Origin of the sequence: Arenimonas sp., assembly GCF_035721105.1 — a bacterium.
Classification (GTDB): Bacteria; Pseudomonadota; Gammaproteobacteria; order Xanthomonadales; family Xanthomonadaceae; genus Arenimonas.
On record NZ_DASTNG010000074.1, the window covers coordinates 1 to 55983 of the forward strand.

Genomic DNA, 55983 nt, shown 5'->3' on the forward strand with positions numbered 1-55983 from the left:
GGCTGGGATATAGGTGTTTCGCAGCGGAGCCGGCACTCACGAGCACCGCGCAGGGGAGCAGTAAATGACGCCAGACGACAGCCGCGCCGGAAGCCTCGATGGCCTCCGAGTGATGGTGATCGACGACTCGAAGACGATCCGCCGCACCGCCGAAACCCTCCTCAAGAAGGAAGGGTGCGACGTCGTCACGGCCACGGACGGGTTCGAGGCGCTGGCCAAGATCGCCGACCACCAGCCGCAGATCGTCTTCGTCGACATCATGATGCCCAGGCTGGACGGCTACCAGACCTGCGCGCTGATCAAGAACAACCAGATGTTCAAGCAGACGCCGGTGATCATGCTGTCGTCCAAGGATGGCCTGTTCGACAAGGCCCGCGGCCGCATCGTCGGCTCCGAGCAGTACCTCACCAAGCCCTTCACGCGCGATGAGCTGCTCTCCGCCATCCGCAAGTACGTGCCGGCGGGCTGAGGCGGACGCCATGGCCAAGTCCTCGTCGCCGCAGCGCGCCAATCCCTTCGACACCCTGCTCGACTTCGAGGAGCGCTCGCTCGCCCACGTGGCCGGCCGCCCGGAGATGATCGAAGCGCCGGGCCACTGGCGCGGCGTCGGTTTCCGGCTCGGCCAGCGCCGGCTGGTGTCGTCGTTCGACGAAGTGGTCGAGATCCTGCCCCTGCCGCCGGTGACCCCGGTGCCGGGGGCGCACCCGTGGATGCTGGGCGTCGCCAACGTGCGCGGCAGCCTGCTGCCGGTGGTCGACCTCAAGCAGTTCCTCGAGGGCGACCGCACCGTCGTGCACGAAGGCCAGCGCTGCCTGGTCGTGCGCCAGGGCGGCGGCAACGTCGCGGTCATCATCGACGAGCTGTTCGGCCAGCGAACCTTCAACGATTCGCACCGGGCCGAGCTGGCCGGTGAGAACGACGGCCGTTATGGCCATTTCGTCGGCCAGGCCTACCGGCTGGCCGACCAGACCTGGGGTGTGTTCAACATGTCGCTGCTCACGCGCACCCCCGAATTCCGCCAGGCCACCGCATAAGTGGCCGTCCAAGGTTCCACTCATTTGTTTTTTTACAGGGGTTGAGGTCCAGTCATGAGCACTAACTCGCGCTCGTTCACCGACAAGCTAACCAATTTCGGCCTGGGCTTCTGGGCGTTCATCCTGATCGTTTCCCTGTTGGCGTTCGGCGCGAACTTCATCTACGCGTCCTACCTCAACAACCAGGAGAACAACGCGCGCGGCCTGACGGCGGACCTCCAGGTGCTTTCGCAGCAGCTCGCGAAGTACACCCAGGAAGCCGTCGACGGCAACGCCGACGCCTTCACCGAGTTCAAGGCCACCAAGGCCCGCATCGACTCGATCGTGTCGGCCCTGCGCACCGGCAGCGAGACCGAGAACGTGCCGGGCTACGAAGGCGACCCGAACGCGCTCGGCGTCTCCAGCGCGCTCGAGAAGGTGACCGAGACCTGGACCCCGATGGCCGAGGCCGCGGACCGCATCACCCAGAGCGAGGACGAGGTGCTCAACCTCGCCGACACCGCCGACCAGTTCACCGCCCGCGTGCCGCGACTGGCCTTCCAGCTCGACGAAGTGGTGCGATCGCTCTCCGACGCCAACGCCCCGGCCTCGCAGATCTCCATCGCCAACCGCCAGCTCGTGCTGGCCGACCGCATGTCGCGCCGCGTGACGGAAATCGTCGCCGGCGGCGAGAACGCGGTGTCGGCGGCCGACGCGCTCGCGCGCGACGCCGGCGTGTTCGCCTCGGTGCTCGAGGGCTTCCGCGACGGCAACGCCGAAGCGGGCTACAACCGCATCACCAGCGCCAACGGCATCGCCAACCTGCAGGCCGCCGCCGACCTCTACGCCGAGGCCCAGGCCGACCTGGACATCATCCTCGAGGCCGCTGCCGACCTGGCCGAAGTGCAGGGCGCCGCCACCCAGATCTCCGAGGACTCCAACGTCCTGCTCGAGAACAGCCAGGCGCTGTTCACCAGCTTCGCCAACATCAACTACCAGCGCCTGTTCCCGAACAACTACATCGCCATCGGCAGCGCCATCGGCGCCGCGCTCGGCATCCTCGGCCTGCTGTTCACCATCTTCCGCGACCAGCGCCGCCGCCTCGGCACCACCCAGGAGCTCAACCAGCGTAACCAGGAGGCCATCCTGCGCCTGCTGGACGAAATGGGTTCGCTCGCCGAAGGCGACCTGACGGTCAAGGCGACGGTCACCGAGGACATCACCGGCGCGATCGCCGACTCCATCAACTTCGCGGTCGAAGCGCTGCGATCCCTGGTGTCCACGATTAACGAAACCGCGGTGCAGGTCGCCGCGGCGGCCCAGGAAACCCAGGCCACCGCGATGCACCTCGCCGAGGCCGCCGAGCACCAGGCGCAGCAGATCACCAGCGCCTCGGCGCAGATCAACGAAATGGCGTCGTCCATCGACGAGGTGTCGAAGAACTCCGCCGAATCGGCCGACGTGGCGCAGCGCTCCGTGCAGATCGCCGCCAAGGGCGCCGAAGTGGTGCGCCAGACGATCCAGGGCATGGACAACATCCGTGACCAGATCCAGGAGACCTCGAAGCGAATCAAGCGACTGGGCGAAAGCTCGCAGGAAATCGGCTCGATCGTTGAACTGATCAACGACATCTCGGAACAGACGAACATCCTGGCGCTTAACGCCGCCATCCAGGCGGCCTCCGCCGGTGAAGCGGGCCGAGGCTTCGCGGTCGTGGCCGACGAAGTGCAGCGACTTGCGGAGCGCGCCTCGAACGCGACGAAGCGAATCGAGGCCCTGGTGCAGACCATTCAGTCCGACACCAACGAAGCCGTCAGCTCGATGGAACAGACCACCGCGGAAGTGGTGGCCGGTGCCCGGCTCGCCGAGGACGCGGGCCTGGCCCTGGGCGAGATCGAAAAGGTGTCCAACGACCTCGCCGACCTCATCCAGAACATCTCCCAGGCGGCGCGCCAGCAGTCCACCGCGGCGACCAACATCACGGCCACCATGTCCGTGATTCAGGAGATCACCACCCAGACGTCGCAGGGCGCGAGCCAGACGGCGGAGTCGATCGGAAACCTCGCGCAGCTCGCTGCCGACCTCCGTCGCTCGGTCGCCGACTTCAAGCTGCCGGGCTGATGCCCGCGCCACGCTTGCCCCTGGACTCACCCCGGCACGGGCGCGCTCACTGGCGCCCCGGCCTTGACAGGACCTCGGCATGAGGCTGCACGAAAACATCGATTTCACCACGCTCACCTGGGTCAAGCCCGAGCTCGACGAGACCCTGCGCCAGGCCCGCCAGGCGCTGGAGGCCTACGTCGAGGAAGGCGAGGACCCGGGCCAGCTCAAGGCCTGCTCGAACTACCTGCACCAGGTGCAGGGCACCTTGCGCATGGTCGAGCTGTACGGCGCCGCCATGGTCGCCGAGGAAATGGAGCAGCTGGCCAAGGCCCTGGTCGAGGGCCGGGTCGCCGAGCGTGAGACCGGCTACGCCGCGCTGATGCGCGGCATCGTGCAGCTGCCCGACTACCTCGAGCGCCTGCAGAGCGGCCACCGCGACATCCCCATCGTCCTGCTGCCCCTGCTCAACGACCTGCGCGAGCCGCGCGGCGAGAAGGGCCTGTCCGAATCCGTGCTGTTCTCGCCCGACCTGTCGCGGCCGCTGCCGCCGACCGCGGCCGGCCCGGCCCAGCCGCTCGCGCCGGAAGAGCTCAAGCGCCGCGCCGAAGGCCTGCGCAGTCTGTTCCAGGGTGCGCTGCTGCGCTGGCTCAAGGACGACAACAGCCAGGCCACCATCCGCGACCTGACCGACGTCTGCGAGCAGCTGGTCCCGATCACCGATTCCGAGCATGCGCGCCGCCTGTTCTGGGTCGCCGCCGGCACGCTCGACGCGCTGGCCAAGAAGTCCTTCGAAGCCAGCAACCCGCTCAAGCAGTCGCTGGCCAAGGTCGAGCGCGAGATCAAGCGCCTGGCCGAGGGCGGCGACGCCGCCTTCCGCTCCGATCCGCCGCTCGAACTGACCCGCCAGCTGCTGTATTTCGTGGCGCACGCGCCCACCGACCACGGCCGCATCGGCGAGATCCGCCAGGTGTTCGGCCTGGGCGAGTACCTGCCCAGCGAGTCCGAGCTCGCGCACGCCCGCGGCAGCCTCAGCGGCCGCAACCGCGCGCTGCTGTCGACCGTCGCGGTCGCCATCAAGGAAGACCTGCTGCGCGTCAAGGACGCGCTCGACCTCCACCTGCGCACGCCCGAAGCCGCGGCCGTGGGCCTGAGCGACCAGGTCGAGGCGCTCGACCGCGTCGCCGACACCCTGGGCATGCTGGGCCTCGGCGTGCCGCGCCGGGTCGTGCAGGACCAGCGCAATGCCATCCATGGCCTGGTCAGCGGCGAGCGCATCGCCGACGAGTCGAGCCTGCTCGATATCGCCGGCGCGCTGCTCTACGTCGAAGCCTCGCTGGACGACCAGGTCGCCCGCCTTGGCGAAGCCGACGAGGGCGCCGACGCTCCGGTCGACGAAACCCTGCTGCCCGGCGCCGAGGCCCGCAAGGTGCTCGAGGTCCTGGTCAAGGAAGCCATCGCCAACTTCGCCCAGGCGCGCCAGTGCTTCGTCGCCTTCGTCGAAACCCATTGGGACCACGCCCAGCTGGCCGACGTGCCGCGCCTGGTCGAGGAAGTCGCGGGTGCGCTGCGCATCCTGGAGCTGGAAGAGGCGCCGCAGTACCTGGCCGCCGTCCGCCGCTTCACCGAGAACGAACTGCTGCGTCGCCATCGCGTGCCCAACGGGCAGCAGATGGATCGCCTGGCCGATGCCCTGGCCAGCCTCGAGTACTACCTCGAGGCCCTGCGCGACCGCCGGCCGAAGCGCGACCAGATCCTCGAGGTCGCGCGCCAGAACCTCGAGTCGCTCGGCTACTGGCCGCTGCCGGCCGAAGAGCCCATCGCGGCGCCCGCGCCGGTCTATGCCGAGCCGCCCAAGGCCGCCGCGCCGGTGGTTTCGCCGCCTGCGCCCGAGTCCCTGCCGGCACCCGATGCCGAGCCCGAGATCGAAGCCTCGGCCCCGCCAGTCGAGGACTTCAGCTTCGAGCTGCCGTCCTTCGACGCGCCGGCCCCGGCCGACGAGCCGGCCGAGCCGGTGTTCGAGCCCGCCGCCCCGGTCGAGCTGACGTCCGCCTTCGACCTGCCGGTCGACCTGCGGCCCGAGCCCGTCGCCGTGGCGCCCACGCCGGCCCCCGCGCCGAGCTTCGCGCCGCCGCCGCTGCCGGTCATTCCCGGCTTCGACGGCACCAGCGACGAGATCGACGACGAGATCCGCGAAGTCTTCCTGGAGGAGTTCCAGGAGGAAATCGGCAACCTCGAACAGCTGCTGCCGACCTGGCGCAAGCAGCCCGACAACATGGAGCAGCTGCGGCCGATCCGCCGCGTGTTCCACACGCTCAAGGGCAGCGGCCGGCTGGTCGGCGCCAAGAGCCTGGGCGAGTTCAGCTGGAAGGTCGAAAGCACGCTCAACCGCGTGCTCGACGGCACCCGCGCGGCCAGCCCGGCCGTGGTCTCGCTGATCGAAAACGCCTTCAACACCCTGCCGCTGCTGCGCGCTGCGCTGCAGGGCGAAACCGTGCACGCCGACCTGGAGGGCATCCAGGCCCTGGCCGATCGCGTGGCCGCGGGCGAGGAAGTCACCTACCAGCCGCCGCAGCCCGCCGCGGCCGCCGCGCCGGTGGCCGAGGCGCCGGTCGTCGAGGCCGCCCCGGCCCCCGAGCCCGAGCCGGTCCAGCCGGAGCCGGCCGTGGTGTTCGCGCAGCTGGAGGAGGCCGAAGCGGTCGAGACCGGTGGCTTCGCCATCGATCCGGTCCTGTTCGAGATCCTCAAGCCCGAAGTCGCCGGCCATCTCGAGACCGTCGACGCCTGGCTCGCGGCCTGCGCCGCCGCCGGCCCGCAGGCCGTCACCGACCCGCTGCTGCGCGCCGTGCACACCATGAACGGTGCGTTCGCGATGACCGAGGTCGTCGCGCTCACCGACGTCACCGCGCCGCTGGAAGGCTTCATGAAGCGTTCGGTGGCCGATCGCCGCGTGCCCTCGACCGAGGCCGTCGCCGTGGTCCGCGATGCCGCGGCCGCGATCCGTGAGGCGATCGTCGCGCTGGAGCGTCCGGGCGGCGTGGTTCCGTCCTTCGCTGCGCTGGCGGCCCGCGCCGTCGCGCTGCGTGACGCCTTGCCCGAGGCCACCGCCCCGATCCCGCTGCACCCGGACGAGCCGGTCACCGGCGTGATGCCGACGCCGGTACCGATGGAAGCGCCGGACCTGTCCGGCCTGCCCAGCTTCGGCGAGCCCGCCGATGCGCAGGCGCCCGAGCAGGAGCGCGTGTCGCTCGAGGCCTTCCTCGACGAGGCGCCGGCCGACGCGGCGGTACCCGCGTTCACCATTTCCGAAGACTTCAGCGCCGGTCCGACCGCCGAGGAAATCGCCGCCTCCGAAGCCGCGCTCGCCGCCGCCGAGGCCGAAGCCGCCGAAGCAGAGGCTGCCGAAGCCGCTGCCGCCGAAGCCGCCGCTGCTGCTGAAGCCGCCGCTGCCGAAGCCGCTGCTGCTGAAGCCGCTGCTGCTGAAGCCGCTGCTGCCGAAGCCGCTGCTGCCGAAGCCGCTGCTGCTGAAGCCGCTGCTGCCGAAGCCGCCGCTGCTGAAGCCGCTGCCGCCGAAGCTGCTGCCGCCGAAGCCGCTGCTGCCGAAGCTGCTGCTGCCGAAGCTGCTGCTGCCGAAGCTGCTGCCGCCGAAGCCGCCGCTGCTGAAGCCGCTGCCGCCGAAGCTGCTGCTGCCGAAGCTGCTGCCGCCGAGGCCGCTGCCGAAGCCGCTGCCGCCGAAGCTGCTGCTGCCGAAGCCGCTGCTGCCGCCGAAGCCGCTGCCGCCGAGGCCGCTGCCGCCGAGGCCGCCGCTGCCGAGACTTCCATCGACGATGCCGCAGACCGCATGTCGTCCGATGACTTCTACGGCATGACGATCGAAGAGCTGGAGGCCCTGACGTCTCCGGCCGGTGAGGCCGCCCCGGATACTTCTGCCGCCGACGCTGCTGCCGCAGCTGAAGCCGCTGCTGCCGAAGCCGCCGCTGCCGAAGCCGCTGCTGCCGAAGCCGCTGCTGCCGAAGCTGCCGCCGCCGAAGCCGCTGCTGCCGAGGCCGCCGCTGCCGAAGCCGCCGCTGCCGAAGCCGCTGCCGCTGCCGAAGCCACCGAGCAAAACACCGACACGCCGGCCCATGCCCAGGTCCCCCTGGCGCAGGATCCGGACGACCCGGATGCCGAGCTCGACACCAGCGACATCGACGTCGACCTGCTCGACATCTTCCTGGAAGAGTCGGCCGACCTGCTCGACCATTCCGACAGCCTGCTGGCCGAACTCCGCGACCGCACCAACGACCGCGAACTGGTCGTTGGCCTGCAGCGCGACCTGCACACGCTCAAGGGCGGTGCCCGCATGGCGGGCATCTTCCCGATCGGCGAACTCGGCCACGCGATGGAGTCGCTGCTCGAGGTCGTCGCCGAGGGCAAGCGCGAGCTCGACCAGACCGGCGTCGTCGTGCTCGAACGCGCCTTCGACCGCCTGCATGGCATGGTCACCCGCGTCGGCGAGCGCAAAGCCCTGGCCTTGCCGGCCAACCTGATCGGCCAGATCGACGCGCTCGCCAAGGGCCGCGCGCTCGTGGCCGGCGACGCCGCCCCGGCCGCGCCCGCGGTGGAGCGTCCCGCCACCACGGCGCTCGACCGCCAGGCCGCCGCGGCCGAGGAAGCCGCCGTCACCCGTCCGGTGTTCGCCCCGTCCTCGGGCGTCGCCGGCGGCATGGCGCCGCTGTCCGCGCCCATCGATGCGATGGACGAGGGCGAGGACATCGGTGGCGTCCGTGCCCCGCAGGAACAGGTCCGCATCCGCGCCGACCTGCTCGACCGCCTGGTGAACTACGCCGGCGAGGTCGCCATCTACCGCGCCCGCCTCGAACAGCAGCTCGGCGCGTTCCGCTCCAACCTCGGCGAACTCGGCCAGACCACCACGCGCCTGCGCGAACAGCTGCGCAAGCTCGACATCGAGACCGAGGCGCAGATCATCGCGCGCTACCAGCGCGAGGGCGACACCAGCGAAGAGCAGTTCGATCCGCTCGAGCTCGACCGCTTCACCACCCAGCAGCAGCTGTCGCGTTCGCTCGCGGAGTCCGCGGCCGACCTGGTCAGCCTGCAGGGCTCGCTGGACGACCTGACCCGCCAGTACGAAACCCTGCTGCTGCAGCAGTCGCGCGTCAGCTCGGACCTGCAGGAAGGCCTCATGCGCACGCGCATGGTGCCCTTCGATGCGCTGGTGCCGCGCCTGCGGCGCGTGCTGCGACAGTCCGGCAGCGAGACCGGCAAGCAGGTCAACCTCAAGGTCGACGGCGCCAGCGGCGAAATGGACCGCAACGTCCTCGACCGCATGACCGCGCCGCTCGAGCACATGCTGCGCAACGCCGTCGCCCACGGCCTGGAGCTTCCCGCCGACCGCAAGAAGGCGAAGAAGCCGGAAGAGGGTACGGTGCGCGTGCAGGTCCAGCGCGAAGGTTCCGAAGTCGTGCTCAAGATCAGCGACGACGGCCGCGGCCTGGACAAGGAAGCGATCCGCAAGAAGGCGATCGAGCGCGGCCTGCTCAAGCCCGACGCGGAAGTCTCCGATGCGTCCCTGTACGGCTTCATCCTCGAGACCGGCTTCTCCACCGCCGCCACCGTCAGCCGCCTGGCCGGCCGCGGCGTCGGCATGGACGTGGTCTACAGCGAAATCCGCCAGCTCGGCGGCACGCTCAGCATCGAGTCCGAAGTCGGCAAGGGCAGCATCTTCACGATCCGCCTGCCGTTCACCCTGGCCGTCACCCAGGCGGTGTTCGTCAAGATCGGCGACACCAGCTTCGCGGTGCCGATCGCCTCGGTGCAGGGCGTGGGCCGCATGAGCCGCGCCGAGCTCGACAAGCAGCTCGCCACCGACCATCCCAGCTTCACCTACGCCGGCGAGTCCTACGCCATCCATGACCTGGGCACGCTGATCGGGCACGCCCCGGCCAAGGCCCAGGACAGCCTGCAGATGCCGCTGCTGCTCGCCCGCTCGGGCGACCTGCGCGCCGCCATCTGCATCGACCAGGTGCTGGGCAGCAAGGAAATCGTGGTCAAGCCGGTGGGTCCGCAGGTCAACTCGATCCCGGGCATCTTCGGCGCCACCATCATGGGTGACGGCCGCGTGGTCGTGATCCTGGACGTCGCGCCGCTGGTGCGCCGCCAGGCCAGCATCGACCGCAGCATCGAGCTCGCCCCGGCCGCCCCGGCCCCGGCCGCGCGCCGCATCCCGGCGGTGATGGTGGTCGACGACTCGATCACCATGCGCAAGGTCACCGGCCGCGTGCTCGAGCGCCACAACATGGAAGTGCTGACCGCGAAGGACGGCGTCGACGCCATCGAGAAGATGGCCGAGCGCGTGCCCGACCTGATGCTGCTCGACATCGAGATGCCGCGCATGGACGGCTACGAGCTGGCCCAGAACATGAAGTCGGACCCGCGCCTGAAGGACGTGCCGATCATCATGATCACCTCGCGTACCGGCGACAAACACCGCCAGCGCGCCTTCGACATCGGCGTCAACCGCTACCTCGGCAAGCCCTACCAGGAAGTCGAACTGATGCGGAATGTGTTCGAGATGCTCGGCATGGAGCCGGCCAATGCTTGAGTCGCCGGTCCGCGTCGCCCTGCTGGCCCGCCCCGGAGACGCCCGCGACCAGCTCCGCCGCGCCCTGGCGGAGCTGGGGGCGCAGCTGGTCGCCGAAGGCGATCCCGCCGAGCTCGACCCCGGCACCGTCGCCGGCGAGAAGCCGACCGTGGTGCTGGTCAGCCTCGAACCCGCGGTCGAGGATTCGCTCGATCGCTTCGAAGACCTGCTGGCCGCGCCCGGCATCGAAGTGATGTACGACGACGCCGAGGTCACCCGCGGCCTCGACGGCTGGGACCTGGCGCGCTGGGCCCGCCACCTCGCGGCCAAGCTGGTCGGCTCCGACCTGCTGCCGCCCGCGCCGCAGGACGCCGACCACCTGCCCGTGGTCGACCTGTCCATGGAGCCGGGCGCGCCGCGCACGCCGGCCCAGGAAATGGATCACGAGAAGCTCGAGGACTACGCGGCCGAATCGCTGGATCTGTCCGAGTGGGTGCCGACCAACCCGTCGCTGGCCAACGAACCGGTGGCCGCGCCCACCGACGACGCCCTGCCGGCGCCCGAGGCACCGGAGGCCGTGGCCACCGACCTGGACCTGGGCGACCTGGACCTGGCCGACCTGGAGCAGGCCATGGGCCGCGTCGACGCGCCAGTCGAAGCCGCGCGCCCGCCGGAACCGGCGATCGAAGACCTGGCGTTCGACGCCAGCAGCTTCGACATCGACCTGTCCGCCCTGCCGGACGAAAACGCGCCGCTGCCGACGCTGGACGAGGCCGACAGCCTGTCCTTCGAGGACGCGGGTGCCGACGAACCGCTGCTGGCCGACCTTGAGCTCGACGGCGGCCCGGTGAGTTTCTCGTCGTTCAACGACGACGACTTGGCCGCACCGGAAGGCGTCGACGACGACGTCGCCGCCCTGGCCGCGCAGCTCGAAGCCTTCGAAGCCCAGGACCAGCGCCAGGCGGCGCAGGAGCCGGACTTCGCGACCGACTTCGGCACGCCGGACGAAAGCGCCGGGCGCGCCGCCCCGGTCGCGGCCGACGACGCCCGTCCCGCCGCCGCGCCCGCCCCGGGCGGCAGCTCGATGTTCGGCGCGCTGGAGCTGGTGCCCATGGACGGCGACGCTGCCGCCCCGCCGGCCTATCGGGACGAACCCGCGGCCCCGGCGGCGCCGGAGCCGATCTACCGCGAACCGGCCGCCGCCGCTTCGCTCAGCCTCGCCGAAGAAGGCTCGCTGCACGGCAACAGCGCCACCCGCGGCGTGCTGCTCGTGCTGGCCGGCCTGGGCGGTCCCGACGCCGTGCGCCAGCTGCTGTCCGCGCTGCCGCCGACCCTGCCGGTACCGGTGCTGCTGTACCAGCACCTCGACACCGGCAAGCACGATCGCCTGGTGGGCCAGCTGGCCAAGGCCAGCCGCCTGCCGCTGGACCTGGCCGTCGAAGGCAAGCTGGCCTACCCGGGCCGCGTCGCCGTGCTGCAGCCGGGCACGGGCGTGTCGCACCATGACAACAGCTTCGAATTCGTGGCCGCGGCCAGCCTGGCCGACGTGGTCGCGGCGCTCCCGGCCGCCGACAGCGTCGTGCTGGTGCTGAGCGGCGCCGACCCGACGGTGGTGCCGGCGGTGCTGGCGTTGCGCGATGCCGGTGCCGTGGTGCTGGCCCAGGACCCGGGCACCTGCTTCGACGCCGTGGCGTCCGAGCAGGTCATCGCCGCCGGCGCCGTCCCGGCCGGCCACGCCGACCTGGCCCGCCTGACCATTGATTGCTGGAACTGAAGCAAAGGATTCCGGAGTACCCCATGACTGCCCAGCGCGACATCCGAGGCGTGTTGATCACCGTGACCCAGGGGCGCCTGCTGCTGCCCAATGCCAGCGTCGCCGAGGTCATCACCTATTCCGAGCCGGAGCCGGTGGGCGACGCGCCCGACTGGCTGCTGGGCCGCGTTCGCTGGCGCGGCTGGCGCCTGCCGCTGCTGTCGTTCTCGCGCCTGGCCGGCTGGTCGGGCGAGGACGGCCAGATGGGCGCCAAGGTCGCCGTGCTCAAGGCGCTGGGCAACAACCCCAAGCTGCCGTTCTTCGCCGTGCTGTCGCAGGGCTTCCCGCGCCTGGTGACGGTCTCGCGCAGCGCCCTGGCCGAGAACCAGGACATGAAGGAACTGCCGCTGGGCGTGCATTCGCGCGTGACGCTCAACGACGATCCGGCCGTGGTGCCGGACCTGCTCAGCATCGAGCTGCTGATCCAGAAGGCCCTGGACCAGGCCCAGGTCGCCGCCTGACCCACCGCGTTGTTGTAGGAGCGCCTTCAGGCGCGAAGCTCTTGGCGAAAAGATTCGCGCCTGAAGGCGCTCCTACAGTGGTTGGCTAAAGATCGCCCAGGCGGGACTGCAGCGCCGCGATCGCGGCCAGGCCGGCGGTTTCCGTGCGCAGGATGCGCGGCCCCAGCCGCAGGCCGCGGAAGCCCGCCGCCCGCAGCGTCGCGAGGTCGCGCTCCGAGAGCCCGCCTTCCGGACCCACCACCAGCGTCACCGCGTCGGTGGGCGGCAGGGCCGCCAGCGTCAGTTCGCCCTCGGGGTCGAGCATCAGCTTCAGGCCCGCATGCGTGCCGCCGGCCCACTGCGCCAGCCCCAGCGGCGCCGCCAGCGCCGGCACCCGGGCGCGGCCGCTCTGCTCGCAGGCCGCCACCAGCACGCCCTGCCAGTGCGCCAGGCGCTTGGCGGCGCGTTCGGCGTCCAGCTTCACCTCGGTGCGCTCGGTGTTGATCGGCGCGAATGCCGCCACCCCCAGCTCGGTGCCTTTCTGCAGCACCAGGTCCATCTTCTCGCCGCGGGCCACGCCCTGGGCCAGGGTGATGGCCAGCGGCGACTCGTTCGCCAGTGCGCGCACGCCGGTCACCATCGCCTCGGCGCCGCGCTTGCCGACGCTGGCCAGGCGCGCGTCGTAGTCGTGGCCATCGCCGTTGAACAGGACCACGGCGTCACCGACGCCCAGCCGCAGCACCCGCACCAGGTGGCCGCTGGCCAGCTCGGACAGGGCGGCGGGACTGCCGACGGCCAGCGGCGCGTCGACGTGGCAGCGGATGGTCCTCATGGGCGCGTGGCCTCCTCGATGGCCGACGTGGTGACCGCGGCCAGGTGCGTGAGTTCCGCTTCGCCGACGCAGTAGGGCGGCATCCAGTACAGGATGTCGCCCAGCGGACGCAGCACCACGCCGCGTTCGATCGCGTGCCGGTAGGCGCGCAGGCCGCGACGGTCGGCGGCGGGGAAGGGCGTCTTGCCGCGGCCGTCGGCGGTCAGCTCGATGGCCAGGATCATGCCGGTCTGGCGCAGGTCGGCCACGTTCGGGTGCGCCGCCAGCGGCGCCGCCAGTTCGGCCATGCGGGCGGCGGTGGCGCGGTTGCGCACCAGCACGTCGTCGCTGTCGAAGATCGCCAGCGAGGCCAGCGCGGCCGCGCAGCCCAGCGGATTGCCGGTGTAGCTGTGCGAATGCAGGAAGGCGCGTTCGCGCGAGTCGTCCAGGAAGGCCTCGTAGACCGCCGCCGTCGTCAGCACCGCCGACATCGGCAGGAAGCCGCCGGTCAGGCCCTTCGACAGGCACAGGAAATCCGGCGAGATACCCGCCTGCTCGCAGGCGAACAGGGTGCCCGTGCGGCCGAACCCGACCGCGATCTCGTCCGCGATCAGGTGCGCGCCGTGGGCGTCGCAAATCTCGCGCGCGCGCCGCAGGTAGGCCGGATGATGCATGCGCATGCCGCCGGCGCACTGCACCAGCGGCTCCAGGATCAGCGCGCTGACCTGGCCGGGGTGGGCCTCGAAGATCGCGGCCAGCTGGTCGGCACGGCGCAGTGCGCAGTCCTCGGCACGCTCGCCCGGCTCGGCCTCGTAGGCGTCGGGCGAGGGCGCGAACAGCGGCTCGAGCAGCAGCGGGGCGTAGACGCGCCGGTACAGCGGGATGTCGCCCATCGACAGCGCGCCGATGGTTTCGCCGTGGTAGCCGTTGCCCAGCGCGATGAACCGGGTGCGGCCGGGGTCGCCGCGGTTGGCGTGGCTGTGGAAGCTCATCTTCAGCGCGATCTCGACCGCCGCCGAGCCGTTGTCGCCATAGAACACCCGCGACAGGCCGGCCGGCGCCTTGGCCAGCAGCGCTTCGGCCAGGGCCAGGCCGGGCGCATGCGAGAAGCCGGCGTAGATCACGTGCTCGAGCTCGCGCGCCTGCGCGGCGATGGCCTCGGCGATGCGCGGCTCGGCGTGGCCGAACAGGTTGGTCCACCAGCTGCTGACCGCGTCGAGGTAGCGCACGCCGTCGACGCCCTCGAGCCAGGCGCCGCGGCCGCGCCGGATCGGCACCAGGGGCAGGGTGCCCGGATGTTCCTTCATCTGGGTGCAGGGGTGCCAGACGGCGGCCAGGTCGCGGTCGCGCCAGGCCGCGGCTTCGGCCTGGCGGCGGGCGGCGGTGGGGTCGGTGTCCATGCGTGGATGATCCGGCCCGCGGCCCGCGCTGTCCATGCAGGCGGCAGTCTTCACGGCCAGCGGCTAGAATCGGGGCATGTCCGAGCCTGCCGACCGATCCCCGCCGCCCGCCGCCACGCGCCCGCTGCCCGTCATCCACGCCCGCGAGGAGCACGGCGCCGAGGGCGCCCGCCGCGAGCACCTGGACCTGGAGTTCAGCAACGGCGAACGCCGGCGCTACCATCGCGCCCTCAGCAGCGGCCACGGCTCGGTGATCATCGCCGCGGTGCCCGATCCCGAGCACGTGCTGCTGATCCGCGAGTACGCGGCCGGCGTGCACCGCTACGAACTGGGCCTGCCCAAGGGCCGCATGGACGCCGGCGAGACCGTGCTCGAGGCCGCCAACCGCGAGCTCAAGGAAGAGGTCGGCTTCGGCGCCCGCAAGCTCACCGCGCTGCGCGCGATCACGCTGGCGCCCACCTACATGAACCACGAGATCCACCTGGTGCTGGCCGAGGACCTGTATCCCGAGCGCCTGCCGGGCGACGAGCCGGAGGAGCTCGAGGTCATCCCCTGGCGCCTGGATCGCCTGGACGAACTGATGCTGCGCGACGACTGCTCCGAAGGCCGCTCGCTGGCGGCGCTGTTCATCGTCCGGGAAGTGCTGCGGGGCCGCGCGTGAGCGCCCTGCGCGAAGCCTGCGTGGCGCTGGCGATCGACGCCGGCGCCGCCATCCTCGCGGTCTACGCCCAGGACTTCGCGGTCGAGCACAAGGACGACGCCTCGCCCCTGACCCAGGCCGACCTGGCCTCGCACCGCATCATCGCCGATGGCCTGCGGGCGCTGGCGCCCGACATCCCGGTCCTGAGCGAGGAGGACGCCGACATCCCGTGGTCGGTGCGCCAGGGCTGGTCGCGGCATTGGCTGGTGGATCCGCTCGACGGCACCCGCGAGTTCGTGAAGAAGAACGGCGAGTTCACCGTCAACATCGCCCTGGTCGAAAACGGCCGACCGGTGCTGGGCGTGGTCTATGCGCCGGTGCCGGGCACCCTGCTGCACGCCGCGGCCGGCGAAGGCGCCTGGCTGCGCACCGCCGCCGGCGACGTCGCGGTCGCCACCCGGCGCCCGGCGGCGCTGCCGCTGCGCGTGGCCGCCAGCCGCTCGCACCTGGACCCGCGCACCGCCGCCGCGCTGGCGCGCATGGGCGAGACCGAGCGCATCGGGCTGGGCTCGTCGCTGAAGTTCTGCCGCATCGCCGAGGGCCTCATCGACGTCTACCCGCGCTTCGGCCCCACCAGCGAGTGGGACACCGCCGCGGCCCAGTGCGTGCTGGAGGAGGCCGGCGGCGCCGTGCTGCGCCTCGACGGCCAGCCGCTGGCCTACAACCGCAAGGAATCGCTGCTCAATCCCGACTTCATCGCCCTGGGCGACCTGCGCCTGCCCTGGCGCGACTGGCTGGCGGAGCCCGCGCATGGCTGACATCCGCGAGCTCATCGCCATCATGGCCCGCCTGCGCGATCCCGAGCGCGGCTGCCCCTGGGACGTGAAGCAGGACTTCGCCAGCGTCGCGCCCTACACCATCGAGGAAGCCTACGAAGTCGCCGACGCCATCCAGCGCGGCGACATGCCCGAGCTGCGCGACGAGCTGGGCGACCTGCTGCTGCAGGTCGTATTCCATTCGCGCATGGCCGAGGAGGCCGGGCACTTCGCCTTCGACGATGTGGTGGCCGCGATCAACGACAAGCTGGTCCGGCGCCACCCGCACGTGTTCGGCGACGTCGCGGCGCAGGCCGATGCCGAGGCGCAGCTGGCCAACTGGGAGCAGCTCAAGCGCGCCGAGCGCGCCGAGCGCGGCGAGCAGGACATGAGCGTGCTGGCCGGCATCACCCGCGGCCTGCCGGAGTGGCAGCGCGCGGTGAAGCTGCAGAAGCGCGCCGCCACCGTCGGCTTCGACTGGCCCGGTCCTGCGCCGGTGATCGCCAAGCTGCACGAGGAAATCGAAGAGGTGCGGGTCGAGTTCGACGCGGTGGCGGCCGGCGAGGCCGAAGCCCGCGACCGGCTCGAGGACGAGCTGGGCGACGTGCTGTTCGTGGTCGCCAACCTCACCCGCCACGCCAAGGTCGACTTCGGCGCCGCCCTGCGCCGGGCCAACGCCAAGTTCGAGCGCCGCTTCCGGCGCATGGAGCAGCTGGCCGCCGACGACGGGCAGTCCCTTGACCAGCTGGACCTCGCCGCCCAGGACGCGCTGTGGAACCGCGCCAAGCAGGAGGAGCGCGAGCCGCCCCCGGGGGCGCCAGCCCCGGCGCTTCCCAGCGCCGGACATCGGGACTAAAGTCCCGACCACGCAGGAATTTCGGAGACACCGGGCCATGCGCCAGGGTTTTGCCAGCTTTCGCGAGTTCTATCCCTACTATCTCGGCGAGCATGCCAACGTCACGTGCCGGCGGCTTCACTTCACCGGCAGCTGCGTCGCCCTCGGCTTCCTGGCGGCGGCGGTGGCGACGATGAACGCGGGGTGGCTGCTGGGCGCGCTGGTCAGCGGCTACGCGTTCGCCTGGGTCGGCCACTTCTTCTTCGAGCACAACAAGCCGGCCACCTTCAAGCACCCGTTCTATTCGTTCGCCGGCGACTGGGTCATGTTCAAGGACATGCTCACCGGCAAGATCCGCTTCTGATCCCGCGCGACCTGCAGGAGCGGCTTCAGCCGCGAATCTTTTCGCGAAGGGCTTCGCGGCTGAAGCCGCTCCTGCGAAGAGCGAGCGTCATTCGAGGAAGAGCAGGAAGGCGGCGACGATGATCAGGGCGAAGCCGGCGACGTGGTTCCACCTGATCTGCTCGCCGAGGTACCCGATCGAGAAGCCGGCGAAGACCAGCAGGGTCAGGATTTCCTGGATGCCCTTGAGCTGCGGCGCCGTGTAGACCGCGTGGCCCATCCGGTTGGCCGGGACCTGCAGGCAGTACTCGAAGAAGGCGATGCCCCAGCTGGCGAAGACCACGATCCAGAGCGGGCTGGCCTTGAACTTCAGGTGCCCGTACCAGGCGAAGGTCATGAACACGTTCGAGAACAGCAGCAGCAGGACGGGCGTGGCGTAGGCGCTGAAAGTGGGCATGTCGGCGGGCCGGGCGGGCAGGGGAAGGGGGCGGACCCCGGCCGGGAGGCCGCGCCGGGGGTGGCCAAGGGTAGCCTTGACGCCGTCTTGCCGGGGGCTTCACATCCGACTCACCGGGTGGGGCGTGTAATCTTCACAAAGCTGAAGACATCCCCTTCACATCCCGGAGAACCCCCATGCGACGCGATGACCCGGCCGGCCTGATCCTTGTGGTCGAAGACAACCGAAACCTGTCCGAGATGGTCGGCGAATACCTGGAGTCCAAGGGCTTCGGCGTCGACTATGCCGGCGACGGCATGGACGGCTACCGACTGGCCGCCGACAACAGCTACGACGTGATCGTGCTGGACCTGATGCTGCCGCGCCTGGACGGCCTGGAAGTCTGCCGCCGCCTGCGCAATGAAGCCAAGAAGTCGACCCCGGTGCTGATGCTGACCGCGCGCGACACCCTCAACGACAAGGTCAACGGCCTCGAGGCCGGCGCCGACGACTACCTCGTCAAGCCCTTCGCGATCCAGGAGCTCGAGGCCCGCGTGCGCGCCCTGATCCGCCGCGACCGCCGCCAGGTCAGCGCCGAAGTGCTGAAGGTGGCCGACCTGGTGCTCGACACCGCCAGCCTGCGCGTCACCCGCGCCGGCCAGGAGATCGCGCTGTCGCCGATCGGCCTGCGCCTGCTCACCATCCTGATGCGGGAATCGCCGCGGGTGGTCACCCGCCGCGACATCGAGCGCGAGATCTGGGGCGACGGCCTGCCCGATTCCGACACCCTGCGCAGCCACCTGTACAACCTGCGCAAGGCCATCGACCGGCCCTTCGACCGCCCGCTGCTGCACACCGTGCAGACCGCCGGCTACCGCATCGCCGACCTCGACGCGCCGCCGGCCGCTTGAGCCGCGGACCAGGGATGGCCACCGCGCGTTCGGGACTTCGCCGCAAGATCTGGGTCGCCTTCATCCTGCAGGCGGCGGCGATCAGCTTCGCCGCCGTGCTGGGCGTGTACGGCGCCTCGGCCGTGCTCAAGCACGTGCTGATCCAGCGCGCCCTGCAGGAAGAGGCCACGCACTACTGGCAGCGCCTGGCCAGCGACGCGCAGGCGCAGGTCCCCGATACCTACAACATGACCGGCTACCTGGTGCCCGCGGGCGGCAGCCAGGACGCCTTGCCCGAGAAGCTGCGGCCGCTGTCCGTCGGCTTCCACGCGCTGCCGCGCGCCGAGGGCGGCTCGCTGGTACTGGTCGAGCGCGACCGCAACGGCCACATGCTCTACCTGCTGTTCAAGCAGGAGCAGGTCGACAGCCTGGCGTTCTGGTTCGGCGTGACGCCGCTGGCGATCGTGCTGGTGGTGATCTACGTGATCGCCTGGAGCACCTACCGGACCTCCAAGCGCGCCGTGTCCCCGGTCATCTGGCTGGCGGGGCAGGTGCAGCGCTGGGATCCCAAGCATCCCGAGGCCAGCGCACTGCGGCCCGAGAACCTGCCGGTCGACGTCGAGGGCGAGACCCTGGTGCTGGCCTCGTCCCTGCACGATTTCGCCAGCCGCATCGAAAGCTTCGTCGAGCGCGAGCGGGACTTCACCCGCGACGCCTCGCACGAACTGCGCACCCCGCTCACCGTCATCCGCGTCGCCGGCGACATGATGGCGGGCGACGACAACCTCAGCCCGATGTCCCGGCGCGCGCTCAAGCGCATCCAGGGCGCCGGCCGCGACATGGAGGCGCTGATCGAGGCCTTCCTGATCCTGGCGCGCGAAGGCGACACCGGCCTGCCGGACGACGATTTCGCGGTCAGCTCGGTGGTCGAGGAGGAAGTGGAGAAGGCGCGGGTGCTGGTGGCCGGCAAGCCGGTCGAGCTGCACCTGGTGAAGGAGGACGACTTCTGCCTGCATGCGCCGGCGCGGGTGCTGTCGGTGCTGCTGAGCAACCTGCTGCGCAACGCCTGCCACTACACCGACGAAGGCAGCGTCACGGTGATCCTGCGGCGCGGTTCGATCGCGGTGGCCGATACCGGCGTGGGCATGACGCAGGACGAGCTGGCGCGCGTGTTCGAGCCGTTCTACCGGGCCGGCGACCGCAAGAAGGACGGCCAGGGCATCGGCCTGTCGATCGTGCAGCGGCTGTCCCAGCGCTACGGCTGGCCGGTGCGGCTGGATAGCGAAGCCGGCAAGGGCACCGTCGCCACCATCAGCTTCCCCCTGCTGCCGCCCATGGCCTGAACCGGCGCCGCGGCGGCTGGTCCGGCGGTCAACGCCGTCGGCGCCCGCGCGTTATCTTTCGACCCGTCCCCACCCCTTTCCTTGCCTGGAGCCACGATGTCGTCCGCGAATGCTTCCCCCCGCCCGATCCGCCGCCTGCTTGTCGCCGTCGCGGTGCTGGGCCTTGCCGTGCTGGCCTGGTGGGCCTGGTCCGCGCGCGCGCCCGAGGCCGGCGGCGGCTTCCGCACCGGCAATGTCGATCGCGGCGAAGTGCGGGTGCTGATTTCGGCCACCGGCACGCTGCGCGCCACCACCACGGTGGACGTGGGCTCGCAGGTGTCGGGGCAGATGCAGGAGGTGCTGGTCGACTTCAACGATCGCGTCGAGAAGGACCAGCCGATCGCCCGGCTCGATCCGGCGCCGTTCCAGAGCCGGGTGAAGCAGACCGAGGCCGACCTGGCCAGCGCCCGCGCCTCCGTCAACGAGGCCCAGGCCACGCTGAAGAACGCCGAGGCCGACTACGTCCGCAAGGCAGACCTGGCCGCGCGCCAGCTGATCGCGCGCAACGAACTCGACCTCGCGCTCGCGGCCCGCGACCAGGCCCGCGCCCGCGTGGTGTCGGCCCAGGCCGGCGTGCAGCAGCGGCAGGCGGCGGTCGACAACGCAAGGCTCGACGTGTCCTACACCGTCATCCGCTCGCCGGTGGACGGCGTGATCCTGCTGCGGGCGGTCGAACCCGGCCAGACGGTGGCGGCCAGCTTCCAGACCCCGGTGCTGTTCCAGATCGCCGAGGACCTGGGCCAGATGCAGATCGACCTGAGCATCGACGAGGCCGACGTCGGCCAGATCAAGGAAGGCCTGCCGGTGTCGTTCACCGTCGACGCCTTCCGCGACCGCCAGTTCGTGGGCGAGGTCAAGCAGGTGCGGCTGTCGGCGACCTCCAACGCCAACGTGATCAGCTACCCGGTGGTGGTGCAGGTCGACAACGCCGACCAGAGCCTGCTGCCGGGCATGACCGCCAGCGCCGAGATCGTGGTCAGCCGCCGCGAGGACGTGCTGCGGGTGCCGAACGCGGCCCTGCGCTTCACCCCGCCGGGCGCGGACGCCGCGGCGGCGCCGGGGGCCGGCCGGGGCGGCTTTGGCCAGGACCTCCCGCGCATCGCCGATGCCCTGCAGCTCGACGCCACCCAGCGCGCGGCCTTCGATGCCGCCCAGGCGGCGATGCAGGAGCGCATGGCCGCGCGGATGGCCGCGCGTCCGGCCGGCGGCGCGCCATCGCCGGGGGCCATGGGGGCGCCGGGCGGCGCGGCGCCGTCGGCGGAAGCGATCCGCCAGCGCATGGCCGAGGCCTTCAGCCGCAACTACGCCGAATTCCGCGACACGCTCTCGCCCGAGCAGCGCGCCCGCTGGGACGAAGAGCTGCGCGCCCTGACCACCGCCCGCCGCGGCGTGGTCTGGGTGCTCGACCAGGGCCAGCCGCGCGCCGTGCCGGTGCGCCTGGGCGTGTCCGACGGCACCGTCACCGAAGTCAGCGGCGAACTCGCCGAGGGCGACGCCCTGATCATCGGCCAGGAGCGCCCCGCGGCATGAGCGCTCCCGCGCCGATGATCGAACTGACCGACCTGCGCAAGGTCTATTCGCCCGGCACGCCGGCCGAAGTGGTGGCGCTGCGCGGCGTCGACCTGGTGGTGCCGCGCGGCGAGTTCCTCGCCATCATGGGCGCCTCGGGCTCGGGCAAGTCGACGATGATGAACATGATCGGCTGCCTCGACCAGCCGACCGCCGGCCGCTACCTGTGCGACGGCGTCGACGTCGCCACGCTCGACGCCACCCAGCGCGCCAAGCTGCGCCTGGACAAGATCGGCTTCGTGTTCCAGGGCTTCAACCTGCTCTCGCGCCAGACCGCGCTGGAGAACGTGATGATGCCCCTGGTGTATTCCAACGTGCCCGTGGCCGAACGGGCGCCGCGGGCGTTGGCGGCGCTGGCCGAGGTGGGCCTGGCCGAACGCGCCGGGCATCGCCCGAACGAACTGTCCGGCGGCCAGCAGCAGCGTGTCGCCATCGCCCGCGCGCTGATCAACCAGCCGCCGCTGCTGCTGGCGGACGAACCCACCGGTGCGCTCGACTCGCGCACCAGCGAGGAAATCATGGCGCTGTTCGAACGCCTGCAGGCCGGCGGCCGCACCATCGTCATCATCACCCACGAACGCCCCATCGCCGACCACGCCGATCGCATCGTGGTGATGCACGACGGCCAGCTGCACGCCGATGGCTGGATCCCCGAGGAGCGCGCGGCATGACCTTCCCCGACGTATTGCGCTCGGCGGTGTTCTCCCTGCGCGGGAACTTCATGCGCAGCATCCTGACCGCACTGGGCGTCATCATCGGCATCGCCGCGGTGATCGTGATGGTGTCGGTGGGCCAGGGCACGCAGAGCGAGCTCGACAAGATGATCTCGCGCCTGGGTTCGAACCGGCTCGAGGTGTTCGCCTCGTCCTCGCGCCAGGGCCCGGTGCGCGGCGGGGCCGGCACGGCCGCCAGCCTCACCGACGACGACGCCGAGGCGATCCGCGCCGAGATCCCCGAGATCCAGTACGTCGCCACCTCGATCCGCGGCGGCGGCCAGGTGGTGTTCGCCGAGAACAACTGGTCGACGCGCTGGGAAGGCGTGAACGCCGACTACTTCCCGGTCAACGACTGGGCGTATTCGCTGGGCGCGGGCTTCGGCCCGCGCGACTACAGCTCGGCCGCCAAGGTGGTGGTGCTGGGCGAGACCGTGCGCCGCGAGCTGTTCGGCGACGCCGACCCGATCGGCGCGACCATCCGCCTGGGGCGCGTGCCGCTGCGCGTGGTCGGCGTGCTCGAGGCCAAGGGCCAGGGCAACTGGGGCCAGGACTCCGACGACATCATCATGGTGCCGCTGGAAACCGGCCGCCGCCGGCTGGCGCCCGCCGCGGCCGCGGCCAGCACCCCGGCCACCGCCACGCCCGCCGCGCGCAGCGCGGCCGTGGTGCCACGCCAGGCCAGCACCGTGCAGCAGATCTCGGTGATGGTGGGCCGTGCCGAGGACCTGGTCTACGTCGAGGAAGAGCTCAATGCGCTGCTGCGCCAGCGGCACCGCATCGCGCCCGGCGCCGAGGATGACTTCGCGGTGCGCAACATCGCCGAGATCGTCAGCACCCGCACCCAGACCACCCGCCTGATGTCGCTGCTGCTGGGCGCGGTGGCCGGCATTTCGCTGGTGGTCGGCGGCATCGGCATCATGAACATCATGCTGGTGTCGGTGACCGAGCGCATCCGCGAGATCGGCCTGCGCATGGCGGTCGGCGCGGGGCCGCGGGAGATCCAGGCGCAGTTCCTGGCCGAGGCGATGCTGATCTCGCTGGGCGGCGGCTTCATCGGCATCGCCCTGGGCATCGGCGGGGCGCTGCTGGCCAGCAAGTTCGGTGCGCTGCCGGTGATGCTCGACGCCAAGGTGGTGCTGATGGCCACCGGGTTCTCGGTCGCGACCGGCCTGTTCTTCGGTTTCTACCCGGCCCGCAAGGCCGCGCGGCTCGACCCGATCGAAGCGCTGCGGCACCAGGGCTGACGCCTGCCCCGGGCGGCGAGGCCGCCCGGGGAGGCCGTGGGTTCAGCGCGTGTAGAGCAGGCGGTTCGGCGAGCCGGTGTTGATGCCGGTCAGTCGCCCGGTGGTCGCCTTGGCATACAGCGCGTTGCGCACCGTCTCCGGCGAGGCCGAGGGATTGGCCGCCAGGTACAGCGCCGCCGCGCCCGCCACGTGCGGCGAGGCCATCGAGGTGCCGCTGATGGTGTTGGTGGCGGTGTTGCTGGTGTACCAGGTCGACCGGATCGAGCTGCCCGGCGCGAAGATGTTCACGCAGGTGCCGTAGTTCGAGAACGACGAGCGCGCATCGGTGGAGGTGGTGGAGCCCACCGTGATCGCATTGGCCACCCGCGCGGGCGAGTAGTTGCAGGCATTGGCGTTGTCGTTGCCCGCCGCCACCACCACGGTGACGCCTGCGCTGATCAGGCTGTTGGTGGCCGAGTCGGTGGCCGAGGACGCGCCGCCGCCCAGGCTCATGTTGGCCACCGCCGGCTTGACGTGGTTGCTGGCGACCCAGTTGATGCCCGCGATGATGGTCGAGTTGGCGCTGCCGCCGGTGCAGCCGAACACCCGCACCGGCACCAGGCGCGCACCCTTCGCGACGCCCCAGGTTGCGCCGCCGACGGTGCCGGCGACGTGGGTGCCGTGGCCGTTGCAGTCGTTGCTGCCGCGGCCGTCGTTGATGGCCGTGTAGCCCGACAGCACGCGGCCGCCGAAGTCGCCGTGGCTGGCGAGGATGCCGCTGTCGATCACGTACACGCGGACGTTCGAGGCGGTGTAGTCGTAGACGTAGCTGCCGTTGAGCGGCCGGTCGCGCTGGTCGACGCGGTCGATGCCCCAGGTGACGCCGGTCTGGGTGGCACCGAGGTAGGACATCTCGTCCTCCTCGACGTAGTCCACCCGCGGATCGTTGATCAGGCGCTGGATCTGCTTCTCGTTGGCCTCCACCGCGAAGCCCTGGATGGCGACGTCGTAGACCTGGTGCGGACGAAGCTCGAAGCGGTCGGACAGGTCGACCGCGGCGTTCTCGACCGCCATGCGCATCGCCTCGCGGCCGTTGCGGGCGTTGGCCGGCAGCACCATGGCGTTGGGCTTGAGGACGACGATGTAGCTGTTCTTGATCGGATGCTCGGCGCGGCGAAGCTCGGAGCCGAGCGCGGACGTGGTGCCCAGCGCGAGGGCAAGGCCCAGCGCCAGCAGGTGGACGTTCTTCATGGTGGTGACTCCCCGAATGGTTCGAACAGGTGCGGATGGGCGACATGCCCGGTGCGGTCCTTCCCCTGTCGGACCGGCCCGCGGCGTCCGTCCGGCATGTCGCCGGATCGATGCGTCGCGTGGCTGGCCGTGGATAGGGGATGGCCGCGGCGGCTGTCAACACGGACGTCGTGAAGGAAAGTTGCTGCACTGCGGCTGGCGCGACGCAGCAACGACGCGGGCCGCGCCGGCGCTGTCGCGGCCCGTGAAGCCGCCCGCACTGCAGCATCGGCGCGGCGTCGCCACGGTCGTCGTTTTGCTGCTTTGCGGGAGTCCGACTGCGCGGGCCTCGCCGTCCTGCACGGCGTCTTCGCCGGGGCCGGCTAGACTGTGGGCTCCCGCTGCCCAAGGAGTCCCGGTCGCCATGATCCGCACCCGTTTCGTCCAGGCGCTCGGCGCCGCCCTTGCGCTCGGCGCGGCGCTTGCCGCGCAGGCGGCCACGCCGTCGCCGCCGACCGCGCTGGTCATCCACGCCGGCGCCGGCGTGATCGAGCGCAGCGCGCTGTCGGCCGAGGACGAGCGCGAAGTCCGCGCCGCGCTCGACCGCGCGCTCGACGCCGGCCACGCCGTGCTGCGCGACGGCGGCAGCGCCCTCGATGCGGTGACCGCCAGCGTGGTGGTGCTGGAGGAGTCGCCGTGGTTCAACGCCGGCAAGGGCGCGGTCTTCAACGCCGAGGGCGGCCATGAGCTCGATGCCGCCATCATGGAAGGCCACACCCGGCGCGCCGGCGCGGTGGCCGGCGTGCGCACCGTGCGCAATCCGATCCGGCTGGCGCGCGCGGTGATGGAGCAGTCGCCGCACGTCATGCTCGCGGCCGGCGGCGCCGAGGCCTTCGCCGACACCCTGCCGGGGCTCGAGCGGGTGGCGCCGGACTGGTTCGACACGGATCGCCGCCGCCAGCAGCTGGAGGCGGCCCAGGCGCGCGAGCGCGCCGCCATGGTGCCCGGGCCCGGCGCCTATTTCGGCACGGTGGGCGCGGTGGCGCTGGACGCCAACGGCCACATCGCGGCGGCCACCTCCACCGGCGGCATGACCAACAAGCGTTGGGGCCGGGTCGGCGACGCGCCGGTGATTGGCGCGGGCACCTGGGCCGACGCCGACTGCGGCGTCTCGGGCACGGGCTGGGGCGAGTTCTACCTGCGCACCGCCGCCGCGCACGCGATCTGCGCCCGCGTCGGCCTGCGCGGCGATGCCCTGGCGACGGCGGCGCACGCCGTGATCAACGAAGAGATCGTCGCGCTCGGCGGCGACGGCGGCGCGATCGCGCTCGATCGCCGCGGCAACATCGCCATGCCCTTCAACACCAGCGGCATGTACCGCGGCTGGGTGAAGCCCGACGGCAGCCGCGGCACCGCCGTCTTCCGCGAAGAGTGAGCCGCATCCACGCCGCCACGGCCGGCGCGCTCGCCCTCGCGCTGGCCCTCCCGCCTGCCTGCGCCGAAGAAGCGGAGGCGGCGGCCCCGGCGGCGGCCGCCGCGGCGCCGACGCTCGATCCGGTCAACGTCACCGCCACCCGGCGCGCGGCCAGCGTGTTCGACACGCCGGCGGCGGTGTCGGTGCGCACGTTGCCCGACGCGGCGCCCGGGCTGAATCTTTCCGAGTGGCTGGGCGGCATCCCCGGCCTGCTGGCGCGCGACCGCCAGAACTACGCGCAGGACACCCAGGTGTCGATCCGTGGCTTCGGCACCCGCGCCAGCTTCGGCATCCGCGGGCTGCGCGTGATCATCGACGGCATCCCGGCCACCCAGCCCGACGGCCAGTCGCAGCTTTCGCACGCCAACCTGGCCAGCGCCGAGCGGGTGGAGGTGCTGCGCGGGCCGTTCTCGGCGCTGTACGGCAATTCGTCCGGCGGCGTGATCCAGGTCTTCAGTGGCGACGGGCGCGCGCCCGGCGAGGCGAACGTGGCCGCGTCGGGCTCGGACGCCGGCGACTGGCGCGTCTCGGCCGGCCTGCGCACGCGCTGGCGCGGGGCCGGCGTGGTGGCCGGCCTGTCGCGACTTCGGGTTGAAGGGTTCCGCCCGCATTCCGCCGCCGAGCGGACCTCGTTCAACGCCCGCCTGCACTGGCCGGCCGGGGGCGGCGAGGGTGTCGCGCTGGTGTTCAACGCCTTCGACGCGCCCGAAGCGCAGGATCCACTGGGCCTGGACCGCGCGCAGTTCGCGGCGGATCCCGGCCAGGTGGCGCCGCAGGCGCTGGACTTCGACACCCGCAAGTCGGTGCGCCAGGTGCAGTTGGGCGGCACCTGGTCGCGGGGCGTTGGCAGCGCCGAACTGCAGGCGATGGCCTATGCCGGCCAGCGCGACGTGCTGCAGTTCCTCGCCATCCCGGTGTTCGTGCAGGGCAATCCGCTGCAGTCCGGCGGCGTGGTCGACCTCGGCAGCGACTACGGCGGCGGCGAGCTGCGGCTGGCGGGCGAGTCCGCGCCGGCCGGGCGCCCGCTGCAGTGGACCGTCGGCCTGGGCTGGGAAGGCCTCGTGCAGCAGCGCCGCGGCTTCGAGAATTTCGCGGGCGACCGCCTGGGCGTGCGCGGCACGCTGCGGCGCGACGAGCGCAATGCGGTCGCCTCCTTCGACCAGTTCGCGCAGGCCGACTGGCGCCTGGCCGAACGCTGGTCGCTGCAGGCCGGGCTACGCCACAGCCGGCTGCGCTTCACCTCGTCCGATCGCTACGTCACCGACGGCAACCCCGACGACAGCGGCGCCGTCGACTTCGAACGCTGGACGCCGGTGCTGGCGCTGCAGTGGCGCCTGCAGCCGGGCCTCAACCTGCACGCCAGCTTCGGCAGCGGCTTCGAGACGCCGACCCTGGTCGAGCTGGCGTACCGGCCGGACGGCGGGTCTGGCCTGAACCTCGACCTGCGTCCGGCGCGCAGCCGCAGCCTGGAGCTGGGCATGAAGTGGCGGCCGCGGCCGGGGCTGGGCGCGGACCTCGCGCTGTTCCGCGCCGACACCCGCGACGAGCTGGTGGTGGCGACCAATGCCGGCGGCCGCGCCAGCTTCACCAACGCCGCGCGCACGCGGCGCCAGGGCCTGGAGCTGGCATTGAATGCGGCGCTGGGCGAAGCGATGTCGCTGCAGCTGGGCTTCACCCGCCTGGACGCGCGGATGCGCCAGGACTACCTGGCCTGCGCGGGCGCGCCGTGCCTGGTGCCGACGCAGTGGGTGGCGAGCGGCACCCGGCTGGCCGGCGTACCGGCCTCGCAGGGCCGGCTGCGCTGGGAGGGGTGGCGCGGGGGAATGCGCGGCTTCGCCGAGGTCCGCGGGCTGTCCGCCGTCGGCGTCAACGACGTCGGCAGCGAGCGCGCCCCGGGCTACGCGCTGCTGGACCTGGGCCTGACCTGGGCGGCGACGCCGCGGGTCGAGGCCTTCGTCCGCCTCGACAACGCACTCGACCGCCGCCACGTCGGCTCGGTGATCACCAACGACGGCAACGGCCGCTTCTACGAGCCGGGGGCGCCGCGCACGCTGTGGCTGGGCCTGGCGCTGCAGCGGCGGGAATGACGCGGGCCCGGTCGCGGGGCCCGCGCGTCAGGACGTGAACGCGCGGCGTCTGCTCAGAAGCCGCGGTCGCCGGAGATGATGCCGCCCAGGCCGCCCAGCACCGAGCCTTCGCCCTTGCCGCCGCCCTTCTGGTAGGCCGCGCTGAACATGCGGCCGGCCAGGCGCGAGAACGGCAGCGACTGCAGCCAGACCTTGCCGGGGCCGGTCAGCGTGGCCAGGAACACGCCCTCGCCGCCGAACAGCATCGACTTCACGCCGCCCACCGGCTGGATGTCGAAGTTGACGGTGCTCGTCATCGCCACCACGCAGCCGGTGTCGACGTCCAGGCGCTCGCCCGGGCGCAGCTCGCGCTCGACGATGGTGCCGCCGGCATGGATGAAGACCAGGCCGTCGCCGGTGAGCTTCTGCATGATGAAGCCTTCGCCGCCGAACAGCGCCGTCATGATCTTCTTCTGGAAGAACAGGCCGATCGAGACGCCGCGCGCCGCGCACAGGAAGCTGTCCTTCTGCGCGATGATGGTGCCGCCGTAGTTGCTCAGCGTCATCGGCACGATGGTGCCGGGGTAGGGCGCCGCGAACGCGACCTTGGCCTTGCCGCTGCCGCCGGTGTGCGAGAACACCGTGGTGAACAGGCTCTCGCCGGTGATCAGGCGCTTGCCGGCGCCGACCAGCTTGTCCATGAAGCCGCCGCCACCGCTGCTGGCCGACCCGTCGCCGAACACGGTGTCCATGTTCACGACCGAGTCCTTGTACATCATCGAACCGGCTTCGGCGACGGCGCTTTCGCCCGGGTCGAGCTCGATTTCGACGAACTGCATGTCCTCGCCGTAGATCCGGTAGTCGATCACGTCGCTGCGCTGGCCGCTGGCGCCGACGGCGGCGACCGGCGGCGGCACCGGCGCCATCATCGCGCCCGGCGCCGACTCGGCGCGCAGCTCGGTGCAGGCGGCGATCGGGATCCACTCGGGGAAGCCCTGGCGCCAGCAGTGGCCGGACGGATCGCGCGTGGCCTGGGCGATGGCGGCGGCGTGGTCCAGGGGGCCGATCTGCTGGCCGTTGTAGCTCAGGTACCACTGGTGCATGGACGTGCTCCTTGGGGCGAGGGGGGGAGTGGGCCGTCAGGCCCGGAAGGTCAGGGCGCGGCGGGCATCCCGAGCTGCGCATGGATGTCCGAGCGCATCGCCGCATCCAGCGAAAGCTGCGCGGCCAGGCGGTCGAGGAACGCGCGCTCGTCCGGGGTGTCGGCGGTGATGGCGACCAGCGCGGCGGCGTAGGTCTCGGCGCGCTGGTGGGGCAGCGTGCGCACCGCGAGCTGCTCGAGCGTCAGCGGCGCGCGGATTTCGGCGTCCAGCGCCTGCAGGCTGTCGCCGTCCATGCCGGCCTGGCGGGCGCGGCCCAGGATGGCTTCGCGCTCCTCGGCGTCGATCAGGCCATCGGCGTGGGCTGCGGTGATCATCGCGCGCAGCAGGTGCATGGCTTCCTCGACCCGGGCCGGCGTGGGCTGGGTCGCGGGCGGCGGCGGGGGCGGCATCGCGCCACCGGCGGCCGGCGGGGGCGGCGGCATCGCGCCGGCCAGCGGCTGCGGCGCCGCGGCCGGGGCGCTGGATTTCGAGTAGTGCTGGTAGGCCGCGAAGGCCACGCCCAGCAGGCCCAGGCCCACCTTGGCCTTGGTCGCGCCCGACATCCCGCCGCCGCCCAGCAGGCCACCCAGCCCGGACTTCGAACGCTTGCGCTTGCGGCCGCCCAGCTGGCCCGACAGGGCGTCGCCCATCAGCTGGCCCAGCAGTTGCTCGGGGTTGAACATCCTTGGCTCCGGTGATCGAGGGGTCCGTTCCAAATGGTGGGGTGGCCGATCCCGGGACACAAGGCCGGGTCGGGCGGGGGCGGTGAATGTGGCAAAATGCGGCCTTGCCTCCGATCCGGGACCGACATGGCCGATAGCTCCGGCAGCCACGCGCCGCGCAGCCCGTTCCGGGTCTGGAGCGCGTTCGTCTGGTCGCTGCAGGGCCTGCGGGCCTGCTGGCAGCTCGAATCGTCGTTCCGGCTCGAGGTCTACCTGTTCGTCGTGCTGGCGCCGCTGGGGCTGTGGCTGGGCGCCGATGGCGTCGAGCGGGCGATCCTGGTCGGCTCGCTGATCGGCGTGCTGGTGGTCGAGGTGCTCAATTCCGCGGTCGAGGCCGTGGTGGACCGCTGGGGCGCCGAACACCACGAACTGGCCGGCCGCGCCAAGGACATGGGCTCGGCCGCCGTGTTCCTGGCCGACATGAACGTCCTGGCCTGCTGGGGCCTGGTCCTCGGCCCCCGTTTCTTCTAGAGGTAGCTGCACGATGGATTGGCTGTTCAGCACTGAAATCTGGGTCGCGCTGCTGACCCTTGCCACGCTCGAGATCGTGCTGGGCATCGACAACCTCGTGTTCATCTCGATCGCGGTCAGCAAGCTGCCGCCCGAGCAGCGGCCCCGGGCGCGCAAGTTCGGGCTGATGCTGGCCTGCGTCACCCGCATCCTGCTGCTGCTGTCGCTGGCCTTCCTGGCCAGCATGCAGCACAACCTGTTCAGCCTGTTCGGGCAGGACTTCTCGGTGCGCGACCTGGTGCTGATCGCCGGCGGCCTGTTCCTGCTGGTCAAGGGCACGATGGAGATCCACGACTCGGTCGAGGGCCGCGACGAGGAAGAGGACATCGCGACCAAGCCGTCGGCGGTGTTCGGCTACGTCATCGCCCAGATCGCGGTCATCGACATCGTGTTCTCGCTCGACTCGGTGATCACCGCGGTCGGCATGGTCGACAACCGCTGGGTGATGGTGGCGGCGATCATCATGGCGGTGGCGGTGATGCTGTTCGCGGCCAACCCGATCGGCGACTTCATCGACAAGCACCCCACCGTGAAGATGCTGGCGCTCACCTTCATCATCCTGGTCGGCGTGGCCCTGGTGGCCGACGGCTTCGATTACCACATCGACCGCAAGTTCCTTTACTTCGCCATGGCCTTCTCGGCCGCCGTCGAGACGCTCAACATCCTGTCCAAGCGCAAGAAAGGCCGGCCGGCCTAGCGCCGCCCGCCGCGAACGCCAGTCCCGACGGAGCCCGCATGACCCTGCTGCACGACATCGATCCGATCGCCGTCCCGCTGCCGTTCTGGCCGCACGGCATCCACTGGTACGGCGTGATGTACCTGCTGGCCTTCCTGGCCGCGTGGTGGCTGGGCACGCGGCGCATCCGCGCCGGGCGCCTGCCCGGCGTCAACGAGGAAGCCTTCGGCGACCTGCTGTTCTACGGCATGCTGGGCGTGGTGCTGGGCGGGCGCATCGGCTACGTGCTGTTCTACGTGTTCGCGGACTTCGTGGCCAACCCGCTGATGATCCTGCGCATCAACGAGGGCGGCATGAGCTTCCACGGCGGCCTGCTGGGCGTGATGGTCGCGGCGGCCTGGTGGACGCGCAAGCACCGCCGGCACTTCTTCGACGTGATGGACTTCGTGGCGCCGCTGATCCCGCTGGGCCTGGGCTTCGGCCGGCTGGGCAACTACATCGGCGGCGAACTTTGGGGCAAGCCGACCGGCGGCAGCTGGGGCGTGGTGTTCCGCGACGCGCTGCCGGCCGAACTGGCGGCGCAGCCGATCGAACAGCTGCGCCAGCTGCACGCCACGGGCGCGCTGGACGCCTACGCGCGGCATCCCTCGCAGCTCTACCAGGCCTTCCTGGAGGGCGTGGTGCTGATGGCGTCGCTGTGGTGGTTCTCGCGCAAGCCGCGGCCGCGCTACGCGGTGTCGGGGCTGTTCGCCCTGCTCTACGGCAGCTTCCGCTTCCTGGTCGAGTTCGTGCGCGAGCCCGACGCCCACCTCGGCTACCTCGCCTTCGGCTGGCTGACCATGGGCCAGGTGCTGTCGCTGCCGCTGGTGGCGCTGGGCCTGTTCCTGCTCTGGCGCTCGCATACGGCGCCGACCCTGCAGCCCGACCTGTCCAACGTGAAGGCCTCCTGATGCGCCAGTACCTCGACCTGCTGCGGCACGTGCTGGAGAACGGCGCCGAAAAGGCCGACCGCACCGGCACCGGCACCCGTTCGGTGTTCGGCTGGCAGCTGCGCTTCGACCTGTCCGAAGGCTTCCCGCTGGTCACCACCAAGAAGCTGCACCTGCGCTCGATCATCCACGAGCTGCTGTGGTTCATCCGCGGCGAGACCAACATCGACTACCTGCGCGAGCACAAGGTCAGCATCTGGGACGAGTGGGCCGACGCGAACGGCGACCTCGGGCCGGTCTATGGCAAGCAGTGGCGGCGCTGGAGCGGACCCGACGGCGTCGAGATCGACCAGCTGCGCAACGTGGTCGAGGAGCTGCAGCGCAACCCGGACTCGCGGCGGCTGGTGGTCAGCGCCTGGAACGTGGCCGACCTGCCGGCGATGGCGCTGCAGCCCTGCCACACGATGTTCCAGTTCTACGTGGCCAACGGGAAGCTGAGCTGCCAGCTCTACCAGCGTTCTGCCGACATCTTCCTGGGCGTGCCCTTCAACATCGCCAGCTACGCGCTGCTCACCCACATGGTGGCGCGCCACTGCGGGCTGGGCGTGGGCGACTTCGTGCACACGCTGGGCGACGCGCACCTGTACAGCAACCACTTCGACCAGGCCCGCGAGCAGCTTTCGCGCGCGCCGCGCCCGCTGCCGACCCTGGTGCTGGCGCCGGAGGCCACCGACCTGTTCGCGATGCGCTTCGAGGACATCGCGATCGAAGGCTACGATCCGCACCCGGCCATCAAGGCCCCGGTGGCCGTTTGACGGCGCTGGTGCTGGTGGCGGCGATCGACCGCGCCGGCGCGATCGGCCGCGGCAACGCGCTGCCGTGGCGGCTGCCGGATGACCTGAAGCACTTCAAGGCACTGACGCTGGGCAAGCCGGTGCTGATGGGGCGCAAGACCGCCGAGTCGCTCGGGCGCGCGCTGCCGGGGCGGCGCAACCTGGTGCTGACGCGGGGCGGCCAGGTGCCGTTCGACGGCATGGAGGCGGTGGACTCGCTGGCGCGGGCGCAGGCGACCTGCGGCGCCGACGAACTGATGGTGATCGGCGGCGGCGAGGTCTACGCGCTGGCGCTGCCGCAGGCGCTGCGGCTGCACCTGACCCATGTCGACACGGTGGTCGAGGGCGCCGATGCGTTCTTCCCGGCGCTGGACACCGGCGCGTGGCGCGAAGTGTCGCGCGAGGAGCACGCGCCCGACGCGCGCCATGCCTTTGGCTACGCGTTCGTGGAATACCGGCGCCGCTGAGCGGCGCGGCGGCGGGCGGGCCTCAGGGCAGGCTGGCGGCGACTTCGTAGCGCAGCAGCGTGGCCAGGCGGGCCTCCACCTGCACGTAGGCCAGGGCCTGGCGCGGGCCGAGGTCGCGGCTGAGGTCCTTGAAGGCGCGCTCGAACAGCTCGGCCTGGTCCATCTCGATGGCCACGGCTTCTTCGGCGATGTCCTCGGCGTCGTCGGCGTCCGCGGCATCGCCGACCAGGGCGGCATAGGCCGCGGCGTTGTCGCGGCGGCGCTGGGCCAGTTCGGCCAGCGCCTCCTGCATCTTGTCGTAGACCGGCCAGAACGCGGCCTGCTCGGCCGAATCGAGCGCCAGCTGGCGCGAGACGTAGGCCTGCTTGCCCTGGGCGACCTCGGCCTTGAACGCGGCCATCTTCTGGTGGGCATCGACGGCCTGCGCCGACGCGGCGGGGGCGAGCAGGGCGAGGCCGAGCATGAGGACGGAAAGGAATCGGATCATGGGGCGGGTTCTCCTTGGAGCCTGGAACAGGACCATACCGGGCCACGACCGAGGCCCTGCACTAAAAAGGGGACGACCGGCGTCAGTCGTCGCCGCGGGGGCTGCCGTCGGGCGGGTCGCGGCCGGCGACCTGGTGCAGGCGCAGCTCGGGCCCGAGCTCCATCGCGGTGAGCTTGCCGCCCCAAACCGCACCGGTATCGATGGCGTAGATGCCCAGGCCCATGAACAGGCCCAGCGTGGACCAGTGGCCGCAGACCACCGGCAGCTCGCGCGCGGCGTGGCCAGGCACTTCGAACCACGGGTACATGCCCGGCTTCTGGGTGCCGGGGCGGCCCTTGTCCTCGAAGCCGATGCGTCCCGCCGGCGTGCAATAGCGCAGGCGGGTGAAGACGTTGATGATGGCGCGATGGCGATCGACGCCGGTGAGCTTGGGCGACCAGGCCGGCTTGTCGCCGTACATGTTCTTGACCAGCTTGAAGAAGCCGTCGCCCTGCAGCTTGTCCTCGACCTCGCGCGCGCGCGCCTCGGCCAGGCTGATCGTCCACTTGGGCGCCAGCCCGGCGTGCACCATCGCGAAGCCCAGGGTGCGGTCGACGTGGAAGAGCTTCTGCCGGCGCAGCCAGCCGACCAGCACTTCGCTGTCGTCGGCGAACAGCACCCGCTGCAGGTCGGGGTTGACCTTGCGCTGGTCGGCCTCGCGGCGGGTGGAGATGGCCAGCAGCGACAGGTCGTGGTTGCCCAGCACGATGGTGCTGTGGATCGCCAGTGAGTGGATCAGGCGCAGGGTCTCGAGCGACTGGCCGCCGCGGTTGACCAGGTCGCCGCAGAACCACAGCCGGTCGGCGGCGGGATCGAAACGGATCTTCTCGAGCAGCCGCTGCAGCGCGTCGTAGCAACCCTGGACGTCGCCGATGGCGTAGGTGGCCATGTCAGTGCAGGGTCCGCGGGATCGACAGCGTGAACGGGTCGATCAGGGCGTCGAAGGCGGTGCCGTCGTCGGCCAGCATCTGGTAGCTGCCGTGCATGGTGCCCAGCGGCGTCTCGAGCACGGCGCCCGAGGTGTACTCGAAATGCTCGCCGGGGCGCAGCCAGGGCTGTTCGCCCACCACGCCTTCGCCGCGCACTTCCTGCACCTTGCCGTTGGCGTCGGTGATGATCCAGTGGCGGCTGAGCAGGCGGGCCGGCACGTCGCCCAGGTTGACGATCCGGATGGTGTAGGCGAAGACGTAGCGGTCGTCCTCGGGGATCGACTGGTCCTCGAGGAAGCGGGTGGCGACGATCACCTCGATGGCGTGCTGCGGGGATTCCATGCCGCCATTCTACGCAGGACGGTCGGCCGGGGGCAGCGTGCCGAGGAATCGCGCCAGCTGCACGAAATCCGCCACCGCCAGCTGCTCGGCGCGGGCGTCGGGGCGCAGGCCCGCGGCCTCGATGTCGGCCCCGCTGCAGACCTGCGACAGCGCATTGCGCAGCGTCTTGCGGCGCTGGCCGAAGGCATCGCGCACCACGCGCTCGAACAGCGCCGGGTCGGCGATGCCGATGTCGGCCGCGGCCTTGGGCACCAGCCGCACCACCGACGAGTCCACCTTCGGCGGCGGCCGGAACGCGCCCGGCGGCACGTCGAACAGCGACGTGACCGTGCAATAGGCCTGCAGCATCACGCTCAGCCGGCCGTAGACCTTGCTGCCGGGATCGGCGGCCATGCGGTCCACGACCTCCTTCTGCAGCATGAAATGCATGTCGCGCACCGCGCCCGCATGCTCGAGCGCGTGGAAGAGGATCGGCGAGGAGATGTTGTAGGGCAGGTTGCCGACCAGGCGCAGCGGGCCTTCGTCGCCGGCCAGCCGGCTGAAATCGACCTGCAGCACGTCCTTGTGGATGATCGTCAGCCGGCCCACGCCCTCGGACGCTTCCATCAGCGGCGTGATCAGGTCGCGGTCGAACTCGATCACCGTCAGCTCGCCGTGCTTGCGCAGCAGCGGGAAGGTGATGGCGCCCTGGCCCGGGCCGATCTCGACCAGGCGGTCGCCGGCCTTGGGGTTCACCGCCATCACGATGCGGTCGATGTAGCTGCGGTCGGCCAGGAAGTGCTGGCCGAGGTTCTTCTTGGGCGGTGCCTTGAAGTGGCTCATGCGGACCTCCGGTGGCGGGCGAGGCGCGCGCACAGCGCGGCCGCGGCGAACAGGCTGGACGGATCGGCGCGACCGCTGCCGGCCAGGTCGAGCGCGGTGCCGTGGTCGACGGCCACGCGCGGGTAGGGCAAGCCCAGGGTGATGTTCACCGCCTGCTCGAAGCCCGAGTGCTTGAGCACCGGCAGGCCCTGGTCGTGGTACATCGCCAGCACCGCGTCGTAGCCGGCCAGCTTCTGCGGCAGGAAGGCGGTGTCCGCGGGCAGCGGGCCCGCCAGCGCCAGGCCCTCGGCACGCAGCGCGTCGAGCACGGGGATGATCGTATCCAGCTCCTCGCGGCCCAGGTGGCCGTCCTCGCCCGCGTGCGGGTTCAGGCCCAGCACCGCGATGCGCGGCGTGGCCAGGCCGAAGTCGCGGACCAGGGCGGCGTGCAGGATGCGCAGGGTGCGCGCGACCCCGTCGCGGGTGATGGCGTCGGGCACCGCGCGCAGCGGCAGGTGGGTGGTGGCCAGGGCCACGCGCAGGCGCGGGTTGGCCAGCATCATCACCACCTCGGCCCCGGCCTGGGCGGCCAGCAGTTCGGTGGTGCCGGTGTAGGCGATGCCGCCGGCGTTGATGCTGGCCTTGTGCACCGGGCCGGTGACCAGGCCATCGAATTCGCCGGCCAGGCAGGCGGCGCCGGCCCGCCGCAGGGCGTCGATGACGGCGGGGGCGTTGGCCGGATCGGGCTGGCCGAAGCGGGTGGGGCGGGCCTGGGGCACCGGCTGCAGGGCCAGTTCGCCGGGGCCGGCGTCGCGATCGGGGTCGAGCAGGCGCAGCGGCAGGCCCAGCGCCGCGGCGGCGGCCAGCAGCGCGTCGGGATCGGCGAATGCGACCAGGGAGGCGTCCGGCGGCTGGTGCGCCAGCCGGACGCAGAGCTCGGGCCCGATGCCGGCCGGCTCACCAGGAACCAGGGCCAGCCGGGTCCGCATGGCGGTCAGCCCGCGGCCGCGAGGCGCGTCTCGACGTAGGCCTCGGAGCGCAGCTGGCGCAGGAAGCGCTCGAACTCTTCCTCGGCCTTGCGGGTGCCGATGACTTCGCGCGCCTGGTTGCGGCGGTTGATCTCGGTGACGTCCTGTTCGCGCACGCCCTTGCGGCGGACGATGTGCCAGCCGCTTTCGCTCTGGAAGGGCGCCGACAGCTCGCCGTCGGCCAGCTGCTGGATCTGGTTGCCGATGGCGGTGCCCCAGGCGTTGATCACGAACCAGCCCATGTCGCCGCCGTCGGCGCGGGTCAGGCTGTCGTCGGAGTTGGCGCGGGCGAGTTCGGCGAAGTCGGCGCCGGCCAGCAGGCGGCGGTGCAGGTCTTCGATCTTCTGGCGCGCGGCCTCGGCCGGCAGGGTCGGCGTGGTGCGGACCAGGATGCCTTCGGCGCTGTATTCGGTGGCGGTCTGGCGGCCGGCCTCGCGGGTCTCGACCAGCTGCACCAGCTGGTAGCCGCTGGGGCCCCGCAGCGGCTCGCTGATGTCGCCCGGCTTCATGGCCTGGATCATGCCCACGTAGGCCTGCGGCAGCGCGTCGTAGCCGCGCCAGCCGATGTCGCCGCCCTCGAGCGCGTTGGACGCGTCGGAGTAGCGGATGGCGGCGGCACGGAAGTCGAGCTCGCCCTTCATGATCACTTCGCGGATGCCGGTGATCTTGCGCTGGGCAGTGGCGATCTGCTCGGGCGTGGCGCCGTCGGGCAGGGCGACCAGGATGTTGGACAGGCGGACTTCGGGGCCACCGATCTCGCGCACGGCGAGCAGCTGGTCGACCTCGGCCTCGCTGACCTGCACCCGCGACTGGATGTAGCTCTGGCGCAGGCGCTCGAGCATCAGCTCGTCACGCAGGCTGTTGCGGAATTCCTCGTAGCCCAGGCCGTCCTGCTGCAGGCGGGCCTGGAGCTGGTCCTGGGTCATGCGGTTGCGTGCGGCCACGCTCTGGATGGCCTGGTTGAGCTCGCCGTCGCTGACGCGGATGCCGTTGTCGCGGGCGCGCACCAGCTGCAGGCGCATCATCACCAGGCGGTCGAGCACCTGGCGCTCGAGGATGTCGCGCGGCGGCAGCTGCTCGGGCTGGTTGGCGTACTGGGCCAGGATGTTGGCGACGGCCCGGTCGAGCTCGCTGCGCAGGATCACTTCCTCGTCGACGACGGCGACGATGCTGTCCAGCGCGGTGGTGGCCTGGGCCAATGCCGGCGCGGGCGCCGAGGCAAAACCCAGGGCCATCAGGCCGGCCAGGAGGATGTGCAGGGTGTTCTTCATGCGGTTCGTGGCTCCGGCGCCGGGGGCCGGCGCCATGGGTTCAACGGGAGTAATCAAGGATAGCATCATCGAGCAAACGGGCCGTGTCGCGGCCCAGGCTGCCGACACCGTTCAGCTCCAGCTCAAGGTAGATGCCCAGGTTGCGGTCGCCGCCGAATTCACGGATGTATTCGCGGGCCAGCACGCGGACCGCCAGGCAGCAGCTCTTCCACTCGACGCCGGCCAGCGACTCGAGGGTGTCCCGGTCGCGCAGCGAGTAGTTCCAGCGGCCCAGCAGGCGCCAGCGGTCGTTCACCGGCAGCACGAAGGACAGGTCGCCCTGCTCGAGCACGTCGGCGCGGTAGCGGTAGGCGGCGTTGACCAGGCCGCCCGCGCCGAAGCGCCACTGGCTGCGCACGGCCGAGAGGTTGGTGCGTTCGCGGTCCGGGTCCCACTGCTGGGCCAGGCCCACGGTCCAGCGCTGGCCCAGGGCCAGGCTGGCTTCGGCGACCCAGGCCGAGCCGTCGTCGGACAGCGGCGGCGCGCCGGGCACGGTGACCCGCGGCGGATCGAAGTAGTGGATGCGGCCGACGCTGGCGCTCAGGCGCTCGCGGCCGTCGCGGGTGTCGAGGATGCGGCTGGTCAGCGCCAGCGTCACCTGGTCGGCGTCGCCCTGGCGGTCGGCGCCGCCGAAGCGGTTGTCGCGGAACAGGCCGGGCCAGCTGAAGGTCAGCGGCTGGGTGTCGAACAGCGGCAGGTCGTCCTGGTCGCGGTAGGGCACGTTCAGGTAGACCAGGCGGGGCTCCAGCGTCTGCAGCAGGCGGCCGTCGCCCCAAGCGAACTCGCGCTCGAAGAAGGCGCCGGCGTCGAAGCGGGTGATCGGCAGGCTGCGGCTGGGCGAGCGGTCGGCGCCGGGCGCGACCAGGCCGGCGTCGAGCGACCAGGCGGTGTAGCGCCAGGAGATTTCGGGGGTGGCGTACCAGGCGGCGCCGCCGAAGGGCAGGCGCAGGGTCGGGCGCAGGTCGACGCGTTCGCCGCCGGCCAGGGTCTCGTGGTCGAAGCGCACCGCCTCGGCCTGCAGGTCGAGCTGCACCCACGGCAGCAGCGACTTGCTCCAGCGCGCCGCGGCGGTGGGCAGGCGACGGTAGGGTTCGGTGCCCGGCACGACCAGCGGGTTGGCGATCTGCCAGCGCTCGGCCGACAGGCTGGCGCTCCAGCCCAGGCCTCGGCCGTACAGCCCGGCGGTGCTGGGCAGCAGGGTGATCGAGGTCGAGGCCAGCGAGTCGTTGAAGTCGTCGAAGTACAGGACGTCGCTGACGTGGTTGAGGTTGGCGTTGAAGTACCAGTGCGGCCCGAACGAGGTGGAGTGGCGCAGCGACGCCACGCCGCGGTCGTAGCCGCGGCCCGGTTCGTCGTCGTTGGCCAGCCAGTTTCCTTCCAGCACGCCCTGGCTGCGGGTGGTGAGGTAGCGCAATTCGCCGCCCAGCATCAGGCCGCGGTTGCTCATCCAGCGCGGCACCACGGTGGCGTCGACGTTGGGCGCGAGGTTGAGGTAGATCGGCTGCTCGTAGTCGAAGCCGTTGCGGTCGTCGATGCCGATCTTGGGCGACAGCAGGCCGGTGCGGCGCCGGTCGTCGGTGGGGAAGCGCAGGTAGGGCAGCCACAGCACGGGCACGCCGCCCAGGCGCAGGGTGGCGTTGCGGGCGGTGCCCATCGCGGCTTCCTGGTCGACGTCGATGCGGCTGGCGGAGAACTCCCACTGCCGCTGCCCGGGCGGGCAGGTGGAGTAGGTGCCGCCCGCCATCCGGCCCAGGTCGCCCTGCAGCGTCACGGTGTCGGCGCGGCCGTTGCCGGCGTTGTCGTTGAACTGGTAGGTCACGCCGTCGAGCGTGACGACGTCGGCCTTCTGGTCGCCGGACGCCTTGTCGGCGGTGAAGCGCAGGCCTTCGTCCTGGAAGCGCACGCCGCCCTCGGTGACGTATTGCTCGGTGTCGTGGGACCAGGTGAGCTTTTCGGTGCCGAGCCAGCGGTTGCCGCGGCGCAGCTCCACCCCGCCTTCGAACACCGTGGTCTCGTCGCCGCTCACGTCGAGGTTCCGGGCGCTGATGTCGGTAGGCAGGGTGGCCGGGTCGACCGCGGGATCGGCCGGCACCGCCAGCGGCTGGAACAGCGGCAGGCCGTCGGGCGAAGGGCAGAGCGCCCAGTCGGCGGTCGGGGCGGGATCCTGTGCGCGGGCCGTGCCGGCGATGGCCAGGCAAAGGGGAAGCAGTCGAAGGGCTTGACGGCGCACGGAGGCATCCCGGGAAAAGACGTGATAGCTTGGCCCAACGCGCCTGACGGGGCAACACGGAAACAGCGGCATGGCCGGCAAGATCGAGAAAACCGACGAGCAGTGGCGCGCCGAGCTCAGCCCGGAGCAATACGCCATCTGCCGCTGCTCGGAAACCGAGCGCGCCTTCACCGGCAAGTACTGGAACCACCACGGCACCGGCACCTACGTCTGCGCCGCCTGCCGCGCCGAGCTGTTCGCCTCGGTCGACAAGTACGACTCGGGCAGCGGCTGGCCCAGCTATTCGCGTCCGGTCGCGGCCGGGGTGGTCGACGAACACGCCGACGACAGCCTGGGCATGCGACGCGTCGAAGTGCGCTGCGCCGCCTGCGACTCCCACCTGGGCCACGTCTTCCCGGATGGTCCGCAGCCGACCGGGCTGCGCTACTGCATCAATTCGGCGTCGCTGGACTTCAAGCCGGCGTGATGCCGGCCAGGCCCTGCAGGTGGGCCACGCTGCAGGCCCGCAGCGCCGCCAGGCTGTAGCCACCCTCGAGCATCGACACCAGCCGCCCGCCGGCGTGGCGCGCGGCCAGGGCCGCGAGTTCGGCGCTGAGCCAGCGGTAGTCCTCGGCCTCCAGCATCAGGTCCGCCAGCGGATCGAGGCGGTGCCCGTCGAAGCCGGCCGAGACCAGCACCAGCTCCGGGCGGAAGGCATCCACCGCGGGCAGCAGGTGCTCGCGCCAGGCGTGCCGGAAGGCTTCGCCGTCGGTGCCCGGCGACAGCGTCGCGTTCACCACGTTGCCGACGCCGCGCTCGTGCGCCAGGCCGGAGTTCGGGTACAGCGGGTACTGGTGCGAGCTGGCGTACATCACCCGCGGGTCGCTGGCGAAGATGTCCTGGCTGCCGTTGCCGTGGTGCACGTCGAAGTCGATGATCGCCACCCGCGCGAGCCCGTGCGCGTGCACCGCATGCGCCGCCGCGACCGCGATCGAATTGAACAGGCAAAAGCCCATCGCCACCGGGCCGGTGGCGTGGTGGCCGGGCGGGCGCACGGCGCAGAAGGCCTGCGTGGCCTCGCCGCGCAGCACCGCGTCGACCGCGGCGATGCCGGCGCCGGCGGCGCGCAGCGCGGCCTCGGGCGAGTCGGCCGACATCGCGGTGTCCTCGTCCAGGCGCACGGTCCCGTCGATCGGCGTGTCGAGCACGCGCGCCACCAGGTCGCGGCTGTGGACCCGCAGCAGCGCGTCGCGGTCGGCGCGAGGCGCCTCGCGCCAGGACCACAGCGGGAAATTGGCGCGGACCGCGTGCAGCACCGCCTCCAGCCGCGCCGGGCATTCCGGGTGGCCGGCCCCCGGGTCATGCGCCAGGCAGGCGGGGTGGGTGTAGAGCAGCACGACTAGCCTTTCCGGCGCTCGTGGTTCCAGAGCACCTCGCCGTGGCCGCTGGCGCGGGCCAGCACGCGGGCGATGACGAACAGCAGGTCGGAAAGGCGGTTGAGGTAGCGGATGGCTTCCGGACGCACCGCGTCGTGGTGCGACAGGGTCACCGACTCGCGCTCGGCGCGGCGGCAGATGGTGCGGGCCAGGTGGCAGTGCGCCGCGGCCAGGCCACCGCCCGGCAGGATGAAGTCCTTGAGCGGCGGCAGGTCGGCGTTGAAGGCGTCGAGCTGGTCCTCGAGCCGCTGGATGTCGGCGTCGAAGATGGCCGCGTGGCCCGGGATGCACAGCTCGCCGCCGAGGTCGAACAGCTGGTGCTGCACCGAGACCAGCACGGTGCGCAACGCATCCGGGAGCTCGCAGGCCAGCACGATGCCGATGGCCGAGTTGGCCTCGTCGACGGTGCCGTAGGCAGTGACGCGGGCAGAATCCTTGGCCACGCGCGACCCGTCGCCCAGGCCGGTGCTGCCGTCATCGCCCGTGCGGGTGTAGATCTTCGACAGCCGGTTGCCCATGGCGACCTCAGCGGGCGGCGACGGCCGGCGCGCGCCGGGCCAGGGCCCAGGTGGCGACGACGTGCAGGGCGGCCGCGATCGCGACGTAGGTGCTGGCGTTGCGCAGGTAGGGCAGGAACCAGTCGGCGTAGTTCTTGGCCCAGCCGGCCAGGGTCGGTTCGGCGACCGCGCTGGCCAGCCAGTAGAAGCCGCCCTGCGCGAAGAAATGGCAGGTGGCGACGCTGGCGAACACCGACACCGCCAGCAGGCCCAGCGCGCGCGGCTCGAGGCCGCGGTAGCCGCGGCGCAGCAGGCTGCCGCCCAGCCACATCGCCGCATGCGCCGGCACCAGGAACCAGTAGCCCGGCGACATGCAGTAGTGGCTCCAGAAGCTCTGGCCGCCGCCGGTGATCACGAGGTAGTCGACCGCCACCGCCAGCGCCATCAGGGCGGGGAAGGCCCAGCGCATGCTGCCGCGCAGGTAGAAGCCGGCGACGAAGAACACCGCCCAGGACGCGTCCGGCACCAGGCCGAAATGGTTGAGCCGGGTCGCGGCCATGACGGCGGCGAGCACCAGGAACAGGGCCAGTCGCGAACGGAGGGTCAGGGTCATGATGAGCGGGCTTCCGGAGGTCAGGCCCGCATTTTAGACGAACTGCGCCCCGAGCGGGCCATGCGTGGGCCTTCACCGGACGGGCGCGTATCATTCGGCCATGGCGGGCACCGACGGCTTCGATCACGACATCCTCATCCTTGGCGGCGGCCTGGTCGGCAGCGCCCTGGCCTGCGCGCTCGATGGCCGCGGCTGGCGCGTGGCCCAGGTCGAGGCCAGTCCGCCGCAGGCGGGCGCACCGGGCTTCGACGAGCGCAAGCTGGCGCTGGCCCTGGCCAGCCTGAACGCGCTGTCGGCGCTGGACGTGCTGCCGCGCCTGGCGACGCCGCCGGCGCCGATCCGCCGCATCCACGTCAGTCGCGCCGGCGACTTCGGCAGCGTGCGCCTGGCGGCGTCCGACCACGGCCGCGAGCAGTTCGGCGGCGTGGTGCTGGCGCGCGAGCTGGGCCAGGCGCTCGAATCCCGGCTGGCCGACTGCGCGGGTCTGGTGCGCTACCGGCCGGCCCGCGTGCTGTCGGTGGCGCCCGATGCCGACGGTCCCGGCGTCACGCTTGAGCAGGACGGCGGGACGCGCCGCCTGCGCACCCGCCTGCTGGTGGCCGCCGACGGCAGCCGGTCACTGGCGCGCGCCGCCTGGGGCATCGACGCCGACGAACACGATTACGGCCAGACCCTGGTGGTCTGCAGCCTGGCCACCGACCGCGCGCCGGACGGCACCGCCTACGAACGCTTCAGTGAACAGGGCCCGGTGGCGCTGCTGCCGATGGCCGGCGGCCACTTCGGCGCCATCTGCGGCGTGCCGCGCGGCGACGCGGACGCCGTGCTGGCGATGGACGACGCCGCCTACCGCGATTACTTCCAGCAGCGCTTCGGCTGGCGCGCCGGCCGCGTCACCCGCGTCGGCCAGCGCAGCGGCTATCCGATCGCGCGGCTGGTTGCCTCGCGGCTCACCGCGCCCCGCGGCGTGGTGATGGGCAACGCCGCCCAGACCCTGCATCCGATCGGCGCCCAGGGCTTCAATCTCGGCCTGCGCGATGCGCTGACCCTGGCCGAGGTGCTGGCCGGCGACGATCCCGGCGCGCCCGCCGGGCTGGCCGCCTACGAAGCCGCACGCCGCGAGGACCGCGAGCGCACGCTGGCCTTCAGCGACGGCCTGGCCCGCATCACCGCGAACCCGTCGGCGCCGCTGCACGTGCTGCGCTCGCTGGGGCTGCTGGCCCTGGGCCACGTGCCCGGACTGGCCGATCCGCTGGTGGCCGGGGCGATGGGGTTCCGCGGCCGCGTGCCGGCGCTGTCGAGGGACCGGGCATGAGTCGTCGTGACCTGCTGGACCTGGTGGTGGTGGGCGCCGGCGTGGTCGGCAGCGCCACCGCGCTGGCGGCCGCGCGCGACGGCCTGCGCGTGGCCCTGGTCGAGGCGCACGCGCCGCCGGCCTGGACGCCCGACGAGGCCGACCTGCGCGTGTACGCCTTCGCGCCCGACAACGCCGCCCTGCTCGATGACCTCGGTGCCTGGGGCCCGATCCGGGCGGCGCGCGCGCATCCGTATCGCCGCATGCGGGTGTGGGACGCGGCCGGCGGCGGCGAGCTGGATTTCGACGCCGACGCGCTGGGGCGCGCGCACCTGGGCCACATCGTCGAGCACGCGCTGCTGGTGGACCGGCTGTGGGCCGCCTGCGGCCGCGAGGCTTCGCTGCGGCGGGTGTTCCCCGCGCGCCTGGCCGGGATCGAACAGGAGGCGTCCGCGGCCACCGCGGTGCTGGACGACGGCCAGCGCCTGCGCGCGCGCCTGGTGGTCGGCGCCGACGGCGCGGCCTCGCAGGTCCGCGCGGCGGTCGGGCTGCAGGCGGAGGCGCACGACTATGGCCAGCGCGGCCTGGTCGCCTACGTCGGCACCGAGCGTCCGCACGAGGACACGGCCTGGCAGCGCTTCCTGCCCACCGGGCCGCTGGCCTTCCTGCCCTGCGCGGACGGCCGCAGTTCGATCGTCTGGACCCTGCCCGAGGCCGAGGCGCAGCGCCTGCTGGCGGCGGATGAAGCAAGCTTCCGGCGCGAGCTCACGCGCGCCTTCGATGCGCGCCTGGGCGAAGTGACGTCGGTGTCGGCGCGCGCGGCCTTCCCGCTGCGCCGGCAGCTGGCGAAGGACTATGTCGCGGGCCGGGTGCTGCTGGTCGGCGACGCGGCGCACGCAGTGCATCCGCTGGCGGGGCAGGGCGTGAACCTGGGCCTGCGCGACGTCGCCGCCCTGCGCGAGACCTGGCGCCGCGCCGCCGAGGCCCAGGCCGACTTCGCCGCCGCGCATCGCCTGGCCCGCTGGGAGCGCACCCGCCGCAGCGAGAACGCGGTGGCGGCCTATTCCTTCGAAGCCATCAACCGCGTCTTCAGCAACGACGCCCTGTGGCCCACCTTGCTCCGCGGCCCGGCCCTCGGCCTCGCCAACCGCCTCACCCCCGTCACCCGCGCCCTCTGGCGTCGCGCCGCCGGGGTTTAGTGGCCCGCTGTGGTTTTTACAGGCTCGAACGCGGATCAGAGCGGAAAGATCGGATAAGAGCGGATAAAGAAAAGGGTTGGGCTTTCGCGCGATGGATGATTTGCGCGAAAACCCAACCCTGATTTTTTGGCTTTATCCGCTTTTATCCGGCCTTTCTGCTCTGATCCGCGTTCAATTCTTGAATCCCACCCGAAGCCAGGATCAGGCCGCTTCGGCCTGGGACTTGCGGGGGCCGTGGAGGAGGGCGTGGCGGATGTGGGCGATCACGAGGTCGACTTCGCCGCTGGTGACCGCGAAGTGCGGGGTGAAGCGCAGCGAGTTGGTGCCGCCGTGGATGACGCCGATGCCGCGCTCGCGCATGAACTCCTCGGTCGAGCCGGTGCCGAAGCACTTGAAGTCCGGGTGCAGTTCGCAGGAGAACAGCAGGCCGGTGCCCTGCACCTGGGTGATCAGGCCGTTGCCGAGTTCGTTCTTGAGCGCGTTGAGCTTGTCCAGGAACTCCTGGCCGCGCTCGACGATGTTGCGGCGAAGTTCCGGCGTGAGCTGGCCCAGCACCGTGGCGGCGATGTCCAGCGCGCGCGGGTTGGCGGTCATGGTGTTGCCGTAGGTGCCCTTGCGGTACAGGCCCGCGGCGCGCTCGTTCACCGCGAGCACCGACATCGGGTACTGGCCGCCGTTGAGCGCCTTGGAATAGGTCTCCATGTCCGGCGCCTCCAGGCCCTGGAAGCCCGGGTAGTCGACGATCGACAGCACGCCGTGCACGCGCAGGCCGGCCTGGATCGAGTCGACCAGCAGCAGGGTGCCGTGGGCCTGGGTCAATTCACGCGCGACGGCGTAGAACTCCGCCGGCACCGCGCGGCCCGGGTCGCCTTCGCCCATCACCGGCTCCAGGAACATCGCCTCGAAGTACCAGCCGTTGGCCTCGGCGTCGGCGAAGGCCTGCTTCAGGCCCTCGATCGAGTAGGGCTCGATGGTGATGAGCTGGTCGGTGTGGTGCTTGTAGCTGGCCAGGTGCTGCAGGTAGTTCTTGCGCGAGGAGTCCGAATACAGCGCCGGCAGTTCGGTGCGGCCATGGAAGGCGCCCTTCACCGCGATGCGCTTGACCCGCTTGCCGGCGTGGCGGCCACCCGGGTCGGTGTGGATCTTGGTGTTCACGTCGGCGATGCGGCCGGCCAGCGACACCGACTCCGAGCCCGAATTCAGGCACAGGAACTTCGCGAACGGGCAGCCGCCGCGGGTGTGGCCGAGTTCGTTGCGCAGCGCGCGCACCAGGCGCAGCTGCGACAGCGACGGGGTCATGATGTTGGCCATGACCTGCGGCCGGGCCATCGCGCCCAGCACCGCCTTCGGGGTGTGGCCGAAGCCGAGCATGCCGTAGCCGCCGGAGTCGTGGATCACCGCGCCCTTGAGCGTCACCACCCACGGGCCGCGGGCGGCGATGGCGACGTAGGGGTTCACGGCGTCGTCGGGGTAGAAGTTGACGAAGCCCGCCTGCACGGCGTCGATCTGCGCCTGCTCGTCGAGGTCGAGCAGGTCGGCGAACTCGGCCGCGATGGCGGCGTGCTGCGCGACGGCGGCGTCGACGGCTTCGACCAGGTCCGGATAGCGACCCGCGAGATCGAGCAGGGTGGCGTCGTCCAGGCCGGCGGTACGGACCTGGCCAGCATGGCTGCGCAGGGGCTTGAGGGTGTCGATCAGGTTCATGGCGGGCTCCGGACCCAAAGCAAAACGCGAGGAAGCTCCTCGCGCGGCGGGTCTTGCGTTGAAAATCAAATACTTGCGGCCGATCTTACCACCGCCGTGAAGGGCGCGTAACCCCCAAGCGTTTGAATCCGGCGGCCCCGGGTGACAGGTGTCAGCCGCGATCGCTGACGCCGGCCACTGCTGGCGCCAACGGGGGCTGCGGACACTGGCCGCACCCCCTCAGGAGGACCGCCATGCCCCCCGATCCGACCCGACCCCCCGTCCTGGCCCGGCTGCACGCCGCCGGCAAGCGTTACGGCGCCATCGAGGCACTCGCGGGCGTCGACCTGGCCATCCATGCCGGCGAAGTGCTGGCCGTGCTGGGGGCCAACGGCGCCGGCAAGACCACTGCCCTGGGCCTGCTGACCGGCCGGCTCAGCCCGGACGCCGGCCGCGCGGAACTGTTCGGCGGCGACCCGCGTGACCCCCGGGTCCGCCGCGGCATCGGGGTGATGCTGCAGGACGGCGACCTGCCCGACACCCTGCGGGTGGCCGAGCACGTGCGGCTGTTCTCGAGTTACTACCCGACGTCACGCCCGCTGGCGGAGACCCTGGCCCTGGCCGGCGTCGCCGACCTGGCGCGACGGCCCTACGGCGCGCTCTCGGGCGGCCAGAAGCGGCGCGTGCAGTTCGCGCTGGCGATCTGCGGGCGGCCGCCCCTGCTGTTCGTCGATGAGCCCACCGTCGGCCTCGACGTCGAATCGCGCCGCGGCTTCTGGGCCGTGCTGCGCCAGCTGCGCGACGAGGGCGCCGGCATCGTGCTGACCACGCATTACCTGGAGGAAGCCGATGCGCTCGCCGACCGCATCGTGCTGATGGCCGGCGGCCGCATCCTCGCCGACGACAGTCCGGCCGGCGTCAAGGCCCGCGCCGACGGCAAGCGGCTGCGCGCGCGCACCTCGGTCGCCGCCCGCGAGCTGGCGGCCTGGCCCGGCGTGCTTCGCGCCGACGAGGTGCCCGGCGCCACCGAGCTGGTGACCCGCGAGGCCGAGGCCGTGCTGCGCCGCTGGCTGGCCGCCGACCCGGGGCTGTCGGAGCTCGAGGTCCGCCCGCTGAGCCTCGAGGAGGCGTTCGTGTCCCTCACCCGTCACCCCGGGGCCGCCGGCCCCCAGGAGCAAGCCGCATGAATCCGTCGCTGCCCGCCCCGCGCCCATTTCCGGCGCTGCTGCGCATCCAGGCGCTCGAGGCTTGGTACGAACTGCTGGCGGTGCTGCGCCAGCCCGCCTTCGCGCTGCCGACGCTGCTGTTCCCGGTCGTGTTCTACCTGCTGTTCGCGGTGGTGCTGCCGGGCAAGTGGGGCGGCCTGGAGCGCGCCGCCTACCTGCTGGCGACCTACGGCGTGTTCGGGGTGATCGGCCCGGCGCTGTTCGGATTCGGCGTTGGGCTCGCGATCGAGCGCGACAAGGGCTGGCTGGAGCTCAAGCGCGTGTCGCCGATGCCGACGATGGTGTACTTCGTGGCCAAGATCGCCATGAGCCTGGTGGTCGGCCTGGTCGTGGTGTGCCTGCTGTCGATCGCCGCGGTGTTCGCCGGAGGAGTCCGGATCGCGCCCGGGACCTGGGTCCTGCTGGTGGCCACCCTGATGCTGGGCACATTGCCTTTTTGCGCGATCGGCCTGTGGCTGGGCACCCTGGTGCGCGGCCAGGGAGCGGTGGCGGTGGTGAACCTGGTCTATCTGCCGATGTCGGTGCTGTCGGGCCTGTGGATCCCCATCTTCGCCTTCCCCGTGCTGCTGCAGAAGCTGGCCGTGCTGTGGCCGGCCTGGCACCTGGGCCGGATGGCGCTGGGCGTGGTGGGGCAGGCGCAGGACGTGCGCTACGGCCTGCACGCCACCGTGCTGCTGGCCACCACCGCCGTGTTCCTCGGTCTGGCCGCCCTGCGCCTGCGGCGCGGCTGAGGCGGCGGCCGTGGCGGGAAATCCGATACCCTCGGCGCCGAAGGGAGCCACGATGCCGAAGCCAACGCCTGCACCGGAAGCCGTCTACGACGAACTGATCGGCCGCCCCGTGCTGGGCCTGGTCTACCTGCCGTTCGTGTTCCTGCCGCTGGTGTTCTGGCCGCAGGCGCCGGCGAGTGCGTGGTGGGCCAGCCTGGCCGCCGCGCTCGTCTTCGTCCCGGGCTTCTTCGCTTTCCGGCGCTGGCGCGGGCGGGCGCAGCTGGCCCTGGTCGCGACGACCGCGCTGCTGGGGCTGGCGCTGATCACGATCCAGCCCGGCGGCAATACCTTCGTGATCTACGCCTGCGCGATGGCGACGGCGGTGCTGCCGGCCCGGATCGCGCTGCTGGCGACGGTGGCGATGGTGGCGGCGATGACGCTGGCCTTCGTGCAGACGCTGCCGGCGCAGATGGCGCTGGCCTACAGCCTGATGGCGGCGGTGATCTGCGCGCTGGTGGTCGCGGGCGTCCTGATGACGCGCGCGCGCCAGCGTCGCGACGCCGAGCTGCGGCTGACCCAGGCCGAGGTGGCGCGGCTGGCGGCGATGGCCGAACGCGAGCGCATCGGCCGCGACCTGCACGACCTGCTGGGCCACACGCTGTCGCTGGTGGCGCTCAAGAGCGAGCTCGCCGGCCGCCTGGTCGAGGTCGATCCCGCCGCGGCGCGGGTCCAGATCGGCGAAGTCGAGAGCGTGGCGCGGCAGGCGCTGGCGCAGGTGCGCGAGGCGGTCGTGGGCATCCGCGCCACCGGCCTGGAGGCCGAGCTGGCGGCGGCCCGCCTGGCCCTGCTCTCGGCCGACGTGCACCTGGACCAGCGGCTGGCGCCGGTGGCGCTGGACCCGGCGGTGGAGTCCGCGCTGGCGATGGCGCTGCGCGAGGCGGTGACGAACGTGCTCCGGCATGCCGAGGCCCGCCGCGTCGAGGTCGAGCTGGTGGCCGAGGGCGACCAGCTGCGCCTGCACATCATCGACGACGGTCGCGGCGGCGCGGACGTCCCCGGCAACGGCCTGGCCGGCATGCGCGAGCGGCTTGCCAGCTTCGGCGGCGCGCTGGACGTGGACAGCCCGCGCGGCGCCGGCACCCGCCTGCAGATCACGCTGCCGCGCCGGGCGCTGGCGGTGGGCCCGTGATCCGGCTGGTGCTGGCCGAGGACCAGGCCATGGTGCGCGGCGCGCTGGTCGCGCTGCTGGGCCTGGAGACCGACCTGCAGGTGGTGGCCGAGGCCGGCGACGGCGAAGCCGCCTGGCTGGCGGTGGCAAAGCAGGTGCCCGACCTGCTGGTCACCGACATCGAGATGCCCGGCCTCACCGGCCTGGACCTGGCCCTGCGCGTGCGCGACGCCGGGCTCGCGACGCGGGTGGTGATCATCACCACCTTCGCCCGCGCCGGTTACCTGCGCCGGGCGCTGGACGCCGGCGTGCGCGGCTACCTGCTCAAGGACGCGCCCTCGGGCCAGCTCGCCGCGGCCCTGCGCCAGGTGCATGCCGGCGGCCGCGTCATCGATCCGCAGCTGGCCGTCGCGGCCTGGGGCGAGCAGGACCCGCTGACCGAGCGCGAGCGCCAGGTGCTGCGGCTGGCGGGCGAGGGCGCCCGCAGCGCCGACATCGCCGAGCGCCTGCACCTGTCGCACGGCACGGTGCGCAACTACCTGTCCGAGGCGATCGGCAAGCTGGGCGCCGCCAATCGCATCGAGGCCTACCGGGTGGCCCGGGCCAAGGGCTGGCTCTGAGGGAGCCGTCGCGCTCCGTTGCCGCGCCCCGGCCGCGCCGGCCGGCCGAAATCCGCGATAATGCCGGCCCCGTCGCCGCCTCCGATCGCCTTGAAGAAGTCCGATTTCCATTTCGACCTGCCGCCCGAGCTGATCGCGCAGGCGCCGCTGGCCGAGCGTTCGGCCAGCCGCATGCTGGTGGTCCCGCCCGACGCGCCGCCGTATGCCGACCGCCACGTGCGCGACCTGCCGGAGTACCTGCGGGCCGGTGACCTGCTGGTGTTCAACGACACGCGGGTGATCCCGGCGCGCCTGCACGGCACCAAGGACAGCGGCGGGCGGGTCGAGATCCTGCTCGAGCGCCTGGTCGGCGGACACGAGGTGCTGGCCCAGGTCGGCGCCAGCAAGTCGCCCAAGCCGGGCGGCCGCATCACGCTCGACGAAGGCACGTCGCTCGAGGTGCTGGGCCGCGAGGGCGAGTTCTACCGGCTGCGCTTCCTCACCGACGAGCCGCTGGAAAAGCTGCTGCTGCGCGCCGGCCGCATGCCGCTGCCGCCCTACATCCAGCGCGAGGCCGGCGAGGCCGACCTCGAGCGCTACCAGACCCTGTTCGCGCGCCACACCGGCGCGGTCGCGGCGCCCACCGCCGGCCTGCACTTCGACCAGGCGCTGCTGGCGGCGCTGGAGGCCAAGGGCGTGCAGTCCGGGCACGTCACGCTGCACGTGGGCGCGGGCACCTTCCAGCCGATGCGGGTGGAGTCGATCCACGAGCACCAGATGCACAGTGAATGGCTCAACGTCGGCGCCGAGCTGTGCCAGCAGGTGGCGCGAACGCGCGCCGCCGGCGGCCGCGTGGTCGCGGTCGGCACCACGGTGGTGCGTGCGCTGGAGACGGCGGCCCAGGACGGCGAGCTGCGCCCGTACGCGGGCGACACCAACATCTTCCTGTTCCCGGGCAAGAAGATCCGCACGGTGGACGCGCTGCTGACCAACTTCCACCTGCCCGAAAGCACGCTGATGATGCTGGTCTCGGCCTTCGCCGGCCGCGAACGCATCCTGGCCGCCTACGCGCACGCGGTGCGCGACCAATACCGGTTCTTCAGCTACGGCGACGCCATGCTGCTTTACCCGGAGGCGGCGCCGTGAGCCGGATGCGTTTCGAGAAGCTCGGCCAGGACGGCGCCGCGCGCCGCGGCCGCCTGCACTTCCCGCGCGGCACGGTGGAAACGCCGGCCTTCATGCCGGTGGGCACCTACGGCACGGTGAAGGCGATGTTGCCGGAGTCGCTGCGGGCCATCGGCGCCGAGATCATCCTGGGCAACACCTTCCACCTGTGGCTGCGGCCGGGCATGGAGGTGATCGACCTGCACGGCGGCCTGCATGGGTTCTGCAAGTGGGACGGGCCGATCCTCACCGACTCGGGCGGCTTCCAGGTGTGGTCGCTGGCCAAGCGCCGGAAGATCACGGAGGAGGGCGTCACCTTCGCGTCGCCGACCGACGGCAGCAAGGTCTTCCTGTCGCCGGAAGTGAGCATGCAGGTGCAGCGCTCGCTGGACTCGGACATCGTGATGATCTTCGACGAGTGCACGCCTTACCCGGCCACCGAGCCGGTGGCGCGCAAGTCGATGGAGCTCAGCCTGCGCTGGGCCGAGCGCAGCAAGCGGGCGCATGAAGGCAACGACGCGGCGCTGTTCGGCATCGTGCAGGGCGGCACCCATCCGGAGCTGCGGGCGCGTTCGGCCGAGGGCCTCAAGGCGATCGGCTTCGACGGTTATGCGGTCGGCGGGCTGGCCGTGGGCGAGCCGCCGGAGGAGCGCGACGCGACGCTGGACGCGCTGGTGCCGCTGCTGCCGGAAGACCAGCCGCGCTACCTGATGGGGGTGGGCAAGCCGGAGGACATCGTCGAGGCGGTGGCGCGCGGCATCGACATGTTCGACTGCGTGATGCCGACGCGGAATGCGCGCAACGGGCATTTCTTCGTGCGCGGGGGGCAGGTGCGCATCCGCAATGCGCAGTACGAGAAGGACCTGCGGCCGATCGAGGAGGGCTGCACCTGCTACACCTGCGCCAGTGGCTACAGCCGCAGCTACCTGCGCCATCTCAACCGCTGCAACGAGATCCTGGCCTCGATGCTGGGCACGATCCACAACCTGCACCACTACCAGCAGCTGATGCGCGAGATCCGCGCGGCCATCGAGGCCGGCCGCTTCGAAGCCTGGCGCACCGCCTTCCACGCCGCCCGCACCCCCTGACCCCTCCCTGTAGGAGCGCCTTCAGGCGCGAATCTTTTGACTCTTTGGCCCCGGGCCCGTGGGTCGCGAAGGTCCGCCGTACGCGAGGGTCCTTTCCCGGGCACGCCGTGAACCCGTCCATGGGGGCTCATCGAAAACGTCCCTGTTTTCGATGTCCCGGGAAAGGACCCTCGCGCACGTCGGCCCGCGGGCCATCCGGGCCGGGGTTTCGATTCCCAGAGCTCGCGAGCCGGGAGGCTCTCCTTCCAGGGTGAAGCTGCGGGCACTTTGGCTTTCTGAGGCGCGAATCCGGCCCGGAAGGTACGGAGGCCGTCGCATGAGAGCCCGCTCCCAGGGGTCTCGAAAACAGGGACGTTTTCGAGAAGCCCCCATGGATGGGTTCACGGCGTCCCCTGGGAGCGGGCTCTCGTGCGGCGGCCTGTCGCCATGGCCGGTCCCGGCACCGACACCGGACGAAACGCGGCCGGCCCTGGCGCCGGGAAGCCATGGAATGCGGCTGACCCCAGCGCCCGGAAGCAAGGGCAGCAGGCCTGGAGGCGCGCCTACCGGGGGAGGGGTGCTGTGGCATACTTGCCCGCTTGATTCCCCAGCACAGACGGTAAAGCCATGTCCCTGCTCGATATCCTCGTTTCCCCGGCGGCCGCCCAGGCCGCGGGCGGCGCTGCCGGCCAGCCCAGCATGCTCAGCAGCATCCTGCCGCTGATCATCATCTTCATTGTCTTCTGGTTCCTGCTGCTGCGCCCCCAGATGAAGCGCGCCAAGGAACACCGCGAACTGCTCGCCAAGCTCCAGAAAGGCGACGAAGTGATCACCGGCGGTGGCCTCGCCGGCCGCATCGAGGACCTGGGCGAGAGCTTCGTCACCGTCGAGATCGCCGACAAGGTCAGCATCAAGGTCCAGCGGGGCGCCATTACCGCCGTCCTGCCCAAGGGCACGTTGAAGTCCGCCTGATCCGTCCCCATCCGATCCACCCACGGCCCTGACCGGGCCGCAAACGGTTGTCGCCCATGCTCCAGTTCCCCACGTGGAAATATCTCGTCGCCGCGCTAGTGATCGCGCTGTCGGTGTTCTACTCGCTGCCCAACCTGTACCCGCAGGACCCGGCCGTGCAGATCGCCGCCAACCGCGGCAGCGCCGTCGATGACGCGCTGGTGCTGCGGGTCCGCGGCGCGCTCGAGGCGGCCAAGATCGAGACCAAGTCGGTCGCGATCGAAGGCAGCAGCCTGGTGGTGCGCGTCGCCACCCCCGAGCGCCAGACCCAGGCCTATGACTTGATCAGCAAGGAGCTGGGCCGCAGCTACACCGTCGCGCTGAACCTGGCCTCGACCGTGCCGGACTGGCTGGGCTTCCTGGGCGCCCGGGCGATGTCCCTGGGCCTGGACCTGCAGGGCGGCGTGCACTTCCTGCTGGAAGTGGACCAGCAGGCGGCGATCGACAAGCGCACCAATGGCTTCGCCGACGAGATCTCGGCGATCCTGCGCGACGGCAAGTTCGCCTACACCAGCGTGTCCCGCACCCCCGAGGGCATCCAGGTGCTGCTGCGCGATGGCGCCGACATGGCGCGCGTGCGCGCCGCGATCGGCCGCGACGCGCCCGAGCTCGAGCTGATCGTCGACCCGGCCCAGCCCGAGCGGCTGCTGGCCCGCATCACCCCGGCCCAGATCCAGGCGATCATGGACGGCGCCATCGAGCAGAACCGCAGCACGCTCGACAACCGCATCAATGCCCTGGGCGTCGGCGAGCAGGTGATCCAGCGCCAGGGCGACAGCCGCATCGTCGTGCAGCTGCCGGGCGTGCAGGACACCGCCGAGGCCCGCAAGCTGATCGGCGCCACCGCCACCCTCGAATACCGCCATGTGGTCGACAACGGCCTGAAGGCGGCCGAGGCCGCGCGCACCGGCGCGGTGCCGGCCAATGCCCGCCTCTACTACATGCGCGAGCTGGGCCCCGACGGCAAGCCGCGGCCGATCCTGCTTTCGCGCCGGGTCATCGTGTCGGGCGACCAGCTGGTCAATGCGACCTCCAATCCCGATACGCAGGGTGGCGGCTTCGCGGTGCAGATCGAGCTCAACAACGCCGGCGGCAACCGCATGCTGGCGCATACCCGCGACAACGTCGGCCAGCTGATGGCGGCGGTCTACATCGAATCGATCCCGGAAGTGCGCACCGTCGACGGCAAGGACGTGCTCAGCTTCCGCGTCAGCGAGGAAGTGATCAACGCCGCCACCCTGCAGGGCGTGTTCGGCAAGAACTTCCAGACCACCGGCCTGTCGAGCCAGCAGGAAGCGACCGAGCTGGCGCGCCTGCTGCGCGCGGGTTCGCTGGCGGCGCCGATGGTGATCATCGAGGAGCGCATCATCGGCCCGAGCCTGGGCGCCGAGAACGTGGAGCGCGGCCTGTCGGCGGTGTTCTGGTCCTTCATGTTCGTGCTGGCCTTCTTCCTGGTCTATTACAAGACCTTCGGCATCGTCACCAACCTGGCGCTGCTGCTGAACCTGCTGATGGTGGTGGCGGTGATGTCGGTGATCGGCGCCACCCTGACCTTGCCTGGCCTGGCCGGCATCGCGCTCACGGTAGGCATGTCGGTCGACGCCAACGTGCTGATCAACGAACGTATCCGCGAGGAGTTGCGCAACGGCAACACGCCGCTGGCCAGCATCGCCAATGGCTACGACAAGGCATCGGGCACGATCACCGACTCCAACACCACGGCGCTGCTGGCCGGCGTGGCGATGGCGGTGTTCGGCTCCGGCCCGATCCGCGGCTTCGGCATCACGCTGATCATCGGCATCCTGACCTCGATGTACACCGCGGTCTCGGTCTCGCGCGGCATCGCCACCCTGATCTACGGCAAGCGCAAGAAGCTTGCCAAGATCTCGATCTAACGCATTCCTGGAGGCGGCGTGGAACTTTTCCCGTCCAATAGCAACATCAACTTCATGCGCACCCGCTACGTCGCGTTGGCGGTGGTGGCGACGCTGTGCCTGTCGGCCCTGGCCCTGATCGGGATCCGCGGCTTCAACTACGCGCTCGACTTCACCGGCGGCACCGCCACCGAGATCGAGTTCGCCCAGCCGGTCGACGTCGAGCAGGTGCGCGAGCGCCTGGAG

The 55983-nt window shown here is 71.5% G+C and carries 51 protein-coding genes (1 of these 51 only partly in view); 34 read left to right on the forward strand and 17 right to left on the reverse strand.

Annotated features, from left to right (window positions below; genetic code table 11):
- The first annotated feature begins 64 nt into the window (after positions 1 to 64).
- From VFQ84_RS11930 to VFQ84_RS11955, 6 genes are all read left to right on the forward strand, one after another.
- Positions 65 to 469 (forward strand): response regulator, encoded by a 405-nt coding sequence (locus VFQ84_RS11930; RefSeq protein WP_325131859.1) that lies wholly within the window; start codon positions 65 to 67, stop codon positions 467 to 469.
- A gap of 10 nt (positions 470 to 479) precedes the next feature.
- Positions 480 to 1034, forward strand: coding sequence for a chemotaxis protein CheW (locus VFQ84_RS11935; RefSeq protein ID WP_325131860.1), 555 nt, complete (start codon positions 480 to 482; stop codon positions 1032 to 1034).
- A gap of 54 nt (positions 1035 to 1088) precedes the next feature.
- Positions 1089 to 3134 carry a methyl-accepting chemotaxis protein gene (locus VFQ84_RS11940; protein WP_325131861.1) on the forward strand — a complete coding sequence of 682 codons (2046 nt, stop codon included), beginning with the start codon at positions 1089 to 1091 and terminating at the stop codon, positions 3132 to 3134.
- A 79-nt stretch (positions 3135 to 3213) separates the two neighbouring features.
- Entirely contained in the window at positions 3214 to 9714 is a 6501-nt protein-coding gene (locus VFQ84_RS11945) for an Hpt domain-containing protein (protein WP_325131862.1), read from the forward strand.
- A complete protein-coding gene (locus VFQ84_RS11950; protein WP_325131863.1) occupies positions 9707 to 11467 on the forward strand; it encodes a chemotaxis protein CheB in 1761 nt (586 codons plus the stop codon). The genes VFQ84_RS11945 and VFQ84_RS11950 overlap by 8 nt, the downstream gene beginning before the upstream one ends.
- A gap of 23 nt (positions 11468 to 11490) precedes the next feature.
- Complete coding sequence (locus VFQ84_RS11955; protein WP_325131864.1) at positions 11491 to 11967, forward strand: chemotaxis protein CheW; 477 nt, start codon at positions 11491 to 11493, stop codon at positions 11965 to 11967.
- Positions 11968 to 12052: 85 nt separating this feature from the next.
- On the opposite strand, the gene VFQ84_RS11960 is transcribed toward VFQ84_RS11955, so the two are convergent.
- Together VFQ84_RS11960 and bioA are read right to left on the reverse strand one after the other, a co-directional pair.
- Positions 12053 to 12778 (reverse strand): 16S rRNA (uracil(1498)-N(3))-methyltransferase, encoded by a 726-nt coding sequence (locus tag VFQ84_RS11960; protein ID WP_325131865.1) that lies wholly within the window; start codon positions 12776 to 12778, stop codon positions 12053 to 12055.
- Positions 12775 to 14157, reverse strand: coding sequence for an adenosylmethionine--8-amino-7-oxononanoate transaminase (gene bioA, locus VFQ84_RS11965; RefSeq protein ID WP_325131866.1), 1383 nt, complete (start codon positions 14155 to 14157; stop codon positions 12775 to 12777). Before bioA ends, VFQ84_RS11960 begins: the two co-directional genes overlap by 4 nt.
- 76 nt (positions 14158 to 14233) lie before the next feature.
- Between bioA and nudE the strand changes: the two genes are divergently transcribed.
- Genes nudE through VFQ84_RS11985 form a run of 4 tightly spaced genes read left to right on the forward strand, consistent with a single transcriptional unit; the run spans position 14234 to position 16811 of the window.
- Positions 14234 to 14818: an ADP compounds hydrolase NudE gene (gene nudE / locus VFQ84_RS11970; protein ID WP_325131867.1), complete on the forward strand. Its 585-nt coding sequence runs from the start codon at positions 14234 to 14236 to the stop codon at positions 14816 to 14818.
- Positions 14815 to 15615, forward strand: a complete 801-nt coding sequence (gene cysQ / locus VFQ84_RS11975) for a 3'(2'),5'-bisphosphate nucleotidase CysQ (protein WP_325131868.1) — start codon at positions 14815 to 14817, stop codon at positions 15613 to 15615. Before nudE ends, cysQ begins: the two co-directional genes overlap by 4 nt.
- Positions 15608 to 16468, forward strand: coding sequence for a nucleoside triphosphate pyrophosphohydrolase (mazG, locus tag VFQ84_RS11980; protein ID WP_325131869.1), 861 nt, complete (start codon positions 15608 to 15610; stop codon positions 16466 to 16468). The genes cysQ and mazG overlap by 8 nt, the downstream gene beginning before the upstream one ends.
- Positions 16469 to 16505: 37 nt before the next feature.
- A complete protein-coding gene (locus tag VFQ84_RS11985; protein WP_325131870.1) occupies positions 16506 to 16811 on the forward strand; it encodes a DUF962 domain-containing protein in 306 nt (101 codons plus the stop codon).
- Positions 16812 to 16898: 87 nt separating this feature from the next.
- Here VFQ84_RS11985 and VFQ84_RS11990 read toward each other — a convergent pair whose 3' ends face one another.
- Positions 16899 to 17246: a DMT family protein gene (locus tag VFQ84_RS11990; RefSeq protein ID WP_325131871.1), complete on the reverse strand. Its 348-nt coding sequence runs from the start codon at positions 17244 to 17246 to the stop codon at positions 16899 to 16901.
- A 176-nt stretch (positions 17247 to 17422) separates the two neighbouring features.
- Between VFQ84_RS11990 and VFQ84_RS11995 the strand changes: the two genes are divergently transcribed.
- From VFQ84_RS11995 to VFQ84_RS12015, 5 genes are all read left to right on the forward strand, one after another.
- Entirely contained in the window at positions 17423 to 18136 is a 714-nt protein-coding gene (locus VFQ84_RS11995) for a response regulator transcription factor (RefSeq protein ID WP_034213965.1), read from the forward strand.
- Positions 18137 to 18150: 14 nt separating this feature from the next.
- Entirely contained in the window at positions 18151 to 19458 is a 1308-nt protein-coding gene (locus VFQ84_RS12000; protein WP_325131872.1) for a HAMP domain-containing sensor histidine kinase, read from the forward strand.
- 96 nt (positions 19459 to 19554) lie between these two features.
- Complete coding sequence (locus VFQ84_RS12005; protein ID WP_325131873.1) at positions 19555 to 21027, forward strand: efflux RND transporter periplasmic adaptor subunit; 1473 nt, start codon at positions 19555 to 19557, stop codon at positions 21025 to 21027.
- On the forward strand, positions 21024 to 21737 hold the full coding sequence (locus VFQ84_RS12010; RefSeq protein WP_325131874.1) for an ABC transporter ATP-binding protein: 714 nt from the start codon (positions 21024 to 21026) through the stop codon (positions 21735 to 21737). The genes VFQ84_RS12005 and VFQ84_RS12010 overlap by 4 nt, the downstream gene beginning before the upstream one ends.
- Complete coding sequence (locus tag VFQ84_RS12015) at positions 21734 to 23026, forward strand: ABC transporter permease (RefSeq protein WP_325131875.1); 1293 nt, start codon at positions 21734 to 21736, stop codon at positions 23024 to 23026. Before VFQ84_RS12010 ends, VFQ84_RS12015 begins: the two co-directional genes overlap by 4 nt.
- 42 nt (positions 23027 to 23068) lie before the next feature.
- Here VFQ84_RS12015 and VFQ84_RS12020 read toward each other — a convergent pair whose 3' ends face one another.
- Positions 23069 to 24256, reverse strand: coding sequence for a S8 family peptidase (locus VFQ84_RS12020; RefSeq protein ID WP_325131876.1), 1188 nt, complete (start codon positions 24254 to 24256; stop codon positions 23069 to 23071).
- Between the two features lie 403 nt (positions 24257 to 24659).
- Here VFQ84_RS12020 and VFQ84_RS12025 point away from each other — a divergent pair, with 403 nt between their 5' ends.
- Positions 24660 to 25670: an isoaspartyl peptidase/L-asparaginase gene (locus VFQ84_RS12025; protein WP_325131877.1), complete on the forward strand. Its 1011-nt coding sequence runs from the start codon at positions 24660 to 24662 to the stop codon at positions 25668 to 25670.
- Positions 25667 to 27796, forward strand: coding sequence for a TonB-dependent receptor (locus VFQ84_RS12030; protein WP_325131878.1), 2130 nt, complete (start codon positions 25667 to 25669; stop codon positions 27794 to 27796). Before VFQ84_RS12025 ends, VFQ84_RS12030 begins: the two co-directional genes overlap by 4 nt.
- Positions 27797 to 27849: 53 nt before the next feature.
- Here the strand turns inward: VFQ84_RS12030 and VFQ84_RS12035 are convergent, their stop codons facing one another.
- Both VFQ84_RS12035 and VFQ84_RS12040 read right to left on the reverse strand, forming a co-directional pair.
- Entirely contained in the window at positions 27850 to 28878 is a 1029-nt protein-coding gene (locus VFQ84_RS12035) for a TIGR00266 family protein (protein ID WP_325131879.1), read from the reverse strand.
- A 50-nt stretch (positions 28879 to 28928) separates the two neighbouring features.
- The gene (locus VFQ84_RS12040) at positions 28929 to 29600 is read right to left on the reverse strand and encodes a DUF533 domain-containing protein (RefSeq protein ID WP_325131880.1); all 672 of its coding nucleotides are present in this window, start codon (positions 29598 to 29600) and stop codon (positions 28929 to 28931) included.
- 126 nt (positions 29601 to 29726) lie between these two features.
- Between VFQ84_RS12040 and VFQ84_RS12045 the strand changes: the two genes are divergently transcribed.
- The 5 genes from VFQ84_RS12045 to VFQ84_RS12065 are packed head-to-tail and all read left to right on the forward strand — an operon-like array spanning position 29727 to position 33054.
- Positions 29727 to 30110, forward strand: coding sequence for a diacylglycerol kinase (locus tag VFQ84_RS12045; RefSeq protein WP_325131881.1), 384 nt, complete (start codon positions 29727 to 29729; stop codon positions 30108 to 30110).
- A 13-nt stretch (positions 30111 to 30123) separates the two neighbouring features.
- Positions 30124 to 30846: a TerC family protein gene (locus VFQ84_RS12050; protein WP_325131882.1), complete on the forward strand. Its 723-nt coding sequence runs from the start codon at positions 30124 to 30126 to the stop codon at positions 30844 to 30846.
- A gap of 38 nt (positions 30847 to 30884) precedes the next feature.
- Positions 30885 to 31775, forward strand: a complete 891-nt coding sequence (lgt, locus tag VFQ84_RS12055) for a prolipoprotein diacylglyceryl transferase (RefSeq protein ID WP_325131883.1) — start codon at positions 30885 to 30887, stop codon at positions 31773 to 31775.
- Entirely contained in the window at positions 31775 to 32569 is a 795-nt protein-coding gene (locus VFQ84_RS12060) for a thymidylate synthase (protein ID WP_325131884.1), read from the forward strand. Before lgt ends, VFQ84_RS12060 begins: the two co-directional genes overlap by 1 nt.
- 5 nt (positions 32570 to 32574) lie before the next feature.
- Entirely contained in the window at positions 32575 to 33054 is a 480-nt protein-coding gene (locus VFQ84_RS12065) for a dihydrofolate reductase (protein WP_325131912.1), read from the forward strand.
- A 22-nt stretch (positions 33055 to 33076) separates the two neighbouring features.
- Here VFQ84_RS12065 and VFQ84_RS12070 read toward each other — a convergent pair whose 3' ends face one another.
- The 7 genes from VFQ84_RS12070 to lptD all read right to left on the reverse strand — a co-directional run bounded on the left by VFQ84_RS12070 (position 33077) and on the right by lptD (position 40220).
- A complete protein-coding gene (locus VFQ84_RS12070; protein ID WP_325131885.1) occupies positions 33077 to 33541 on the reverse strand; it encodes a hypothetical protein in 465 nt (154 codons plus the stop codon).
- Positions 33542 to 33623: 82 nt separating this feature from the next.
- Complete coding sequence (locus tag VFQ84_RS12075; RefSeq protein WP_325131886.1) at positions 33624 to 34469, reverse strand: symmetrical bis(5'-nucleosyl)-tetraphosphatase; 846 nt, start codon at positions 34467 to 34469, stop codon at positions 33624 to 33626.
- Between the two features lies 1 nt (position 34470).
- On the reverse strand, positions 34471 to 34851 hold the full coding sequence (gene apaG / locus VFQ84_RS12080) for a Co2+/Mg2+ efflux protein ApaG (protein WP_325131887.1): 381 nt from the start codon (positions 34849 to 34851) through the stop codon (positions 34471 to 34473).
- Positions 34852 to 34860: 9 nt separating this feature from the next.
- Positions 34861 to 35673: a 16S rRNA (adenine(1518)-N(6)/adenine(1519)-N(6))-dimethyltransferase RsmA gene (gene rsmA, locus VFQ84_RS12085; protein WP_325131888.1), complete on the reverse strand. Its 813-nt coding sequence runs from the start codon at positions 35671 to 35673 to the stop codon at positions 34861 to 34863.
- Positions 35670 to 36641 carry a 4-hydroxythreonine-4-phosphate dehydrogenase PdxA gene (gene pdxA / locus VFQ84_RS12090; RefSeq protein ID WP_325131889.1) on the reverse strand — a complete coding sequence of 324 codons (972 nt, stop codon included), beginning with the start codon at positions 36639 to 36641 and terminating at the stop codon, positions 35670 to 35672. The genes rsmA and pdxA overlap by 4 nt, the downstream gene beginning before the upstream one ends.
- A 5-nt stretch (positions 36642 to 36646) precedes the next feature.
- Positions 36647 to 37951, reverse strand: a complete 1305-nt coding sequence (locus VFQ84_RS12095; RefSeq protein ID WP_325131890.1) for a peptidylprolyl isomerase — start codon at positions 37949 to 37951, stop codon at positions 36647 to 36649.
- Positions 37952 to 37991: 40 nt separating this feature from the next.
- Positions 37992 to 40220 carry an LPS assembly protein LptD gene (lptD, locus tag VFQ84_RS12100; RefSeq protein WP_325131891.1) on the reverse strand — a complete coding sequence of 743 codons (2229 nt, stop codon included), beginning with the start codon at positions 40218 to 40220 and terminating at the stop codon, positions 37992 to 37994.
- Positions 40221 to 40290: 70 nt separating this feature from the next.
- On the opposite strand from lptD, the gene msrB reads away from it, so the two are divergent.
- Positions 40291 to 40686: a peptide-methionine (R)-S-oxide reductase MsrB gene (msrB, locus tag VFQ84_RS12105; protein ID WP_325131892.1), complete on the forward strand. Its 396-nt coding sequence runs from the start codon at positions 40291 to 40293 to the stop codon at positions 40684 to 40686.
- Here msrB and VFQ84_RS12110 read toward each other — a convergent pair.
- The 3 genes from VFQ84_RS12110 to VFQ84_RS12120 are packed head-to-tail and all read right to left on the reverse strand — an operon-like array spanning position 40673 to position 42739.
- Positions 40673 to 41596 carry a histone deacetylase family protein gene (locus VFQ84_RS12110; RefSeq protein WP_325131893.1) on the reverse strand — a complete coding sequence of 308 codons (924 nt, stop codon included), beginning with the start codon at positions 41594 to 41596 and terminating at the stop codon, positions 40673 to 40675. The two genes, msrB and VFQ84_RS12110, sit on opposite strands and share 14 nt — an antisense overlap.
- Before the next feature lie 2 nt (positions 41597 to 41598).
- Positions 41599 to 42153, reverse strand: coding sequence for a cob(I)yrinic acid a,c-diamide adenosyltransferase (locus VFQ84_RS12115; protein WP_325131894.1), 555 nt, complete (start codon positions 42151 to 42153; stop codon positions 41599 to 41601).
- Between the two features lie 7 nt (positions 42154 to 42160).
- Complete coding sequence (locus VFQ84_RS12120) at positions 42161 to 42739, reverse strand: hypothetical protein (RefSeq protein ID WP_325131913.1); 579 nt, start codon at positions 42737 to 42739, stop codon at positions 42161 to 42163.
- Between the two features lie 106 nt (positions 42740 to 42845).
- Between VFQ84_RS12120 and ubiH the strand changes: the two genes are divergently transcribed.
- Together ubiH and VFQ84_RS12130 are read left to right on the forward strand one after the other, a co-directional pair.
- A complete protein-coding gene (gene ubiH / locus VFQ84_RS12125) occupies positions 42846 to 44057 on the forward strand; it encodes a 2-octaprenyl-6-methoxyphenyl hydroxylase (protein ID WP_325131895.1) in 1212 nt (403 codons plus the stop codon).
- A complete protein-coding gene (locus tag VFQ84_RS12130; RefSeq protein ID WP_325131896.1) occupies positions 44054 to 45235 on the forward strand; it encodes an FAD-dependent oxidoreductase in 1182 nt (393 codons plus the stop codon). Before ubiH ends, VFQ84_RS12130 begins: the two co-directional genes overlap by 4 nt.
- 201 nt (positions 45236 to 45436) lie before the next feature.
- Here the strand turns inward: VFQ84_RS12130 and VFQ84_RS12135 are convergent, their stop codons facing one another.
- Positions 45437 to 46939: an aminotransferase class III-fold pyridoxal phosphate-dependent enzyme gene (locus VFQ84_RS12135; RefSeq protein ID WP_325131897.1), complete on the reverse strand. Its 1503-nt coding sequence runs from the start codon at positions 46937 to 46939 to the stop codon at positions 45437 to 45439.
- 233 nt (positions 46940 to 47172) lie between these two features.
- Between VFQ84_RS12135 and VFQ84_RS12140 the strand changes: the two genes are divergently transcribed.
- The 9 genes from VFQ84_RS12140 to secF form a co-directional block, all read left to right on the forward strand.
- Complete coding sequence (locus VFQ84_RS12140) at positions 47173 to 48105, forward strand: ABC transporter ATP-binding protein (protein WP_325131898.1); 933 nt, start codon at positions 47173 to 47175, stop codon at positions 48103 to 48105.
- Positions 48102 to 48875 carry an ABC transporter permease gene (locus VFQ84_RS12145; protein WP_325131899.1) on the forward strand — a complete coding sequence of 258 codons (774 nt, stop codon included), beginning with the start codon at positions 48102 to 48104 and terminating at the stop codon, positions 48873 to 48875. Before VFQ84_RS12140 ends, VFQ84_RS12145 begins: the two co-directional genes overlap by 4 nt.
- Positions 48876 to 48927: 52 nt before the next feature.
- Entirely contained in the window at positions 48928 to 50043 is a 1116-nt protein-coding gene (locus VFQ84_RS12150; RefSeq protein ID WP_325131900.1) for a sensor histidine kinase, read from the forward strand.
- The gene (locus tag VFQ84_RS12155) at positions 50040 to 50642 is read left to right on the forward strand and encodes a response regulator transcription factor (RefSeq protein WP_325131901.1); all 603 of its coding nucleotides are present in this window, start codon (positions 50040 to 50042) and stop codon (positions 50640 to 50642) included. Before VFQ84_RS12150 ends, VFQ84_RS12155 begins: the two co-directional genes overlap by 4 nt.
- 60 nt (positions 50643 to 50702) lie before the next feature.
- Entirely contained in the window at positions 50703 to 51767 is a 1065-nt protein-coding gene (gene queA, locus VFQ84_RS12160; RefSeq protein WP_325131902.1) for a tRNA preQ1(34) S-adenosylmethionine ribosyltransferase-isomerase QueA, read from the forward strand.
- A 5-nt stretch (positions 51768 to 51772) separates the two neighbouring features.
- Positions 51773 to 52873: a tRNA guanosine(34) transglycosylase Tgt gene (tgt, locus tag VFQ84_RS12165; RefSeq protein ID WP_414637044.1), complete on the forward strand. Its 1101-nt coding sequence runs from the start codon at positions 51773 to 51775 to the stop codon at positions 52871 to 52873.
- Between the two features lie 606 nt (positions 52874 to 53479).
- Positions 53480 to 53824 (forward strand): preprotein translocase subunit YajC, encoded by a 345-nt coding sequence (yajC, locus tag VFQ84_RS12170; RefSeq protein WP_325131904.1) that lies wholly within the window; start codon positions 53480 to 53482, stop codon positions 53822 to 53824.
- 56 nt (positions 53825 to 53880) lie between these two features.
- Positions 53881 to 55758, forward strand: coding sequence for a protein translocase subunit SecD (gene secD / locus VFQ84_RS12175; protein WP_325131905.1), 1878 nt, complete (start codon positions 53881 to 53883; stop codon positions 55756 to 55758).
- Between the two features lie 54 nt (positions 55759 to 55812).
- Positions 55813 to 55983: the start of a protein translocase subunit SecF gene (gene secF, locus VFQ84_RS12180; RefSeq protein WP_325131914.1), read on the forward strand. 750 nt of this gene lie beyond the right edge of the window; the window shows 171 of its 921 coding nt (coding positions 1–171); the start codon lies at positions 55813 to 55815; the stop codon falls past the right edge of the window.

Excerpts from the sequence above, each read along its gene's own strand:
- VFQ84_RS12020 (WP_325131876.1), bottom strand. The coding sequence starts at position 24,256 with ATGAAGAACGTCCACCTGCTGGCGCTGGGCCTTGCCCTCGCGCTGGGC.
- VFQ84_RS12135 (WP_325131897.1), bottom strand. The coding sequence starts at position 46,939 with ATGAACCTGATCGACACCCTCAAGCCCCTGCGCAGCCATGCTGGCCAG.
- secD (WP_325131905.1), top strand. The coding sequence starts at position 53,881 with ATGCTCCAGTTCCCCACGTGGAAATATCTCGTCGCCGCGCTAGTGATC.
- queA (WP_325131902.1), top strand. The coding sequence starts at position 50,703 with ATGCCGGCCCCGTCGCCGCCTCCGATCGCCTTGAAGAAGTCCGATTTC.
- VFQ84_RS12015 (WP_325131875.1), top strand. The coding sequence starts at position 21,734 with ATGACCTTCCCCGACGTATTGCGCTCGGCGGTGTTCTCCCTGCGCGGG.
- apaG (WP_325131887.1), bottom strand. The coding sequence starts at position 34,851 with ATGGAATCCCCGCAGCACGCCATCGAGGTGATCGTCGCCACCCGCTTC.
- VFQ84_RS11960 (WP_325131865.1), bottom strand. The coding sequence starts at position 12,778 with ATGAGGACCATCCGCTGCCACGTCGACGCGCCGCTGGCCGTCGGCAGT.
- tgt (WP_414637044.1), top strand. The coding sequence starts at position 51,773 with ATGCGTTTCGAGAAGCTCGGCCAGGACGGCGCCGCGCGCCGCGGCCGC.
- VFQ84_RS11935 (WP_325131860.1), top strand. The coding sequence starts at position 480 with ATGGCCAAGTCCTCGTCGCCGCAGCGCGCCAATCCCTTCGACACCCTG.
- VFQ84_RS12115 (WP_325131894.1), bottom strand. The coding sequence starts at position 42,153 with ATGGGCAACCGGCTGTCGAAGATCTACACCCGCACGGGCGATGACGGC.
- VFQ84_RS12005 (WP_325131873.1), top strand. The coding sequence starts at position 19,555 with ATGTCGTCCGCGAATGCTTCCCCCCGCCCGATCCGCCGCCTGCTTGTC.
- VFQ84_RS11955 (WP_325131864.1), top strand. The coding sequence starts at position 11,491 with ATGACTGCCCAGCGCGACATCCGAGGCGTGTTGATCACCGTGACCCAG.
- VFQ84_RS12045 (WP_325131881.1), top strand. The coding sequence starts at position 29,727 with ATGGCCGATAGCTCCGGCAGCCACGCGCCGCGCAGCCCGTTCCGGGTC.
- VFQ84_RS11995 (WP_034213965.1), top strand. The coding sequence starts at position 17,423 with ATGCGACGCGATGACCCGGCCGGCCTGATCCTTGTGGTCGAAGACAAC.
- VFQ84_RS12095 (WP_325131890.1), bottom strand. The coding sequence starts at position 37,951 with ATGAAGAACACCCTGCACATCCTCCTGGCCGGCCTGATGGCCCTGGGT.
- VFQ84_RS12050 (WP_325131882.1), top strand. The coding sequence starts at position 30,124 with ATGGATTGGCTGTTCAGCACTGAAATCTGGGTCGCGCTGCTGACCCTT.
- VFQ84_RS11990 (WP_325131871.1), bottom strand. The coding sequence starts at position 17,246 with ATGCCCACTTTCAGCGCCTACGCCACGCCCGTCCTGCTGCTGCTGTTC.
- VFQ84_RS12075 (WP_325131886.1), bottom strand. The coding sequence starts at position 34,469 with ATGGCCACCTACGCCATCGGCGACGTCCAGGGTTGCTACGACGCGCTG.
- VFQ84_RS12130 (WP_325131896.1), top strand. The coding sequence starts at position 44,054 with ATGAGTCGTCGTGACCTGCTGGACCTGGTGGTGGTGGGCGCCGGCGTG.
- pdxA (WP_325131889.1), bottom strand. The coding sequence starts at position 36,641 with ATGCGGACCCGGCTGGCCCTGGTTCCTGGTGAGCCGGCCGGCATCGGG.
- bioA (WP_325131866.1), bottom strand. The coding sequence starts at position 14,157 with ATGGACACCGACCCCACCGCCGCCCGCCGCCAGGCCGAAGCCGCGGCC.
- VFQ84_RS12010 (WP_325131874.1), top strand. The coding sequence starts at position 21,024 with ATGAGCGCTCCCGCGCCGATGATCGAACTGACCGACCTGCGCAAGGTC.
- VFQ84_RS12150 (WP_325131900.1), top strand. The coding sequence starts at position 48,928 with ATGCCGAAGCCAACGCCTGCACCGGAAGCCGTCTACGACGAACTGATC.
- VFQ84_RS12140 (WP_325131898.1), top strand. The coding sequence starts at position 47,173 with ATGCCCCCCGATCCGACCCGACCCCCCGTCCTGGCCCGGCTGCACGCC.
- VFQ84_RS12040 (WP_325131880.1), bottom strand. The coding sequence starts at position 29,600 with ATGTTCAACCCCGAGCAACTGCTGGGCCAGCTGATGGGCGACGCCCTG.
- nudE (WP_325131867.1), top strand. The coding sequence starts at position 14,234 with ATGTCCGAGCCTGCCGACCGATCCCCGCCGCCCGCCGCCACGCGCCCG.
- ubiH (WP_325131895.1), top strand. The coding sequence starts at position 42,846 with ATGGCGGGCACCGACGGCTTCGATCACGACATCCTCATCCTTGGCGGC.
- VFQ84_RS12025 (WP_325131877.1), top strand. The coding sequence starts at position 24,660 with ATGATCCGCACCCGTTTCGTCCAGGCGCTCGGCGCCGCCCTTGCGCTC.
- VFQ84_RS11930 (WP_325131859.1), top strand. The coding sequence starts at position 65 with ATGACGCCAGACGACAGCCGCGCCGGAAGCCTCGATGGCCTCCGAGTG.
- VFQ84_RS11940 (WP_325131861.1), top strand. The coding sequence starts at position 1,089 with ATGAGCACTAACTCGCGCTCGTTCACCGACAAGCTAACCAATTTCGGC.
- rsmA (WP_325131888.1), bottom strand. The coding sequence starts at position 35,673 with ATGAGCCACTTCAAGGCACCGCCCAAGAAGAACCTCGGCCAGCACTTC.
- msrB (WP_325131892.1), top strand. The coding sequence starts at position 40,291 with ATGGCCGGCAAGATCGAGAAAACCGACGAGCAGTGGCGCGCCGAGCTC.
- mazG (WP_325131869.1), top strand. The coding sequence starts at position 15,608 with ATGGCTGACATCCGCGAGCTCATCGCCATCATGGCCCGCCTGCGCGAT.
- VFQ84_RS12145 (WP_325131899.1), top strand. The coding sequence starts at position 48,102 with ATGAATCCGTCGCTGCCCGCCCCGCGCCCATTTCCGGCGCTGCTGCGC.
- lgt (WP_325131883.1), top strand. The coding sequence starts at position 30,885 with ATGACCCTGCTGCACGACATCGATCCGATCGCCGTCCCGCTGCCGTTC.
- VFQ84_RS11950 (WP_325131863.1), top strand. The coding sequence starts at position 9,707 with ATGCTTGAGTCGCCGGTCCGCGTCGCCCTGCTGGCCCGCCCCGGAGAC.
- VFQ84_RS12060 (WP_325131884.1), top strand. The coding sequence starts at position 31,775 with ATGCGCCAGTACCTCGACCTGCTGCGGCACGTGCTGGAGAACGGCGCC.
- VFQ84_RS12000 (WP_325131872.1), top strand. The coding sequence starts at position 18,151 with ATGGCCACCGCGCGTTCGGGACTTCGCCGCAAGATCTGGGTCGCCTTC.
- VFQ84_RS11985 (WP_325131870.1), top strand. The coding sequence starts at position 16,506 with ATGCGCCAGGGTTTTGCCAGCTTTCGCGAGTTCTATCCCTACTATCTC.
- yajC (WP_325131904.1), top strand. The coding sequence starts at position 53,480 with ATGTCCCTGCTCGATATCCTCGTTTCCCCGGCGGCCGCCCAGGCCGCG.
- VFQ84_RS12070 (WP_325131885.1), bottom strand. The coding sequence starts at position 33,541 with ATGATCCGATTCCTTTCCGTCCTCATGCTCGGCCTCGCCCTGCTCGCC.
- VFQ84_RS11945 (WP_325131862.1), top strand. The coding sequence starts at position 3,214 with ATGAGGCTGCACGAAAACATCGATTTCACCACGCTCACCTGGGTCAAG.
- VFQ84_RS12035 (WP_325131879.1), bottom strand. The coding sequence starts at position 28,878 with ATGCACCAGTGGTACCTGAGCTACAACGGCCAGCAGATCGGCCCCCTG.